Below are 57,671 nucleotides of genomic sequence, written 5' to 3'. Positions count from 1 at the left end.
ACCAAACGGTGTTGACCAATTTCCTCGATCCTCGCGAGCGGGACATTGTCAACATGGTGGTGCGGCGCCAACCCGACCTGAATGTATGGTCGGATGGCGGGCATGCGGATGCGGAGCGCCGCCGCGTGTTTATCGCACCCGACTATGTTGTGGAAGACCCTGAGATGTTTGGGCTCACATACTTGCGCATAGAAGCAAATATTGGAAAGAAATTGGAACATCCCGATGTATTGGGGGCGCTTCTCGGGCTAGGCATCAAGCGGGAAAAGCTGGGGGACATCCTTCCTCATGACACCGGATGCGACCTGGTTGCCGCTTCCGAACTAGAGGGATTACTCCTGATGCAAGTTGGACAAATCGGTCGCGAGCATGTTAACATAAGAACGATTGCTCGCGATGAACTGGCTCATCCCTCGCAAAAGAAGAGGGTGCACGCGGTTACGGTTGCTTCCTTGCGCATCGATGCGGTGCTTGCCGAAGGGTTTCGGATCTCCAGGTCAAAGGTGGCGCAACTCATAAAAAGCGGAAAGTGCAAAGCCAATCATAAGATTGTGGATCAGCCTGACTTTACGGTTGCGCAAGGGGATCTGCTTTCACTTAGAGGATTCGGACGGTTATATGTCGAAAGTATTGGCGGCAATACCAAAAAAGGGCGCATTTGGTTAGACTTGGTGGAATTCGCATGAATGTCAAGTCTTTTTTGAAAGTCGCTTATAGAATTTCGGCGGGATATTTGGTAATATTGTCGAATAGAAAAGATTGTATTTGTCCAGGAGGTGCGGATGATGCCGCTAACGCCTTATGATATACACAATAAAGAGTTTAAAAGATCGTTCCGTGGATATGATGTAGATGAAGTAAACGAATTTCTTGATCAGATTATCAAAGATTTTGAATTGCTGACCCGCGAGAAGCTGGAGTTGGAACAGCAAGTGGAAGAGTTGCAAGCGGAGATCGAACGCTTGATGGAAGGCGAATCCATGTTCCAAACGGGTCCGCAACCACAACCGGTACAGCAAGTGCAACAAATGCAACAGATGCAACCGCAACCGACGCAACCACCGATGCCCCGTTATTCGGAGCCGATGCCGATGCAACCACCTGCGGCGACACTGGCTTCCATGGAGCAAAGCATTCACAAGTCGATTCGCGTGGCGCAAGAAGTGGCGGAAGAAGTGCGCTTGAACGCCAAAAAAGAAGCCGAGTTGATCGTACAAGAAGCGGAGAAAAACGCAGACCGTATCATCAACGAGGCGTTGCAAAAAGCGCGCGCCATTCACAGCGAATTGCTTGATCTCAAACAGAAAGCGACTGTATACCGCGCCCGTTTCCGCACATTGGTGCAATCCCATTTGGATATTTTGGAAAACTCCGATTGGGAATCCTTGGAGGAATTGGAGCAAGGTTTGGAAGATAAAGGGAAGCAAATCGAGCAGTATGCCGAGAGCCAACCGACGGAGCTTCTGTTGGAGCAACCATCCCATGGGTACCAAGAGTATGCAACGCAAGAATTTGACAACAATGATTTCCATACGGGACAAGACTTTCATACAGGTCAACAGGATTTCCATACAGGTCAGGACTTCCACGCAACGCAAGAATATCACACCAATGAATTTCATAACATGGAAGATACCAGTGTGATTGACAACAGCATGTTGGATGAAGTGGCAGCCACTTACATGGATGAAGAGGAAGAGCCGCGCCGGGAGTTGCGCAGCAGAAAATCCCGTACATTAAAGAAAAAAGCGATGTTTTAATCTGGCTTAACCTGCCACCGTTCGATGAAATTACGCAAATAAAATAGAGGCCAACGGTAAGGAAAGGGAAGAGTAGATAGATGTGCTCGCGTTCCAGCGAATTAGGGGTGGTGAAAGCCTAATCCGAGTATCTATCGAAAATCACCCTGGAACTGTCACCTGAACCTTGGAGTAAGGTCGACCGCGTCATTCACGTTACGGATGTGCAAGTGGCTTTGTCGTCTGTTGAGCCAGGACATAAAGCTAGTAGGGTGGTACCGCGGGAAACCTTCTCGTCCCTTGAGGATGAAGAAGGTTTTTTTTATTGTCCGAACCGATCTGAACACAGGATATTCCAATGAGTGGCGCAAGTCGCTGTCCAGAGAGAAAAAACGAAAACAGAATAAAAGGAGTCATGTTCTATGGCAGACTACAGCAAAACAGTCAATCTACCGAAAACAGAATTTCCGATGCGGGGGAACCTCCCGAACAAGGAGCCGGAAATTCAAAAATGGTGGGAAGAAGTGAACATCTACCAACAAGTGCTTGATAAGCGGAAGGGAAATCCTAGCTTTATCCTGCATGACGGCCCCCCATATGCCAACGGCGACATCCATATTGGGCATGCTTTGAACAAAGCGCTGAAAGATTTCATCATTCGTTACAAGTCGATGAAAGGGTATTATGCTCCCTATGTGCCCGGATGGGACACCCACGGATTGCCGATTGAACATGCGGTGGTGACCAAGAAAAAAGTGGACCGTCGCAGTGTGGATCCGGTGGAGTTCCGTGAGAAATGCAAAGAGTACGCGCTTTCCTTTGTAGAGAAGCAAAAAAGTCAGTTCAAGCGATTGGGAGTCCGAGGGGATTGGGACAATCCGTACATCACCCTGCTGCCTGAATATGAAGCGGCGCAAATTCGCGTGTTTGGTGAGATGGTTAAGCAGGGCCACATCTATCGCGGCATGAAATCGATCTATTGGTCCCCCACTTCGGAAACGGCGTTGGCGGAAGCTGAGATTGAATACCATGACAAGCGCTCCGCCTCCATCTATGTGATGTTTCCGGTGAAACAAGGTAACGGTGTGTTGCCTGTGGACAACACCTATGTGGTGATCTGGACGACGACGCCTTGGACGATTCCGGCCAACGTGGCGATCTGTCTGAATGAAGAATTGGAGTATAGTTTGGTTGAAACCGGTGGCCGCAAACTCCTGATGGCTACCGCCTTGGTTGAAGAAGTGATGAAAGTGGCGGAGCTGACAGAGTATAAGAACGTTGCCCAATACAAGGGAAGCGATTTGGCCGGCGTGGTTTGCCAGCATCCTTTGTATGATCGGGAAAGCCCCATTGTGTTTGGTGACCATGTAACGGTGGATGCGGGAACCGGCTGTGTGCATACAGCTCCTGGACATGGTGAAGAGGACTTCCGCGTTGGCCAAAAATATAATTTGGAAGTGTTGTGCCCTGTGGACGGCAAGGGCCGGTTGACGGCGCAAGCACCCGGATTTGAAGGGCTGTTCTATGATGATGCCAACAAGCCGATCACGGAGAAATTGGCTGAACGCGGCTACCTGTTGAAGCTGAACTTCATTACGCATCAGTATCCGCATGATTGGCGCACCAAAAAGCCGGTCATCTTCCGGGCGACGGAGCAATGGTTCGCTTCAGTCGATGGGTTCCGCCAGGCAATGCTCGATGAAATCAAAAAAGTGAAATGGACGCCCGCTTGGGGTGAATTGCGCATTCACAACATGATCGCCGACCGGGGAGACTGGTGTATTTCCCGGCAACGGATCTGGGGTGTGCCATTGCCGATCTTCTACTGTGAAAAATGTGGGGAGCCCCATATCACAGAAGAGACGATCAAATTTATCTCCGACCTGTTTGCGCGCGAAGGCTCGTCCGCTTGGTATGCCAAAGATGTGCATGAATTGATGCCGGAAGGACAATCCTGCCGGGCTTGCCACGGTACGGAGTTCCGCAAAGAAACCGACACGATGGATGTGTGGTTCGATTCGGGTTCCAGCCATAAGGCGGTGTTGGAGGGCCGTGATGATCTGAGTTGGCCTGCTGACCTGTACTTGGAAGGTTCTGACCAATATCGTGGATGGTTCAACTCTTCCCTGTCCACCGCGGTGGCGACCAAAGGGCAGGCGCCTTATAAGCAAGTGCTCAGCCATGGGTTTACGATGGATGGAGAAGGGCGCAAGATGTCCAAGTCGTTGGGCAACACCATTGAGCCTGCCAAAGTGATCAACATGTATGGGGCGGACATTCTGCGCTTGTGGGTTGCATCTAGCGATTATCAATCGGATCAGCGTCTGTCAGACGCCATTCTGAAGCAAATCGCTGAAGTGTACCGCAAACTCCGCAACACCTTCCGTTTCTTGCTGGGGAATTTGCACGGCTTTGATCCAGCTTCAGACCGTCTGCCATTTGAGCAATTGACCGAGCTGGACCGCTTTGCATTGGCGAAGTTGCAACGGTTGATCGACCGGGTGACCAAAGGGTATGACGAGTATGACTTCCATCAGGTGTATGTGGACTTGCACACCTTCTGTAACGTGTTCTTGAGCCAGTTTTATCTGGATGTATTGAAAGACCGCTTGTACGTATTGCCGGCTGACGCCCCAGTGCGCCGTTCCGCGCAAACCGTGCTTTATGATATGTTGCAGGCTTTGGTGACGATGGTGGCACCGATCATTCCGCATACTGCTGATGAAGTGTGGAAACACGTGCCGGGCGTGACAGAGATCAGTGTGCAATTGGCCGATTTCCCAGTCAGCAATCCTGCGTATGCAGATGAAGCGTTGGAGGCCAAGTGGGATCGCTTGCTTGAGTTGCGAGATGTGGTATTAAAGGCGTTGGAAGAAGCGCGGGCCGCGAAATTGATCGGCAACTCGCTGGGGGCCAAAGTGGTGTTAACCCCGAATGAGGAAGTGGCTACTCTGCTGGCTGAATCTGAAGAATTGGATCAACTCTTCATCGTATCGCAAGTGGAGTTGAAACCAGCTTCGGCGGATGTGAGCAAGGAAGCGAAATTGCACGTTGAAGTAGAAGTGGCTGAAGGGGAGAAATGCGACCGTTGCCGCATGATCCTGCCGTCTGTTGGCACACACGCTGACCATCCGGAGTTGTGCAGTCGTTGTGTGGACATTGTGCGCGAGCATTATCCTGATGTGGCGGCCGAATAAAATATGCTAGCCTCACGCATTCTAGGAGTTTAAGAATGGAGGCTAAGCAGGATTTTGTCAACGAATGAAAGACCCCATAAGAACATGGGGTCTTTTTTTGCGCAGAAATCTTAAGGGTATGGTAAGTTGAGATGGCAATCTAAAGCGTGAAGAAGCAGTTGGCGAGGTATGCCCCGACGAGGTAGAAGCAATCAAAAGACGCATCCCCGCCGTGGGGATGCGTCTTTGCTCTTGTTATGAACGGACCGTTTGCGATGCCGTTCTTGGCCTGATAAACAAGGAGGCCAGCGTCAGCACAGCCACCACGCTGAGATAGACGGCATTGTTGATCAGATTTTTCGGATCGGCCAGAATGAAGCCGAAGATGACGAGCAAAATCAGCACCGTCAGCCCAGTCAAATAAGGGAAGAATGCGACACGGTATTTCAATTGTCCGTCATATGTGGGACGTAACTTGAGTTGGGCTAGGCAGATCAAGATCCAAATGAGCAAGACTGTCAGCCCGGGAATGCCCATCAGATATTGAAAGACAGAGTCTTTGGCGATGAAGGCCGCGAAAGCGCCCAACAAAAGGCCGACGCCGCTGATCATCAGCCCGAATACGGGCACCCCGGTCTGACTGGTGCGGGTAAACAGCGCTGGGGCTTCCCCACCCCTCGCCAAAGAATAGATCATGCGCGAGGTCGCGTACATGCCTGAGTTGGCTGCGGAGATAACGGCAGTCAACATAATGAAGTTCATCACATGGGCTACTCCTTTAAGCCCTACCGCGGAGAGCACTTGCACAAACGGACTGGCTTGTGAACCCACTTGATTCCATGGAACCAGCATGGTGATCAACAAGATTGGCAAGGCATAAAAGAGGCAAATGCGATAGATGACGCCTTGCATCACTTTGGGAAGTGTGTGGTCGGCGTCTTTCATTTCGGTGATGGAGAGCCCGACTAGTTCGGTGCCACCATAGGAAAAGATCACGATCAACAACGACGAGATCACGCCCATCCAGCCGAGCGGAATGAATCCGCCGTGAGCCGTCAGATTGCTTGCCGATGGCGGATCGGCAACAGGGATGAGGCCCAGGATCAGCGCGGCGCTCAACAAAATGAAGACAACCAACGTGACCACTTTGATACCCGTAAGCCAAAACTCAATTTCTCCGTATAAGCGCACGCTAAATAAATTGATGAAAATGACAAAGAGTGCGGAAAACAAGCTGAGCGCCCAAACGGGAATATTGGAAAACCAATAATGCAAAAAGGTGCCGGCTGCAACAATTTCCAGCGCCATCACGATGATCCAGAGAAAAAAGTAGAGCCAACCGACGACGAAGGAAGTCCGGTAACCAAAAGCACGGTGGATAAATCCGCGCAAATCGACGCCGGGAATAGCCATCCCCATTTCAGCCAAGGCGCTCATGACGATGAAGAGGAGGCCTCCAGCAGCCAGATAAGAGATGACAACCCCGGGGCCAGCGGCGGAGATGGTTTCCGAACTGCCTTGAAAAATGCCTGTACCGATGGCACCACCTAGCGCCATCATTTGTACGTGTCGGGGCAGTAGTTGTTTTTTCAATTGATTGCCCATGTTTGTCCATCCTTTCGCTTCATTGCCTAAAAGCATAACAGCAATAAAGTATTTTGGGAAGGGTATAATTAAAATCAAGTTAATTGGAAATAATCTAATATCTAGATGAAAACATAAGCGGTAGCTATGGCGATTGTTGCTCGCCTGCCTCATTTTCTCTTTCCATCCTCCCATTTCCAGAGGAAATCGAACCGACGCGGGACAGCATAAACAGTAAGCAAGTTGACTTGATGGGAGGCATGAATATGAACGGGCAACAGTTGGGCCTATTGCGGCAACAATTGCTACAAGAGAAGCAAGAAATCGAAGAGCGGGTGGCGCACAATGACAACTATGGCATGGCAACGGGGATGAACGCCTCAGTGGGAGAATTGTCTGGCTACGATAACCATCCCGCCGATTTGGGAACGGAAATGTTTGAGCGTGGCAAGGATTTGGCATTGAATGAAGCGGATGAGCGGCATCTGCAAGAGATTGAAGCGGCGCTCAACCGGATGGAACAGGGTACGTACGGAATTTGCAAACAATGTGGTCAAGAAATTCCGTTTGAACGACTGGAAGCGATGCCGACAGCTGAATATTGTGTTGAACACCGTCCACATCCCCACATCTCTGCTAACCGTCCGGTTGAAGAACAGGTGGTGCAACCAGGACATCACAATCACGACGAAAGCGACTACAATTTTTATGATGGTGAAGATGCTTGGCAGGAAGTGGAACAGTATGGGACGTCTAATCCGCCGGATTTTTTTGCAGAAGCCCGCAGTTACAACGAATTGACGGTCGACCACAATGAACAGCGTGGGTACATCGACTTGGTCGAAGGCTTTGCGATCACCGATATGGATGGGAACTCAGCCGAAATCACCGATATCACTCACAACCAGGCATACCGCCAAAAAGATCGGGAAGAAACCTTGCGTGACCTAGACCAAGACTTTATCGGTTAAAAGGCTGTCTCAACTTGTTCGGACAGATTGCCCTGTGCTACAATCAGATGGAAAAAGGAAACTGTTCGACTGTGGGAGACAGGAGGAAGACAGTTGAGATATTTTTTTACCTCACTCGGCATTTTGATTTTGGACCAATGGACAAAGTGGTTAGTGGTTCACCATATGAGCTTGTATGAATCGATTCCGGTGCTCCAAGGCTTTTTTTACATCACCTCGCACCGCAATCGCGGAGCGGCGTTTGGGATTTTGCAAAACAAGCAGTGGCTATTTATCATCATCACCTTTATCGTGATCGGTTTTGTGCTGTATTATTTATGGCAACTGAAACATGAGCGTCCAATCATGTCCTTCTCGTTTTCCTTAATATTGGGAGGAGCGATCGGCAACTTGATCGATCGGTTGCGGAGTGGGGAAGTGGTCGACTTTTTGCATTTCCAATTCGGCTCTTATCAATTTCCTATATTTAATGTTGCCGATTCAGCGATTGTGGTCGGTGTGATCGTGTTGATCATCCTCACTTTGATCAGCCCCACGGTTGAACCGAATGAATCGTTGTCTGAAGCGAGGGACTCTTAAATGGCAGAAACAATGGACATCGTGGAGCGCCACGAATGGGAAGTCACAGAGGAATATGAAGGGGAGCGGCTGGATAAGTTCCTGCCGTCTTTTCATGAGGAGTGGTCCCGGGCGCGGGTGCAAGACTGGATCCGCGACGGGTTTGTCCGAGTAAACGGGCAAGTGAAGAAAAGCAATTACCGTTTGAAGCAGGGCGATCAGGTTGTGTTCGATGAACCGCCCATCGCGGAATTGGAGGTGGCCGCGGAAGCGATCCCGCTGGATATCCGTTATGAGGATCAAGATGTGATTGTGGTCAACAAGCCGCGCGGCATGGTGGTTCATCCTGGAGCTGGGAACGAGACGGGGACACTGGTTAACGCATTGTTGGCCCATTGCAAGGGAGAGCTGTCCGGCATTGGCGGGGTGGCTCGCCCTGGCATTGTCCATCGGATCGACAAAGACACCTCTGGGCTGTTGATGGTGGCTAAAACTGATTTGGCTCATCAGTCCTTGGTGGAGCAGTTGAAGGAACACTCTGTTGAACGGGTGTATGTCGCTGTGGTGCACGGGGTGATCCCGCATGAGCATGGCACAGTAGACGCCCCGTTGGGACGTGATCCTAACCATCGCCAGCGGATGACGGTCATCCATAAAAACAGCAAGCAAGCCGTCACGCATTTCACTGTGCTGGAACGGCTGAAAAATGCTTCATTAGTGGAGTGCCGCCTGGAAACGGGGAGAACGCACCAGATTCGCGTCCACATGAAGTACATCGGTTACCCGCTTATCGGCGACCCTGTTTATGGACCGAAGAAGAACAACCATCCGATTACGGGGCAGGCGCTACACGCCAAGGTGATCGGTTTCACCCATCCCCGGACAGGCGAACGGATTCGCGTCGAAGCAGAACTTCCAGCGGATATGGAAAATTTAATTCTCACATTAAAGATGAAATAGAACCATTTTCTGTTGACAACCGCTTCCAACTGATGCATAATACATCTAAGCGAAGGGAACCTTTAAATCCAGTCCAGAGAGGCTGGCAAGGGCACGGTTTAATATGGGTGCAGTATGTCTTCCAGTGCTTCTTGTCCAGCGATGGCCAAGAAGCTTTTTTTGTGCCCTGTAAGGTCAGATGAAAGAGGGGGAAACCGGATTGGAAAAAGAAAAAGTGATTCTGGATGAAGCGGCGATCCGCAGGGCGCTAACCCGGATTGCCCACGAGATCTTGGAACGCAACAAGGGCATTGACCATTGCATCTTGGTCGGCATCAAGACAAGAGGAGCGTATCTCGCCCAGCGTTTGGCGGAACGGATTCACCACATTGAAGGAAAAACGATGCCGATCGGTGAATTGGACATCACCTTGTACCGGGATGATCTCACTGAAAAGCATGAGCATCCTCAAGTGAAAGAGACGGATGTGCCGGACATCACTGGCAAAAAAGTGATTTTGGTGGATGATGTGCTCTACACGGGGCGCACCGTGCGGGCGGCGATGGATGCCTTGATCGACCGGGGCCGGCCGCAGATGATCCAGCTGGCGGTGCTGGTGGATCGCGGACATCGTGAGCTGCCGATTCGTCCGGATTACGTCGGCAAAAACGTGCCTACTTCCCGCACGGAGTTGGTATCCGTCTGCTTAAGTGAAGTGGATCAAGGAGAAGATCGGGTAAGCATAATAAATCGATAAGTAAGTCCCTTTTAACTCGGTCCCGTGAGGCCGGCAAAGGGAACGCGGAATTGCGCTGTCATTACAGGTATGCTGCGTCTCTTTGCCATGCGGGCGAAAGAGGCGCTTTTTTTATGGGACTGGAAAAGGAGTGGAGTGAGATGACAGACAAGAAGATACGAATGGATGTGCATGAACGTCCCGCGTGGCATGAGTGGATCATGCTCAGTTTTCAACATTTGTTCGCCATGTTTGGAGCGACGGTGCTGGTGCCGCTGTTGACTGGGATGAACCCGGCGGTCGCCCTCTTTACGAGCGGAGTGGGGACGCTTGCCTACATGATTGTGACCAGAGGGAAAATACCGGCTTATCTCGGTTCTTCATTTGCTTTCATCGTTCCCATCCTGACGGTCTCGCAAGGTGGCAAGAACATGGGGGAAGCGTTGTTCGGCTGTTTTGCGATCGGGATTATGTACGGGGTGGTTGCGCTGGTCGTCTACAAGTTTGGCATCAAGTGGCTTGACCATCTGTTGCCACCGGTGGTGATCGGTTCGGTGGTCATCGTGATCGGACTAGCCCTCGCTGGCACCGCGGTTGATATGGCTAGCCAAAAAGATGTGATCCAAGCCATTCCGCAAACAGCGCAAGAATGGCAGAACATCCAAGGCACGATCAAAGCTGTTGACCCGGAGCAGGGCACGGTGACGGTTCACACCTACTCGCTGGAGAACTTTTTGGTGGCTTTGGCTACCTTGGCCATCGCCATTGTTACCAGCATGTTCGGCAGGGGATTCCTTAACATCATCCCCATCTTGGCCGGGGTTATCGGGGGGTACCTGATCGCCATCGCGGCGGGCATGGTCGACTTTGCGCCTGTTAAAGAAGCAGCGTGGTTTGCGGTACCGGAATTCACCAAGCCAGTTGTATCCTGGCATGCGGTGTTGGTGATGCTGCCGGTTACGCTGGTGGTGCTGGCGGAACATATCGGGCACCTGATTGTGACAGGGAACATTATGGAACGGGACTTGACTCGCGATCCCGGCTTGCACCGCTCCCTGTTGGGCGATGGCATTGCGGTGAGTGCGGCGGCTTTGATTGGTGGTCCCCCCTCCACGACTTATGGGGAGAATATCGGTGTCATGGCGATCACTCGCGTGTTTAGTGTCTGGGTGATCGGGGGCGCGGCAGTGCTGGCTATGAGCTTTGCCTTCATCGGGAAATTGTCCGCGCTCATCCAAACCATTCCCACCCCGGTTATGGGTGGTGTATCGATCCTCTTGTTCGGCATCATCGCCTCAGCGGGCTTGCGCATGCTGATTGAGCATCGGATCGACCTGGGAGAACGGCGCAACCTAGTCATTGCAGCGGTAGTACTGGTGATTGGCATTGGCGGTGCGGTTCTGCGCTTCGCCGACATCCATCTGGAGTTGGAAGGGATGGCGCTCGCAACAGTGGTAGGGATTGTGCTCAACGCAATCTTGCCGCGGCAACAAAGGCAAGCGGGCGCGCAAGAAGCGGAAGTAGCTTAAATGTGTGATTACAAGTTGGGGGCGTTCGCTACCCGCCACATTGATAGAAAGAGGGAGATCAGATGGCGTTGATGACGCAGGAGTGGAAACGGGAACATTTGCTGGATACGAGCCAGCTCACCCTGAATGAGTTGAAAGCCATTTTGGCTCGCGCCCGGTATTGGGAAGAAAATTGGCGTCCGGGCATGGGGCCATACCGCGGCCGGTTCGCAGCTAATTTGTTCTTTGAGCCCAGCACCCGCACACGGTTTTCTTTTGAAGTGGCTGAGAAAAAGCTGGGAATGGAAGTGGTGAACTTCACCCCTGACGTTTCTAGCACCGCCAAGGGAGAATCCCTGTACGACACCGTCAAAACCTTAGCGAGCCTTGGGGTGGAAGTGGCCGTCATTCGGCACTCCGATCCGGAGCAAGTAAAAGCTTTGGCAAGGCAAGAAGTGGGTTGCAAAATCCTAAATGCTGGCGCGGGTCATTGGGCCCATCCCACCCAAGCGCTGTTGGATTTGTACACGATGCTCAAACATTTCGTCGACTTGTCCGGCAAGACGGTGGCGATTGTGGGGGACATCGCCCACAGCCGTGTAGTGCACTCCAATATGTGGAGTTTGAAGCGGTTCGGCGCCCATGTGATCTTGAGCGGCCCGCAAGCGATGCGCGACCGCGACTGTGAACAAGAGGCTCCTTATGTACCGTTTGAAGAAGCGTTGCAGACGGCGGATGTGGTCATGATGCTAAGGGTACAACTGGAACGGCATCAAGAAAAGTTGTTCACATCCAAGCAGGATTACCATAAACAATATGGGTTGACACTTCAGCGTCTTCGCTTGATGAAGCCCGAAGCGATCATCATGCATCCGGGCCCGTTTAACCGAGGCGTAGAAGTGGCCGATGAAGTGGTTGAACATCCGCGGTCGAAAATTTTTGAACAGAAAGCGAACGGCGTGTGGATTCGCATGGCGGTACTGGAACACGCACTGGAGGGGGAGAAAGCATGAAACGGATCATCAAAAACGGTCATTTGCTCGACCTGCAGACGGGAACGATAAATAAACGCGACATCCTGATCGACAACGGCATGATTCAAACGATAGCAGAGAATGTGACCGACCCAGAAGCGGAAGTGATCGATGTCGCTGGCAAATTGGTCGTGCCGGGGTTGATCGACATGCACGTTCACTTTCGCGAACCCGGATTTGAGAAGAAGGAAACGATTGCGACGGGTAGCGCGGCCGCGGCCAAAGGCGGTTTCACCACGGTTGCCTGCATGCCGAACACCCGCCCGGTGATCGATTCGCCGGAGACGGTGCGGCAAGTGCTAAGCCGTGCCCAAGAGGCTGGATTGGCGCGGGTGCTCGTCTACGGTGCGATCACAGTGCGAGAATTAGGCCAAGAGTTGACAGACATGGAAGGGTTGAAAGAAGCCGGCGTGTTTGCGGTTACGGATGACGGAGTCGGGGTGAAAAGTAGCCGCATGATGAAAGAAGCGATGCGCCGCGCTCACAGTCTGGGGTTGCCGGTGGTCGCTCATTGCGAAGACGACACGCTGGCCAAAGGCGGCTCAGTCCATCAGGGGGTATTTGCTGCCAAGCACGGTTTGAAAGGCATCCCTTCCGAAGCGGAGGCGATCCATGTCGGCCGTGACATCTTGTTGGCGGAAGACATCGGGGTTCACTACCATGTGTGCCACATCAGCGCCGAGCAATCCGTGCGCTTGGTACGGGAAGCGAAACAGCGTGGGCAAAAAGTGACGGCGGAAGTGACGCCCCATCACTTGCTGTTGTGTGACGAAGATATACCGGAACCCAATGCGATGTGGAAGATGAATCCGCCGCTCAGATCCAAGCAAGACCGGCAAGCCCTGATTGAAGGCTTGAAAGACGGCACGATCGATATCATTGCTACCGACCATGCGCCCCACACCAGTGAAGAGAAAGCGTGGGACATGGAGAAAGCGCCGTTCGGCATCGTCGGCTTGGAGACGGCTTTCCCTCTCCTGTACACGCACTTGGTGGAAAAAGGGGTGTTGACCCTGGCGGAGCTGGTGGACAAAATGACGCGGAAACCGTCTGAGATCTTCGGTTTGCAGTATGGGGAATTGGCTGTCGGCAAACCGGCGGACGTAACGGTGATCGATCTGGAGGCGGAACGGGAGATCGACCCAACCACGTTTAAGTCACTGGGTCGAAACACGCCCTTCGCCGGCTGGAAGGTAAAAGGATGGCCGGTTTTGACCTTGCTCGAGGGTGAAATCACTTGGCGGGAGATCTGAGCTTGCGCTGGCATGACAAGGAGGAGATGAAATGATGAAAGCAAGATTGCTTTTGGAAGATGGAACATTATTTACCGGCACTTCGTTCGGCGCTGAAGGGAACTCCCTGGGAGAAGTTGTTTTCAACACAAGCATGACCGGATATCAGGAGATATTGACCGACCCCTCTTATTGTGGGCAGATCATCACGATGACCTATCCCTTGATCGGCAATTATGGGATTTCCCGGGACGATAATGAATCGCTCCGCCCGTACGCCCAAGGTTTGGTGGTGCGGGAAATCGCTGAGTACGCCAGCAATTGGCGCAATGAAATGCCGCTTTCCACCTTTTTAAAGGAATATGGCATCATCGGGATCGCTGGCATTGACACGCGCATGCTGACGCGCAAGTTGCGCCAGAGCGGAGTGATGAAGGGCATTATCACCACCGGGGATGAGACGATTGAAGCGCTGATGGAGCAGATGGGCACACCGCTGATGCGCGATCAGGTCGCTCGCGTGAGCACCAAGAGCATCCACATTGCGCCAAGCTATGGCAAACGCGTGGTGTTGGTTGACTTCGGAGCGAAGCACAATATCCAACGCGAGTTGGTAGAACGGGGTTGTGAAGTGATCTCCGTGCCGTACAACACGCCAGCAGAAGAGATTCTCCGCTTCCGCCCCGACGGGATTATGCTTTCCAATGGCCCTGGGGACCCCAAAGATGTGCCAGAAGCTATCACCATGATCGGCAAACTGTTAGGGAAAGTGCCAATGTTCGGCATCTGTTTGGGGCATCAGCTGTTCGCCTTGGCCTGTGGAGCGGATACGGTAAAAATGAAGTTTGGTCATCGCGGCGGCAATCATCCAGTCAAAGAATTGGCGACGGGCCGCACAGTTATCACCTCGCAAAACCATGGGTATGCCGTCAATCCTGAGTCAGTGAAGGGCACCGGGTTGGAAATCAGCCATATCGCCTTGAACGACGGCACCGTGGAAGGGTTGGTGCACCAGTCGCTTCCGGCTTTCTCAGTGCAGTACCACCCTGAATCAGCGCCCGGTCCGCTTGATTCCGGATACTTGTTTGACCGATTTGTCGAAATGATGGATACGTTTGCCGCGCGGAAGGGAGAGGGAGTCCATGCCTAAAGATCCAACACTGAAGAAAATTCTCGTCATCGGTTCCGGGCCGATTGTTATCGGGCAGGCGGCCGAGTTCGACTATGCCGGTACGCAAGCATGCCAAGCGTTGAAAGAAGAAGGGCTGGAAGTCGTTCTGGTGAATAGCAATCCAGCCACGATCATGACTGACACCAACATGGCTGATCGGGTGTATATTGAACCGCTCACCGCTGAGTTCATTACGCAAGTGATCCGCAAGGAACGGCCAGACGGCTTGTTGCCGACGTTGGGTGGACAAACGGGACTCAACCTGGCCGTCGAATTGGCGAAGCAAGGGGTGCTGGAACGAGAAGGTGTGCGCCTTTTGGGGACTGACCTCCGAGCCATCACCAATGCCGAAGATCGCGACTTGTTCCGCAGCCTGATGAACGAATTAAATGAACCGGTGCCAGAAAGCGTGATTGTCCAATCTGTTGAAGAAGCGGTGGACTTCGCCGGAGAAACGGGTTACCCCGTGATCGTGCGCCCCGCTTACACCCTAGGCGGAACCGGTGGCGGGATCGCCCACACCGAAGCGGAATTGCGGGAAATCGTCGATAACGGCTTACGCTACAGCCCAATCTGCCAATGCCTGATCGAGAAGAGCATCGCTGGGTATAAAGAGATCGAATATGAAGTGATGCGAGATGCCAATGATAACTGCATCGTCGTCTGTAACATGGAAAACTTCGATCCGGTCGGCGTGCATACGGGAGATAGCATTGTGTTCGCGCCAAGCCAAACCTTGTCCGACCGCGAATACCACATGTTGCGCACGTCCGCGCTCAAGATTATCCGCTCCCTGAATATCCAGGGGGGATGCAACGTGCAGTTTGCACTCGATCCGCACTCCTTCCAGTACTATGTGATCGAAGTGAACCCGCGCGTGAGCCGCTCCTCCGCGCTGGCATCGAAAGCGACGGGTTACCCGATTGCGCGGATTGCGGCCAAAATTGCCATCGGTTACACCTTGGATGAACTGAAAAATCCGGTGACCGGCGAGACCTACGCTTGCTTTGAGCCGACCTTGGATTATGTGGTGAGCAAAATCCCGCGCTGGCCGTTTGATAAATTCGTATCGGCCAACCGCAAGTTGGGCACGCAGATGAAGGCGACAGGCGAAGTGATGGCGATCGGGCGCACCTTGGAGGAATCGTTGTTAAAAGCGGTTCGGTCACTGGAAATCGGTTTGGATCACATCGCATTGCCAGACGCAAGACAACTTGACGATGCCACCTTGCGCGAGCGGATTCGCGTGGCCGATGATGAACGCCTCTTCCTCTTGGGAGAATGGTTCCGCAGAGGGCACTCGTTGGAGGAGGCGCATCAACTCAGCAAAATCGACCGCTTCTTCTTACACAAACTGGAACGGATCGTCAAACTGGAGCAGCAAGTGGCCGAAGCGGAGGTCTTGGATGTGGATCTGCTCCATACGGCCAAACGCATGGGTTTCACCGACAAAACCATCGGTCGCCTGCGTAACCAATCTGAGAAAGAGATCCGCACCTTGCGTCTGGCGCATGGCCTACAGCCGGTATACAAAATCGTGGACACGTGTGCAGCCGAGTTTGAAGCGGAAACACCTTACTACTACTCCACTTATGAACAAGAGGATGAAGTGCGTAAATCTGAGAAAAAGAGCATCATCGTGCTGGGCTCCGGGCCGATCCGCATCGGGCAAGGGGTGGAGTTCGATTATGCCACTGTGCATGCGATCTGGGCCATCCGGGCTGCGGGATATGAAGCGGTGATCATCAACAACAACCCGGAAACGGTATCGACCGACTTCAACACTTCGGACCGGCTGTACTTTGAACCGCTTTACAAAGAAGATGTGCTCAACATCATCGAAAAAGAAAATCCTCTCGGCGTCATCGTGCAATTTGGGGGGCAAACAGCTCTCAATCTGGCGCGGGATCTGCGGGAAGAAGGCATTAAGATTTTGGGTACTTCCTTGGAAGAGATCGACCGAGCCGAAGACCGCAAGAAGTTTGAAAAGCTGCTGAACGATACCAAAATCGCTCAACCGCCGGGCGCGGCAGTTACTTCTGTCGAAGAAGCGGCCCAAGTGGCGGCCCGCCTTGGCTATCCTGTGCTAGTGCGCCCATCGTATGTCTTGGGTGGACGCGCGATGGAGATTGTCTACAGCGAAAGTGAACTGCGCTCTTACATGGAAGTAGCGGTGCAGGTCAATCCGGAACATCCGGTACTGATCGACCGGTACTTGCTAGGCAAAGAGTTGGAAGTGGACGCCATCTGCGATGGAGAAGACGTGTTGATCCCGGGCATCATGGAACATATCGAACGGGCCGGGGTACACTCTGGCGACTCGATTGCTGTCTACCCACCGCAATCCATCACACCGGAGCAAAAGGCGCGGGTGATTGAGATCACGACGCAAATCGCTAAGTCATTGCATACCAAAGGATTGATCAATATCCAGTTTGTTCTCTTCAAAGGCGACATCTATGTGCTGGAAGTGAATCCGCGCGCTTCTCGGACTGTGCCGTTCTTGAGCAAAGTGACAGGCATCCCGATGGCGCAAGTGGCTACCCGGATCATGTTGGGCGAGTCACTCCAAGAGCAGGGGTATGACAACGGCTTGTGTCCGGAAAGCAAGGAAGTGGCGGTGAAAGTGCCGGTCTTCTCCTTCGCGAAGTTGCGCCGCGTCGATATCACGCTGGGACCGGAAATGAAATCGACCGGCGAAGTGATGGGACGGGATCGCGATTATGCCCGCGCGGTGTACAAAGGGCTATTGGCGGCAGGCATCTCCTTGCCCCGTTTTGGCACGGTGGTGGCGACCATCGGAGACAAAGAGAAAGAGGAAGCCGTTTCGCTCATGAGACGGTTCCATCAGCTGGGATACAAGATCGTCTGCACCAGTGGAACGGCGGACATCTTGGAAGCGGCGAGCCTGCCGGTTGAGCGTGTGCACAAATTGCGAGAGGGCTCCCCACATATTCTGGACTTGATTCGCCAAGGCAAAGCGGACTTAGTAGTCAACACTTGGACGCGTGGGCGCACACCGGAACGGGATGGGTTCCGCATCCGCCGTGAAGCGGTAGAAAACGGCATCGCCTGCCTCACTTCGCTTGATACGGTAGAAGCGCTGTTGATCACATTGGAGTCGATTCACATGAGCGCAGAACCGATTGGCCAACCTGCTGTCGGCGCCCGATCAGCAGTCTTGGCTTAAGGCGAAAGGGGAGAGTGGACATGGTAGTGGACCAACGCATTTTCATCGCCTTGGATTATCCGGGAGCGAATGAAGCGGAACGGCTGTTGGCGCGTTGGGCAGGCACAGCCAAGCCGGCCATCAAGGTGGGGTACCAACTGTTTTACGCGGTTGGCCCCCAGTGGGTGGCGGCCCGCAAAGAGGAAGGATATACCGTTTTTTTGGATTTGAAATTGCATGATATCCCCAACACCGTCGCCAAAGGCGTGGAATCGCTCAGCAGCTTGGGAGTTGACTTTCTCACGCTCCATGCCAGTGGCGGCCGAGCCATGATCGCGGCGGCGCGGGAGATGGCTGAGAAGAAAAGCGGCGCGGGCGGACGCATGCGTTTGCTCAGCGTGACGCAACTAACTAGCACGGATCAAGCAATAATGAATCAGGAAATCGGCATTCCCGGTACGGTGAAGGAGTCTGTGACGCACTATGCGAAGTTGGCTTACGAAGCAGGAGCAGACGGGGTGATTTGTTCGGCGCATGAGGCTGGCGACGTGAAGGCTGTAACCGGCTCTCATTTCTTGGCGGTCACGCCGGGGATTCGCCCCGCCGGAGTGAACGCAGATGACCAAAAACGGATTATGACGCCAAGCGGGGCCATCCAGCGGGGAGCGGACTACTTGGTGGTCGGGCGGGCGATCACCACGGCAGCTGACCCAAAGCGGGCTTATGAAGCAATTGTGGCAGAAATCAACCAAGGATAGGGAGAGGGTTTAGATGAGTTGGTCTTTGCAAGAAGCGATTGAACGGACAGGCGTATTGAAGCAGGGGCATTTCCTGCTTTCTTCTGGACGCCATAGCGCCCAATACATGCAATGTGCGCAACTGTTGCAATACCCTCATGACGCGGGCAAGGCAGGCGAAGCGATCGCGGAGCTGTTCCGCGACGAAGCAATAGATGTTGTAGTCGGTCCGGCTCTGGGCGGGGTGATCATCGCCCATGAAGTGGCGAGGGCACTCGGTGTGCGATGCCTGTTCACGGAACGCAAAGTGGGTGTCATGGAAATGCGGCGCGGGTTTGCGGTGAAACCAGGTGAACGCGTTTTGGTCATTGAAGATGTGGTGACAACGGGTGGGTCGGTCAAAGAAGTGATCGCCCTGCTGGAAGAAATGCAGGCGGAGGTTGTGGCGGTTGGCTCCATCGTGGACCGGACGGGCGGACACAATCCATTTGCCTGCCCGTACCACGCCCTGACAGAAATTAAGATTGAGAGCTATACACCGGAAGAATGTCCGCTCTGCCGGGAGGGCATCCCCGTGGTCAAACCGGGTAGCCGCACCCCGGCCAAAGGATGAGAGGGTGGCAAAGGAGCGGCGAGCTGTTTTTAGGCCGGCGATGACAAATCGCTGGCTTTTTTGTGTTGAAACAGCCATGTGCCCGTGTCTTTGTGCGTATCCGTGCCACGGTCGGTAAGAAGGTCGCGGGCGCAGAGGAGATGGATGATTTCCACTTGCTCCAACCCCTTTAGCAAATGGTTGATCAACTTTTGGCCAATGCGGGCTTGAGGATAGCGCTTGTCTACCACCACCTCTTTAATGTATGCACACAGGCGTCCAACCGTTACCGCCCGGGAGAAGCCGATCAGTTGCTGGTCTGCCCAGACCCCGACCGTAAGGCCTTCCTGGAGCATGAGTTCGGTCTGGGCGATGGTACGGGCATCGGCCGCGGCTTGCTGGTTGCAGAGGGACAAGATAGCGGCAGGGGAGATAGGGCGTTCATGATGAAAGGCGATTTGGATACTCATATAAATCCTCTCCTTATAAATTGATGAAATAGGGGGAAGGTAGCTCTTTCCCGGTTAAGCTCTGTTTTGTTTGTACAAACGATAGGAGTACCAGTAAATGATAGCCAAGCCAATGATAATGGCGGCAAACGGCAGGATGGATCTAAGCGGTACTGGCAAGAAGAGGCTGATGATCATGAGCAAGCCGATGAAGAATAACACCTTGCCGCCAAAACGGTGGGTGAGTCGCCAATTGTCTTCGGACGTGATGGACCACGGTGTGCGGATGCCGAAAAAAAACGTTTGTCGCACTTGCGGCAGGTAATTGCCTATCGCCATTAACAGAATGCCGATTAGCAATTGGAGTAGGAGAGGGATATTCACCGGATAACCCAAGGTGATCGCTAAGATGGATAAGAACACGGCGCACAAGATGACGGTGGAATACAAGAGCAGGATGGAATACGCTTTACTATGCATGACATAACGGTCGCGGCGTGGGTCCCAGTTGGGCAGGAAGGTGAGTAACAGATTCATGGCCAAGGGTATGAGTCCGAATAGTAGCAGCATGTTTTTTGAACCGTATTTGTCGATTTGTCCTTTGACATTCCAGTGCATGGGCACCCGGTCTGGCAACAGGTCGTAGCAGTACAGGAAGACTCCCAACGTTACAAGGGCGATGGCCCAGGATAAGATAAGATATGGTTTGTGCAAATGCTTCATGGTGTTTCATTCCCCTTTCCGCTCACATTGATGAGCCATGTGATCACATCCTGAAACACGGTAGTGTTAAGGGAATACACGATGTATTGGCCTTTCTTCTCGGACATGACCAAGTCAGCGCTTTTCAGGATGTTCAGGTGGTTGCTGATTGATGGTTTAGAGATATCGAAGTGATCTGCGATTTCTCCTGCAGTCAGATCCCCTTTTTTCAGCAAATCCAAGATTTGACGGCGGGTGGGATCTGCCAACGCTTTAAAGACGGTGTTCACTTTTCACACTCCGTTAGATAATTAGATAATTAACTAAATAACTTATGATCTAACTATATCATGAGTGGAAAAATAAAACAAGGGAGGAAGGTACCCAGTTTCTGCGCATAAATAAAGCCCCAGCCAACGTTTACGTTGGTTAGGGCTTGGCTTGCTTCATCTTGCTTTTTTCCGTTTGCAATAACTGTTTGATCGTATCTTCGTCTGGTGTGACGTAAATGGTCTGCTGTTGTTCGTAGATCACGAAGCCGGGCCGGGCGCCTGACGGTTTTTTCACATGCTTGATCAGGGTGAAGTCCACTGGCACCTGGCTAGATTCTCGCGCTTTGCTGTAGTAGGCAGCCAACATCGCCGCTTCCATCAGGGTTTCTTCGCTGACTGTTTTAGCACGGATCACCACATGGGAGCCGGGAATGTCTTTCGTATGCAACCAAGTGTCGGTCGCGCGAGCCAACTGGTGCGTCAGATAATCATTTTGCTTATTGTTTTTTCCAATCAGAATGGTGGTGCCGTCTGAGGCTTGAACGGCAAGCGGAGCCGGAACCTCTTTTTTCTTCCTCTGATTTTTTTTCGGTTGTGCTCTGAGCCAGCCTTCTTCCACCAACTCCTCACGGATCTGTTCGACGTCCCGCAGAGTTGAGTTTTCTAACTGCACCAACACTGACTCCAAGTAAGCTTTATCCTGCTTGGCTTTTTCGATTTGCTCTGCGTTCCATTTTTTAGCCGCTTTCAGCTTGTTGTATTTTTTGAAATAGCGTTGCGCGTTTTCGGCAGGGGTTAACAACGGGTCCAACGCGATGGTTGTTTCCGGCGCGCCCTCTTCATAATAGTTGGCTACGCGGACTTCCGTGTCGCCCCGCTTGATTTGATGCATGTAAGAAGTGATCAGTTCCCCGCGGATGCGCCAAATGTCCGCTTGGTCGGCTGATGCTAGTTCGTCCGTTAAAATAGTGATTTTCTTTTCGTGTTTGTCAATTTCGTTTTTCAATTTGCGGATCAAGTCGACGGTTTGTTGCCGCACTCGGTCTCGCTCCGCTTTGCCGTAAAAAAAGTGTTCCAAACATGCGCTCATCGTCGGGTAGCTTTTGGCCTCCCCTGCCACATGGGTCAACGGCCACAAAGAGAAGAAGCTCTTGTCGGACGTTTTAGTGATGGTGGGTGCATACTGGTGTCTCCTAGCTTTGTCCATCACTTCGTCAAATGCGCGCCATAACTGGTCACGGGTGGCCATCCCGGCCATGTGGATGATTTCTTTGGCGATCAAAGGACCTAAGCCGGTGAACCGGGCCACCATCTGTTTGTCCAGGCGGCCGCTATTGTAATCGAAACCGGCAATAAATGCGTCCCGGCCGATGGATAACGGATCGGCCTTGTCTTGGGCCGGTGGGGCCACATAAACTGCGCCGGGGTAGATTTGGCGATGCTGGCTGACGGCGTGGCCAACCCGTTTGATTCCGTCGATGATCGTTTGGGTGGCGGGGTCGACCAAGATGATGTTACTGTGTCTCCCCATGATCTCAATGATGAGACGCCGCGTCACTTCATCCCCTAATTCGTCGCGGGAACGGAAATCGAAGTGGATAATCCGTTCCATGCCCACTTGTTTAATCGCTTCCACAATCCCACCTTCGCTATGTTTGCGCAGAAGCATGCAGAACATCGGCGGTTCCGGAGGATTCTCCTGTGGAATGTCCGTCAACTGCACCCGCGCGTATGCGGGATGTGCGGATAAGAGCAATTTATGGTTTTGTCCTTGCGAGCGGATGTGCAGTACCAATTCCGCTTCGCCCGGTTGATAAACTTTTGTGATCCGTCCACCAATCAATCCTTGTAATTCGTGTGTAATTGCATGCGTAACCAATCCATCAAATGACATGATTCGTTCATCCTTTTCTTTTTCATACCATTCATTGTAACACAAATTGCGGGAGAGCTTGCCAGGGTAACAAGGGGATGCCGCTTTTTTGTTTCATGTTTGCGTGCTTGTCTGAATACATTGTTCAAAGAAGAGTGGACAAAGGGGGAAGAACGTTGTCAGAACGAGCTCGTTGGGTGGATTGGGAAGTCGAGCGAGTGGCCGCTCATTTCAAAGTGGATCTTACAAGCGGACTCAGCGACAAAGAGGCCAAAGAGCGGTTGAAGCAAGTCGGTCCCAACCAGCTGGCTGAAGGGGAAAAAGCCTCCTGGTTGTCGTTGTTTATCGAGCAATTTAAAGATTTCATGGTGTTGGTGCTACTGATCGCCACGCTGATCTCGGGATTGCTGGGGGAATATACGGATGCGATTGCTATCATCGCCATTGTGCTCTTGAATGCTGTATTGGGTTTTATTCAGGAGATGCGCGCGGAAAAGTCGCTCAGCGCACTGAAAAAGCTGTCCGCGCCGACAGCGAAGGTGTTGCGTGAGGGAGAATGGAAGCGGGTGGATGCTTCTCAACTGGTGCCCGGCGATGTGATCATGTTAGAGAGCGGGGACCGTATCCCAGCGGATGTCCGGTTCGCGCAAGCGGAAGGCTTGTATGTGGAAGAGTCGGCGTTGACCGGTGAATCGGTGCCGGTGACCAAGCAGTCGGCCAGCTTGCCGCGCGCCGAAGTGGCATTGGGCGACCGTAAGAACATGGGGTACATGGGCACCATGGTAGTGCGTGGGAACGGCTTAGGGATTGTTGTTCACACTGGCATGGGGACAGAAATGGGGCGGATCGCGCACCTTTTAGAAAACACCGAGGCGATGGACACGCCGCTGAAACGACGGTTGGAGCAGTTGGGTAAAGTGCTGATCGTGGTCGCTTTGCTGTTGACGGCTTTAGTTGTGTTCACGGGCATTTTGCACGGCCATGATGCGTACAAGATGTTTTTGGCAGGGGTGTCGCTGGCAGTGGCCGCTATCCCTGAAGGATTGCCAGCGATTGTCACCATTGCGCTCGCACTTGGTGTGCAACGTATGATTAAACGGCGAGCGATTGTCAGAAAGCTGCCTTCTGTCGAAACCTTGGGTTGCGCCACGGTGATTTGTTCGGACAAGACGGGGACGCTGACGCAAAACAAGATGACCGTTACCCAGTTATGGGCGGATGGCAAACGGATACAGGTAAGCGGAAGCGGGTATGTACCAGAAGGGGAATTTCAAGCCGATGGCGCCATTGTGAAAGTGGAGAAGGAGCCCGCTTTGCGGCGGTTGCTAGAAGTAGCAGCTTTATGTAATAACGCTCAGCTGATGCAAAAAACAGAGAAAAACGGCTTGCTCAAGAAGTCGGAAGCGTGGGTGGTTAACGGTGATCCCACCGAAGGGGCGCTGTTGGTTGCGGCGGCCAAGGCGGGACTCGACAAAGAGCGCCTAGCTGGGGAATGGGAAAGGATCAAAGAGCTTCCCTTTGATTCGGAACGGAAGATGATGTCAGTCATTCTGGAGAACAAAAGCAAAGGGTGCGTGGTATTTAGCAAAGGTGCCCCCGATGTATTGCTGACAAAATGTACCCATCTGTTGGAGCAGGGACGCAAAGTGCCGCTGACTGACGCCAAGCGGGAGCAGATCCTGCGCCACAATGAGGAATTGGCAAGCATGGCTTTGCGCAATTTGGGCTTTGCTTACCGGGAATTGGATAGTCGGCACACCGTCCTGAAGGAAGGGCAATACGAGCAGCAGTTGGTTTTTGTCGGCTTGGCGGGGATGATCGACCCTCCACGCGCGGAAGTGAAAGAGGCGATCAACGTTTGCCGGAAAGCGGGGATCAAAACGGTGATGATCACAGGCGACCACCAGACTACGGCGGTGGCCATCGCGCGGGAATTGGGAATCAAGCGCCCGCAGGGTTTGACACTCACCGGACAAGATCTCTACAATATGAGTGATGATGAATTTCAAAAGAAAGTAAATGACATCGATGTATATGCCCGCGTTTCGCCGGAACACAAATTGCGGATTGTGAAAGCATTGCAACAGGCGGGCCAAGTAGTGGCGATGACAGGGGATGGGGTGAACGACGCTCCGGCCATCAAATCGGCTGACATCGGTATCGCCATGGGCATAACCGGAACGGATGTCTCCAAAGAAGCTTCCTCCCTAATCCTGGCAGATGACAACTTTTCAACAATCGTGGCAGCGGTGGAGGAAGGGAGAAACATCTATGAAAACATCCGCAAATTTATCAGTTATTTGCTGGCGAGCAACGTCGGCGAGATTTTGATCATGTTTTTGGCCATGTTGGCCGGTTTACCCTTGCCGCTGGTGCCGATTCAGATCTTGTGGGTAAACTTGGTGACCGACGGCTTGCCCGCAATGGCGCTCGGTATCGACCCGGCAGAGGAAGACACAATGGTGCGTTCGCCGCGCAACAGCCGTGAAAGTGTATTTGCGCGCGGCGTGGGCTGGAAGATCGTGACGCGGGGGCTCTTGATCGGAGCGTGTTCATTGATGGCTTTTTGGGTTACTTACATGGAGACGCCGGACGATTTGGTGCGGGCGCAGACGGTCGCCTTCGCCACATTGGTGTTCGCCCAGCTGATCTATGTGTTTGATTGCCGTAGCCAAGGGACGATATTCCAACGCAATCCGCTGGACAATCTGCCGCTGGTGCTGGCGGTGTTGTCATCCGCCGTCCTGTTGTTGGTAGTGATTTATCATCCGCCGTTACAGCCCGTATTCCATACGGTTTCGCTCGGCGTGCGCGAGTGGATTTTGATTTTAGTTACATCGACGCTTCCTGTCATATTGGCGGGCATCCTTGATTTGCTCCGCCCCATGGCCAGACGAACTCAAAGAATGATGCACAGCTCTTGACCTGAGAGGAGAGACAGAATGAAGTTCACCAAGATGCATGGCTTGGGCAATGATTTCGTGGTGATTCACACGCCCTTCACCCCCGACTTCACCGAACTTGCCGCGTTGGCGCCGCGCATATGTGACCGCCACACCGGGGTGGGGGCGGATGGAATCGCCGTGTTGTACCCATCCTCTGTCGCCGACATCGCCATGAGGATTATTAACAGCGACGGTAGCATCGCCGAACAATGCGGAAATGCGATGCGATGCGTGGCCAGATATGTTTATGAGCGAATGAATGGTTTGCGGAAGCAGTTTACGATTGAGAGCAAGATCGGTGTGCAACCGGTTTGGATCGAAGCCGAAGCAGGCGTAGTTAGCCGGGTACGCATCGACATGGGACAACCGGTGTTGACGCCTCGGGAGATTCCGCTCCAGCTTCCAGGGGAATCTGCGGTTGAACAAACGCTTTCGGTTGAAGGGCGGTCGTTTGTTTATACAGCGGTCAGCATGGGCAATCCCCATATGGTGATCGCCGTGGAGGATGCTACCGCATTTCCAGTGGCAAAGTGGGGACCGTTGCTGGAGAAGCATCCGCTCTTTCCCAACAAAACCAATGTTGAATTTGTGACTTACCATTCTTCGGATGAAGCGACCATGCGGGTATGGGAACGGGGGGTAGGAATCACCCTAGCCTGCGGTTCCGGCGCTTGCGCCACCGTCGTGGCTGGTGCGCTGGCAGGGAAATGCGGGCGAAAGGTATTGGTGCACTTGCCCGCGGGGGACTTGTTTATTGAATGGTGCGAGGAAGATGATCGCGTATACATGACCGGACCAGCGTCGTTTGTATATGACGGAGTTTGGCTGGGCTGATGTCAACATGTGTAGGCACCCTTTTCTGGTGAAGAGGGTGCCTTTCGTTTTACGTTTAACTTTGGTGGAACGAATCGGACGGAGGGCCTTGCCGCCCGCTTTTCTTTTTGACGGCCCACCACGCCGCGCCAGCTAGGATAACCAAAATCAGAAGAGTGACACCCCAGGCGATGAAGTTTGGGTATCTGACGTTCAAATCGATCGGTGTTACTTCACCGGGTACGATTTGCCAAGTGAGTGTTTTGCCATCTGCGCTGACTGTTGTGGCGTTATGTGTTTGGGGTTCAATCGGCAACGTCAGGATGAAACGCAGATCAGCACCATCATTCAGCATGGGGAGGTTCAGGCCGTTCATGTCCACCTTGGTGTGCAGTTGCATCTGATGAAACCACAAGCCTTGCTGTTGCGTGAATTGCGGTGCGTCCACTTTCAGGAGGGCAATAGGTGAAATCGTTTTAAACTCGGGGCCGGGTGGATGGGCTTTTAAGTTATTCACTTCCTTGCGAGCGATCCAACCCACCTTGTCGCCCTGTTTGATCTCCGTCAGACGGTAGCCGTATTGTTCCAAGCGTTCGCGCAATTGGGCAAATTGGGAGAGCAACAAGGGGTTTGTTTCCACTTTCAGTTCATAAACTCCCGAACCGTCGGAGTGAACTGTTAGGTGAAAATGCCCATTGACGCAACCGCTCAGCGTTAGCAAAAGCAAGCAAAGGCAACTGAGCGTAAGCAGTTTTCGATGCATGAATCCACCTTCTTTCAATTGGCAATATATTAAGCGTAGCCTCACTATATCTATTCGCCAGACACACCCTAGTTTATAGCATGGATTAATGCTACATTTAGATGAGCGAGGTTCTGAAAAGCTGGAGACGGGGTAGGATAATAGACGGGGATATTATTCGATTTTTTTTATTTTTCGGTTATCTCGCAGTTGGGCGGAACACCTTCATGCCCCAAGAGCTAAGCCGTTTTGTGGGGCAACCGTGCCCAAACGGTCTTCACTCAAGGAGCGTGCGGGTGGTGTTCCAAAACAGCCGTCGGAGTTAACAGAAAGGAGCTATCATGCGATTTGATACAAAACGGGTCATGGTGATCCCGTTCACGGCAGAACGGATGAAACAGGCAATCCATGACAAGGAAAAGTTGGCTGAATCCCTTCATATTCACATTCCAGATGATTGGCCGCATCCCGATTTGGCGGAAGCATTGCCCATCGTGTATGAAAAAACACGTTTGCAATCAAACGAAATGGTTTGGAATGCGTTGGCAATTGATAGAGAGACCAACAGCTTGATCGGGGATGTGGGATTCAAAGGGGGACCGGATGCTTCGGGTGCGGTCGATATCGGCTACAGCATTGTCCCTGCCTATCAGGGACGGGGCTATGCCACGGAAATCGCCCAAGCGGCTGTAGATTGGGTGAAGCGGCAACCGGGGGTCAAACAGATCACCGCCAAGTGCGACATTGAGAACAAAGCGTCTGTGCGCGTGCTGGAGAAGTCGGGGTTTGTCCGCGTTGGACAAGACGGAATCTGGTTGAAATGGATGTGGAAAAAGGCGAAACGGAACGAGTAAGAACCTCGTTTTGGTTCATCCTAAGACAAGGCGCACCGCTAATGGGCGCCCTGCTTTCATTGGTAACGGTTTCACCAAGCTTCGCGCCGGTTTTCGCTTTTGAAATTGGAAGATGATTAGGGTAAAATGTGTGATGATTTGGCAACTGTTGTTTTAGTAAATGAAAAATGGATGGTGAAAAAATGAATCTATTATCTTTCGACTATTCCAAAGCACGTTCTTTCATACAAGAACATGAAGTTAGCCAATTGGGTCCAGCGATTCACTTGGCGCATGACATGTTACATAACAAAACGGGTGCCGGAGCTGATTTCTTGGGATGGGTTGATTTGCCACGCGATTACGACCAAGAAGAGTTTGCCCGCATCAAACGGGCGGCCGCCAAAATCCAGTCCGACTCTGACGTCCTCGTCGTCATCGGCATCGGCGGTTCTTATCTGGGAGCGCGGGCAGCGATCGAGATGTTGACCCATACATTCTACAACCAGTTGCCGAAGGGCAAACGGAAAACGCCGGAAATTTACTTTGTCGGCCATCACATCAGTTCGGTCTATGTGGCTGAGTTGCTGGAATTGTTGGAGGGCAAAGAGGTGAGTGTCAACGTCATTTCCAAATCAGGCACCACGACGGAACCCGCCATCGCTTTCCGCATCTTCCGCGAGTACTTGGAATCCCGCTACGGCAAGGAAGAAGCGCGCCGCCGCATTTACGCTACAACGGACCGCGCCAAAGGGGCATTGAAGAAATTGGCTGAGGAAGAAGGGTATGAGAGCTTTGTCATTCCCGACGATGTAGGCGGGCGCTATTCCGTCCTGACCGCGGTGGGCCTGTTGCCGATCGCAGTGGCGGGCATTGACATTGACGCCATGATGGCCGGAGCACAAGCCGGTATGCAACTGTATGGAAACGCCGATTTGGAGCAGAATGAGGCTTATCAGTATGCAGCCGTGCGGAATGCGTTGTACCGCAAGGGCAAAACCACAGAGTTGCTGGTCAATTACGAGCCATCCCTGCAATATTTCAGCGAGTGGTGGAAACAGTTGTACGGTGAGAGCGAGGGCAAAGATTACAAAGGCATCTTTCCGGCTTCGGTCAACTTCACCACGGACTTGCATTCCATGGGTCAGTACATCCAAGAAGGCCTGCGCAACATCTTTGAAACGGTCGTTTTTGTGGAAAAATCGGCCAAAACGATGGTGATCAAAGAGGAAGCAGACAATCTTGACGGCCTGAACTATTTGGCAGGTAAAGATCTTGATTTTGTTAACACCAAAGCGTTTGAGGGAACCATGTTGGCCCACACCGACGGCGGGGTGCCCAATTTGGTAGTGAAAGTGAAAGAACTTTCCCCCTTTGCGTTTGGACAGCTGGTTTACTTCTTTGAAAAGGCCTGTGGCGTGAGCGGCTATTTGCTCGGTGTGAATCCGTTTGACCAACCAGGAGTGGAAGCGTACAAGAAAAACATGTTCGCTTTGCTGGGAAAACCTGGGTTTGAAGCGGAGCGCGAAGCGTTGTTGCGCCGATTGGAGAAGTGATTTGTGAAACATGGCGGCTACCCTGCTGCCATGTTTTATTTTTGTGCGCGAGCTGGGTCTAATTGGCAAGATGGATTGGAAAGGGATTTTTTATTTTTTTGTCAAATAAAATATATGTTTTACTTGAATAAAAATATAGACAAATTTTCATTTTGCGCATAGTATGAACGTTGGTTAATAACCAATCCACATCGCGTGGAAGTCGCACTGTTAATCCAGACTGAAAGGGGGAAGCGAATGCAGACGGGAAGTTTCCAGTGGATGAAATCATTGAATAAGTCGACAATTTTGAACATGGTCCGTGTGCATGGCCCCATCTCGCGGGCGGAAATCGCGAAGTTGACCAAGTTGACGCCACCAACCGTGACCAATATTGTCAATGAACTGTTGCAAGATGGCTTGATTGTGGAAAGCAATTTGGGTGAGTCGACAGGTGGACGTAAGCCGATCATGCTCCGCATCAATGCGTCCCGATTTTATGTGATCGGCGTGTACGCCCGTTTGGGAAGGCTGGATGCCGCAGTTGCTCACCTTGATGGCAAGATGGTTCACCAGTGTGCGCAGGAATTGCCCATACAAATGGATCAATCTGCCTTCATTGAAGCGTTGCAAGCGATTGCGAAAGAGGCGTTGGCCATGGCTGGCGCAGATGGGCAACCCGTGCTCGGCATTGGAGTGGGCGTACGCGGACTCGTCAATCCTCGTTTGGGAGAGTTGGTGTTCGCACCCCATTTTAATCTGAAACACGTACCCATCAAAACGATGTTGGAAGAGACTTGCCAGTTGCCGGTGGAAGTGGAGAATGATGTGCGGGCGATGGCTTTGGCGGAAAGCTGGTTCGGCCAAGGGAAAGAACTGGACAATTTTATCACCGTCTATGCCGGAGCTGGGATTGGCTCGGGCATCATCTTGAAAAATGAATTGTACCAGGGCGTCTCATATGGGGCCGGAGAGATCGGTCACACTACGATTGACATAGGCGGCCCATTATGCTGGTGCGGCAACAAAGGGTGCCTTGAGGCGCACGCGTCTACCCCGGCTCTCGTCAAGCGGGCCCGAAATATGATGGAAGGCGGCAGAAAGAGCGTTTTGCACGAGATGGTGCAGGGGAAGTTGTCCCAATTGACTGAAGAGCACCTTTTTGCGGCGCTCAAGCAGGGAGATGAGTTGGCTAGAGAAATATTCGTTTATGCTGGGGAGTGTTTGGGAATTGGCTTGGCGAACTTGATCAACATCTTCAATCCATTACGCATCATTGTCAATGGGAGCCTGACCCGTGCAGGCGAAAACTTGATGGAGCCGCTCTCGCACACCGTAAAAAAACACGCGTTGTCCTCATCGGCGAACAATTTGTCGATCACGGTATCCGATTTGGGGAACCAGGCGGCATTAATCGGTGCATACACACAGGTGTTGCGCAAGATTTTCGCACCTGGTGCGTAGAATGTGATAAGTGGGACTAAAGGCTTGTGATGGTTGCGCCCGCAAGCAGGTTCAAATAAGCGAGGAAGGTTGTGAATATTCTTATCATCGGTGGAACCTGTATGTTGGGGAAGCCGAGACGGGTGAGCGCGAACGAGCATGGGTAATGAATTGGAAAAAAGTAATTAAAAACAAAAGATAAACAAGAGATAAAAGAAAAAATAGATTGAATCATAGGTAAAAATTATGAAATAATAAAAAGTATACTGTTTCGTATACCGAAAGAGAGTGCTTCTGAGGTACATTACATAGGTGAATCTGAATCATTTTTTCAAAAACATACTTCGGCCCGGTGGGTCAACTTAGATGGGACAATGGCTGGACGTCTTGAAATTTGCCATCTGTCACTTGCGCACGACAAGGAGGAATCAATATGGACCGGTTGGAGCAATTGATGAAAGAGCTGAGTGAAGCGAATGGTGTGCCAGGGTTTGAACGGGATGTGCGCATCAAGATGGAACACCATCTAGCTCCTTTGTCCGAAGAGATTTTGCGTGACCGGATGGGCGGGATTGTAGCCAAAAAAACGGGAGATGCCAATGGCCCCCGCATTTTGCTGGCTGGCCATTTGGATGAAATCGGTTTTATGGTGACGCAAATCACAGACAAAGGTTTCTTGCGGTTTCAACAATTGGGCGGATGGTGGTCGCACAATGTGTTAGGCCATCGCGTGACTGTTCAGTCACGCAAAGGGGATTACGTCGGCATCATCGGTTCCAAAGCGCCACATGTGTTGGGTGCGGAGGAGAAGAACCGCTTGGTTGAATTAAAAGAGATGTTTATCGACGTGGGCGCAACGAGCAAGGAAGAAGTGGAAGAGATGGGAATCCGCTTAGGCGATCCCGTTGTGCCGGTGTCTGACTTTTTTTTGATGCGCGGCGGAAAATGGTGGTGCGGCAAGGCCTTGGACAACCGAGCTGGTTGCGCTTTGGCGATTGAAGTGTTGCGGGAACTACAGGGGCAAGATCATCCCAACACGGTTTATGCCGGCGCGACCGTACAAGAAGAAGTAGGTATGCGGGGGGCCTCTGCCTTGGCTCAGTTGGTGCGTCCAGATGTGGCGTTTGCGCTGGATGTTGGCCTGGCTTATGATACACCAGGGTTTGAGAACTATCCGGCCAAAGCCGATTTGGGGGAAGGCCCGACGATGTTTTTGTTGGATCATTTTATGATCGGCCATGGCAAGTTGCGGGATTTGGTGCTTGATACTGCCGAAGAACTGGGGATTCATGTGCAGATGGACGCGCTAATGGGTGGCGGAACCGACGGCGGCAAGTTTCATCTGCACGGCATCGGTTGCCCCACGGTGGCCATCGGCTTCCCAACCCGTTATGTACACAGCCACAACTCCGTGATGGCCAGGAGAGATTTTGAACAAGCGTTGCAATTGGTCACGGCTGTGGTGAAAAAGTTGGATAACAAACGATTGGAAGAGATTTGTTATTAAACCAAAATTTAAAATAATATAAAGCGGCTTTTTTTACTAAAAGGGGTTGAAAAACCCCTTTAATTTTTTTATGATAGTAATCACATTAAGAGTTTTTTTATCCCATTTCAAAATGCCTTTTGTAAGAATTTGCATACAAAGACTTGAATTGTTTAAAAATTCAGGAGGGGAGGAAAACCCAAAGCCCGTCACGGCTTAGAGAAAAGGGGATATCCAGCTAAAAAATAGAAAAAACCACAATACCCCGCGGAATATTTTTGTAATCTTAAATTTTCACAATACATCAACAAAAGGGTTTGTTTCTGACATTTTTGTCTGGATAGAAAAATCGTAAGATTAACACTGTTTGGTAGGGAGGGAGTTTGACATGAGTTTATTGCGAACAAAGGATATTGGCGCGCTATTAAACGAGGCGCAGAGCAAAGGCAAACTGAAACGGGATTTAGGAGCTTGGGATTTGACGCTCTTGGGGATTGGCGCGATTATCGGGACGGGGATTTTTGTATTGACCGGCACCGGCGCGCTGACAGCCGGACCCGCCTTAATCCTTTCGTTTATCATCGCTGGTGTGGCCTGTGCTTTTGCGGCCTTGGCTTATGCGGAATTTGCTTCTTTGGTGCCGATTTCCGGATCGGTTTACACTTACAGTTATGCGACGTTGGGTGAATTGATCGCTTGGATCATCGGTTGGGACTTAGTGTTGGAGTATCTTTTTGCCGTGAGTTCGGTGGCTGTTGGTTGGTCAGGGTATTTTCAGTCATTGCTGGGCGGCTTCGGCATCCATCTGCCAGAGGCGTTGACTGCCGCGCCTGGTGCTAAAGAGGGTGTCACCAGCTTCTTTAACTTGCCAGCATTTTTGATCGTGATGGTAATCACATTCTTGCTTTCCCGCGGTATCTCCGAATCCAAAAAGGTAAACAACATCATGGTTGTTATCAAAGTAGCCGTGGTGCTCCTCTTCATCTTTGTCGGAGTGGGCTATGTGAAGCCAGCAAACTGGGAACCGTTTACACCGTTTGGTTTTGAAGGCGTTTTCCAAGCTGCGGCGCTGGTGTTCTTCGCTTATGTCGGTTTTGACGCTGTTGCGGCCGCTGCGGAAGAAACCCGCGACCCGAAACGGGATCTCCCGAGAGGGTTGTTGTGGTCGCTGGGGATTTGTACACTCCTTTATGTAGTTGTTACAGCCATTATGACCGGGGTCGTGCCATTTGCCCAATTCAAAGGTCATGAAGATCATCCGGTTTCGTTGGTGTTGCAAATGGCTGGACAAGATTGGGTCGCCGGTTTGATTGACTTGGGCGCGATTTTGGGGATGACCACCGTCATTTTGGTCATGCTGTATGGACAAACCCGGATTTTCTTCTCCATGTCCCGGGACGGGCTGTTGCCGAAAATGTTTTCACAGGTTCACCCCAAGTATAAAACGCCGTTTACTAGCACATGGATTTTGGGAACCATCGCTGCATTCATCGCTGCGTTGCTGCCATTGCAAAAACTGGCGGAATTGGTTAACATCGGTACATTGACCGCCTTCACGCTGGTGTCTGTCGGGGTGATCGTCCTGCGCAAGACCCAACCTGATTTGCCACGTGCCTTCCGGTGCCCGGGTGTGCCGATCATTCCGTTGATTGCGATTGGGGCTTGTCTCTTCTTGATCTCCAAGTTGGCGGTTGTTACTTGGATCGCGTTTGGTGTATGGCTGTTGATCGGATTGTTGGTGTACTTCACCTATTCCCGCAAACATTCGCTGTTGAATAACTTCTCTGCTTCAGACAAATAAGTGATATGACAGACAAAAGCATCCCCTAGGTTGGGGGATGCTTTTTTACTTGTCGGTCTTACGTTGTTTGATCTCAATGCGGCGGGGGGATGGTGCGTCATGTTTCGGCACGGTGACTGTCAGCAATCCGTGCTCGTACTCAGCCGTGATCTGATCCAGGTTGGCGGTTTCCGGCAAGGTGATCGAGCGGTGGAACGAGCTGTATCTGCGCTCAGCTTGGTGCATGTTCTCCCCTTGTGTTTGCCTAGTTTGCTTGTGTTCCCCTTTGATGATCAATGAGCGGCCGTGCGCTTCGATTTCAACTACGTTGGGGTCAATTCCAGGAAGTTCGGCTTCGATCACGAACCGATCCGTTTCTTCCTTGAAGTGGATGGCGGGCATGTACGGCATAGGGTGAGTGAGCAACGGGTTTTCAAAAAAACGCTCAAATGTGCGGTTGATTTCTTGATGCAATCGAGTGATCGGATGGTGGTTGGATGGAAGGTTTTGTCCGCTGATGCGCATAGAGTCATCTCCTTTTTCGCGTCGATTGTTTTGTGCTTAGTATGGAGCGGTACACGTCAAATATGCAAGCAAAAAGCTGCACCCTTGCCAAAAGAGTGCAGCTTTCATCTTTTTCAAGATTTGTTGCCCCATTCCGGGACGGCTTTTTTGATCTCACGCTGGGATATCCGTTTTAGAAGGGCGCATCAGCTTCAATTTGGTAAACAGCCGGATCAACCGGGTTCCCATGGGGAACATTCGCAATTCTTGTTCGGTGATCGTTTTGCTGACAATCAGCGCGATCATGTAGATCACGCCCGCGACAACGCACAGGCTGAGCGCAGCCAAGGTGTTCGTCAGTCGTGAAGCATGCTCCAAATCCATGGTGTCGCTGATGAAAAGGTAAGCACCGGTCAACGCGATTCCCATGATCAGGGTGCTGAAGCCAGGTTTGATAAATTGGCGAGTCAGCGAGAGCCTCACTCCCGTCACGCGAATGACCATCCACATGTTTAGCGCGCAGACCACCAAGTAAGCCAGCACCATGGCTAAGGCTGAACCAGCGATGCCCATGATCGGGATAAAGACGAAGTTGCCGATGACTTTGCAGACGGCGCCGATCAACAAATGGCGTACTGGCACCTTGTTGTGTCCAAGGCCTTGCAAAATGCCCGAGCTGGTCACAGCCAACGTGCTGAAGATGGCTGAGAAAGCCAAGACGGACAGCGTGACGGTTCCGGCGTCATCCTGATACATCATCACGTTGAGCGGACGCGCTAGAATTGCCAACATCACGCAGGAGGGCAAGCTGATGATCGTGGTCATTAACCACGCTTGTTGCGTCTTGTGCTCAACCGCCGCCATCTCTTGTTTGGCGACATGGGCCGAGATGGCTGGGATCAAAGCCAACGTCAGGGAGGAGGAAAAGGTAGAGATTACATTGACAAATGGCTCTCCTCGACTGTATATGCCAAACAGCGTATTGGTCATGCTGGCTGTGTTGCCTTCCGCCATCAGCAGGCGGGGGACGGTGAACGAATCGATCAGCCCGATCAAAGGCAACACCAAGGACGCAAGCGAAATCGGGATAGCGTACCGCAATATTTTTTTGGCAAGCGGAAACAGTGGTTCATGAGCACCGGTCGCATTCAGACCGGATCGTCTGGCCGCTTTCAGATCGCGGCTATTGTACCACATGACAACCACCAATCCGGCGATGGCGCCGGTCAAAGCACCGGAGGTCGCTCCCGCAGCCACCGTCTCTTGCGGCAAGTTTGCTTGGACCATCCAGTAAGTGAGACCGATGACCGTTCCCACTCGTACCACTTGCTCGACGACTTGCGAGACCCCGGTCGGCATCATTTGTTGGTGACCTTGAAAATACCCGCGGTAAACAGCCATGATCGGTACAAACACGATTGCGCACGCCAGTACCTTCAGCGAGGATTCTGTATCCGGGTTGTTCAGCATCACGTTGGCGATGAACTCAGACCCGAAGAACAAGAGAGAGAAGGCGATTAAGCCACTGATGCTCAAAATCAGCGATGCCGCCTTCAACACCCGGCGCGCCCCCGCATGATCGTCGTTGGACAAACGTTCTGCCACAAACTTGGATACGGTGATCGGAATGCCGGCTGAAGCGATCATGAGCAGAATCGTATAAAACGGAAAAGAAATACGATAGAGCCCAACTGTTTCATCACCAGCGATGTTCTGAAACGGCGCCCAGAACAAACTGCCGATGATTTTCGTGAACAATGTTGCTACACTTAAGATAACAGTTCCTTTTACCAATTTGTTTGACATGTCGTCAACATCCTTCTATTGCTTTGTCTACAATGCACTATTCTATCAGGAACGGGCGATAAATTCGACCTGCAGGAATTGAATGCATTGTTAAGAAAAGGGATGATCCCCTTGATTTTGGAGATAATTGGGATGGAAATGAGAGAAGAGAGTGTGGGGTTTAGAGATGACAACACAAGAGAAGCTGACTGCAATGAGCATGACAGGATATGGACGGGGAGAAGTGGAGACGGCTGAATGCCGCGTCACAACTGAGATTCGCTCGGTGAACCATCGCTTTTTAGATGTGGTGGTGCGACTACCGCAAGGATGGATGTCCTTAGAGGAAGATATCCGTAGACTTGTGCAATCCGTGGTGCGTCGGGGGCGGGTGGATGTCTTTGTTTCGCTGGAGGGAATTGCGCCGCCGGAGCGAAAAGTGGAGATCGATTGGCAATTCGTTGAAAGTTTTTTGGCGGCGGGAAGCGCGTTGCAACACAAATGGGGAATCGAACCTCAATTGACATTGGCTGACCTGATACATAAACCGGAATTCTGGATAATTGAAGAGGTTAAGCGGGAAGTGGAGGAATACAAGGAAATTTGCCTCAAGGCCGTGGAACAGGCGTGCATCCGCTTGAAAGAAATGCGCATGCAGGAGGGATTGCGGCTGGCGGAAGATGTGTCCGCAAGACTGGCAGAGCTATTGGAAATAGTCCGGCGGATTGAAGCCGAAGTGCCGCAGATCAAAACGCATGTTGAGTCCCGGTTGATGGCGCGGTTGTCAGAAATGCTGGCCGATGTGGATACCCCTCCGGAACGGGTGGTGGCAGAGGTGGCGATCTGGGTGGACAAAGCTGACATCACTGAGGAACTGACCCGCCTCAAAAGCCACGCTGAACAATTTCAAGCGGCCTTAAAACAACCGGAGCCCGTGGGCAGGCGTCTTGATTTTCTGGTGCAGGAGATGAACCGCGAAGTTAATACGATCGGATCCAAAGCCAATCTCCACACCATTAGCGCTTTCGTGGTTGATTGCAAGAGCGTTCTTGAAAAAATGAAAGAACAGGTGCAAAATATGGAGTAAAACATTGATTCTCGCCAAAAAAGTGTCTAAAATAGCGTAGTAGGATCAAGAGATGCATGCGAGAAGATAGCAACCCCATTTGACAAATATGAGACAATGGGCGAGGAGGTACTCACGCTTGGGGATCAAATTAATCAATATCGGTTTCGGAAACATCGTTTCAGCGAATCGCATCGTTTCGATTGTGAGCCCCGATTCTGCGCCGATTAAGCGCATCATTCAAGAAGCGCGCGAACGCGGGGTGCTCATCGACGCAACCTATGGCCGGCGCACACGGGCGGTCATCATTACCGACAGTGACCATGTGATCCTGTCAGCCGTTCAGCCGGAGACGGTGGCGCACCGGTTGGCAAGCAAAGAACAACACGAAGAGATCGTAGAGTAGGAAGGACTAGCTATGAGAGCCAATTATCAAAAAGAAGGACTATTGCTTGTAGTTTCAGGTCCATCCGGTGTGGGGAAAGGAACGGTTTGCGCGGCGTTGCGCAAACGGATGCCCGAGCTTACGTATTCCGTATCGGCTACAACCCGGGCGCCGCGTGAAGGGGAAGTGGACGGAGTCAATTATTTTTTCAAGACCGTGCCCGAATTCCAAAACATGATTGAACAAGATGAATTGATCGAGTGGGCCCAGTATGTTGGCAATTATTACGGAACCCCGCGCCGGGTGGTGGAAGAGACGCTGGCTTCTGGCCGCGATATCCTGTTGGAAATTGAAGTGCAGGGTGCCCTGCAAGTGAAGGAGAAATTTCCACAAGGCATCTTCATCTTTCTCGTTCCTCCCACCTTCGAAGATCTGCGCAAGCGGATTGAGGGGCGAGGGTCCGAGACGGAAACTTCTTTAAACAGCCGCTTGCATGCCGCGAGCGATGAATTGAAACAAATTGAACACTATGATTATGTGGTCATTAACGACAAAGTGGAAAAAGCGTGTGAACGGATTCAGAGCATCATCCTCGCCGAACACTGTCGGAAAGACCGACTGGTCATTAGTGAATAGATGGGAGGGAAATCGATTGCTGTATCCATCTATTGACCTGTTGATGACAAAAGCGGACAGCAAGTACTCGTTGGTTGTTGTCGCTTCCAAGCGGGCGCGTCAATTGTTGGACGGCCAAGAACCGCAATTGCAGCCGCGTTCCAAAAAGTACGTGGGCGCCGCTTTGGAAGAGATCGCTGCGGATTTGCTTGTTCCAACCAACCGCACACCAAACAAATAACTGTTGAAAGACGGGGACGTTTCCAGACGATGCTAGTTGGAGGCGTCCCCCTGCTTCCGTTTCGAGAGTGGACGGCTCACACCCGTCCGCAAACGCAATATTCAGCGGCGTTTGCCGCAAGGTATCGCATCGACAGAAGAAAGAGGGATGCTCATGCGCGGGAAACGCGTGGTTTTGGGAGTGACAGGGGGGATCGCGGCTTTCAAGGCGGCATCGATCGCAAGCCAATTGACCCAGCGCGGGGCGGATGTTCGTGTGATTATGACGGCTTCCGCTACCCAATTCATCACCCCCCTGACAATGCAAATCCTGTCCCGCCATTCCGTCGCCGTCGACACGTTCGATGAGCGCAATCCGGCGGTGGTGAACCATATTGATTTGGCCGATCACGCCGATTTGTTTGTGATCGCTCCGGCCACGGCTAACTTCATGGGTAAGCTGGCAATGGGGTTGGCAGATGATATGCTGACGACGACGCTGTTGGCGACACTCGCCCCGATTGTGGTAGCGCCGGCGATGAATGTACATATGTACCAAAATGCCGTTGTGCAGGAGAATATGAACCGACTTCGGTCACGCGGCGTCCGATTCATCGATCCATCGGAAGGGCAATTGGCTTGCGGTTATGTGGGGCAGGGGCGAATGGCCGAACCGGAAGAGATCGTGGCGTGGGTTGAACGCTTCTTTGATACAAACCGTCCACTGGCGGGAAAAAAGGTATTGATCACGGCGGGGCCGACGCAAGAGCCGATTGATCCCGTCCGCTATATCTCCAATTATTCTTCTGGCAAGATGGGCTATGCGCTGGCGGAAGCGGCGGTGTCCGCGGGGGCGGAAGTTATCCTCGTCAGCGGTCCGGTTTCGCTCCCTACCCCTGAAGGCGTAACCCGGATTGATGTTGTCCGTACGCGAGAGATGAAAGAGGCCGTCATGCGGATGCTACCGGAAGCGGATGTGATCATTAAGGCCGCGGCGGTGTCCGATTATCGGCCGAAAGTGGAGCTGGCCTCAAAGCGGAAAAAGGCTTCCTCCGAATGGTTGCTGGAGTTGGAGAAAACGGAGGACATCGCGAGTGAAGTGGGCAAACGCAAACGGCCCGATCAATTGTTTGTCGGCTTTGCCGCGGAAACGGATCGGGTGGCGGAGTATGCGAAATCCAAGCTGGTGCGCAAAGGGCAGGATTTGGTTGTGGCTAATGATGTCACCCTGCCGGGAGCCGGCTTTGGCACTGACACCAATATCGTCACCATCTATGACCGGGATGGGGAAGTGTGCGCTCTGCCTTTGCTCAGCAAACGCGAAGTGGCCGAGCGGATCATCCAGTTGATCGGAGAGCGATTGCATGAACGGCGGTAAGTGCATTGCCCAGGTGATCGTAGATGTGCCGACCAAAGCGACGGACCGGCCCTTCGATTATCTGGTTCCCGAAAGCTTGCGGGGTGAAGTGCGGATCGGTTGTCGGGTCAAGGTGCCGTTCGGCCCGCGCAAAGTGCTGGGATATGTGGTCAATTTGAAGGATGAAGCGGAAACGCCCCGCCTCAAAGCCATATTGGACGTGCTGGATTTTGTGCCCCCCCTGACGCCGGAATTGGTGCAGCTGGGCTTTTTTATGGCTGATGAGTACTTATGCCGCACGATGACAGCGCTCGCTTCCATGGTGCCGGCAGTGTTGAAGGGGACTTACGCAAAAGTGGTGAGTCTCGGGCCAGAGGCTTCTACCGAAACAGATTCGCTCGTCGACCTGCCGGCGGCGCCGCTATTTGCCCGATTGCGCGACAACAAAGAGTGCTCATGGGATGAAGCCTTGGATTCGGTTGGTGGTGACGCTCGCTTGTTGCGCCGATTGGCAGAAGCGGGCCGGATACGAGTGGAAGAGCGAATCGGCGACCGGGTGACGAGGCAAAAAGTGATGTGGGTTTGGCCTAACCAATCAGCGGATGAGCTTAACCGAACATTGGAGCGGCTATCAGGGCGGGCCAAACGGCAAAAAGAGGTGCTCTGCTATTTTGTGGAACAACCGGAATCCATTCCTCTGCCCACTTTGCTGGCGGAATTGCGAGTGGCGCGCTCTACCGTTCAGAAGCTAGTGGAGATGGGGGCGTTGGCGTGGGAAGAACGAGAAGAATACCGTGACCCATTTAAGCACCGGTCGTTTCAGCCTACTGAGCCATTGCCGCTGACACGGGAGCAGGCGGCGGCGCTGACGGCCATCGTAAAGCCGATTCATGAACGCTGTTACCATTCCGTGCTGTTGCAAGGTGTCACAGGAAGCGGCAAGACGGAAGTGTATTTGCAAGCGATCGCTGAAGCGCTCAAACTGGGGCGTGAGGCGATTGTACTCGTGCCGGAGATTTCGCTCACACCGCAGATGGTCGAACGGTTTAAAGGCCGATTTGGCGATCAAGTAGCCGTTTTGCACAGCGGGTTGTCCAGCGGCGAGCGCTTTGATGAATGGCGCAAGATCCGACGCGGAGAAGTAAAAGTGGCCATTGGCGCCCGGTCGGCTATTTTCGCTCCGTTTAAACAAGTTGGCTTGATCATCATCGATGAAGAACATGAATCTTCCTACAAACAAGAGGAAAACCCTAAATACCATGCTAGGGAAGTAGCAGCGTGGCGGGCGCGGCACCATGGAGCTACCTTGGTGCTAGGATCGGCTACCCCCTCGTTGGAGACGCATTACCTTGCCGACTTCGGGGCACTTGAACGAGTTGTGCTTCGGGAACGAGTCCATGGCAGACCCTTTCCGGCAGTGACCATTGTGGATATGCGGGAGGAGTTGCGCAAGGGAAACCGCACCATGTTTAGCGGCACGTTGAAAGAAGAGTTGTTGGCGTGCGTTGAGCGCGGGGAGCAAGCGGTGTTGTTTTTGAACCGTCGGGGTTTCTCCACGTTCGTGATGTGCCGGGAGTGCGGGGAAACATTGATGTGCCCCCATTGTGATATTTCGCTCACTTATCACCAAACGAACCGCACAGTGCGATGTCATTATTGTGGCTATGCAGAGCGGGTCCCCAAAGAATGCCCGTCCTGCCAGAGTCCGCACATTCGCCACTTCGGCACAGGAACGCAACGCGTTGAAGAAGAATTGGTACGCCGCTTCCCTGGCATCCGTGTCATTCGGATGGATGTGGACACGACCAGCCGAAAAGGGGCGCATGAACGTTTGTTGACTTCGTTCGGCGAAGGGAAGGCTGATGTGCTACTTGGCACGCAGATGATCGCCAAGGGCCTTGATTTCCCCAGGGTCACCCTGGTTGGCGTCATCGCAGCGGACACAATGTTGCACTTGCCTGATTTCCGCGCCGCTGAGCGGACTTTCCAATTGCTTACGCAAGTGAGTGGCCGGGCGGGGCGGCATGAGAAGCCGGGAAAAGTGATCATCCAGACCTACTCCGCCGAGCATTATAGCATTGAGCTAGCCGCGTCCCATCAGACAGAAGCATTTTACCGTCAAGAGAGTTTCATGCGCAAACAGCACGCTTATCCGCCGTATTGCAGTTTGTTTACAATTTTGCTCAGCCATCCCGATCAAGTGACCGTGATGCGCGCGAGCCAGGAGTTGGCCCGTGTGATTCAAAGGGGGATGCCGGCGGAGTGCCAGTTGCTCGGTCCGGTTCCTGCACCAATCCCCCGCTTGAAGGATCGTTACCGGTTGCAAATGCTAGTGAAATATCAAGCGGAACGGGGTGACGGGGACAGGCTGAAACCGTTGCTTAGGGAAGCGGTGGCGATGTTTGACGATCCAGAGCTCAGGATCAGTGTGGATCGGGATGCAGGAGAGCTAATGCAACCTGTCCGTGGCGATCGGTTCACTTTGTGGGCAGAAAGAAAATAGAGTGATGTTGAACATTGCATTTTCCATAGGCCGGCTCCCATCAAACAGCCGGAGAAATAACTATTAGACAAAGGAGAGAGTCAGATGGCGATTCGCAGGATAGTGCAATACCCAGACCCGGTGTTAAAGAGCAAAGCCAAGCCGGTTACCAAGTTTCACGACCGCTTGCACAAATTGTTGGATGATATGGCCGAAACGATGGAAGATGCCCGCGGCGTCGGTTTGGCTGCCCCGCAAGTCGGGATTTTGAAGCGGGCAATCGTTGTCGACATTGGTGAAGGGTTGATTGAAATGGTCAATCCCGAAATCGTGGAACGTCGCGGAGAACAATTGTCACCGCCGGAAGGGTGCTTAAGTATCCCCAATCTGATTGGTGATGTCCGCCGGGCCAACTATATCAAAGTGAAGGGCCAAGACCGCTATGGCCAGCCGATGGAGATTGAGGCGGAAGGATATTTGGCGCGGGCCTTCCAACATGAAATCGACCATCTGAACGGCGTCCTCTTCATCGATGTGGCGGAAAGAGTGTACCGTCCGGATGCGGAGGGGGATGCGGATTGAGTGAACAAGTGAGGATTGTGTTCATGGGAACCCCGGATTTCGCGGTTCCCTCTTTGCAAGCATTGGTAGAAGAAGGGTATCACGTTGTCGGGGTGGTGACGCAGCCTGACCGTCCCAAAGGACGCAAGCGGGAGCTAACCCCCCCGCCGGTTAAAGTTGCTGCACAGGAGTTGGGCTTGCCTGTGCTCCAGCCTGAGAAATTGCGGGAACCCGCGGCGTTGGATGAAGTGCTGGCTTTGCGTCCCGACTTGATCGTGACGGCGGCTTATGGGCAGATCTTGCCGGAGAGACTCTTAAATGCCCCGCAGCATGGATGCATCAATGTCCATGCTTCCCTCCTGCCCCGTTATCGTGGTGGGGCCCCGATTCATTGGGCGCTGATCAATGGGGAACGGGAGATGGGCGTGACCATCATGTACATGGTCAAAGCATTGGACGCGGGCGACATGATCGCCAAACGAGCCATTCCTGTAACTCCGGACGACCATGTGGGCACGATGCATGAGAAACTGAGTCGGCTTGGTGCGGATTTGTTAAAAGAAACGTTGCCGGCGCTGTTAAAGGGCGAGATCGAAGCAGAACCGCAAGTGGAAAGCGAGGCGACATTCGCCCCCAACATCAAGCGGGAAGACGAACGGATTGACTGGAGCCGCCCCGCGGAAGCGTTGGCCTGCCAAGTGCGCGGGCTGTGCCCATGGCCGGTGGCCTTTACAACATGGAAAGGAAAACCACTCAAGATCTGGTGGGCCATTCATACAGATGAGCCTTCCGATGCGCTGCCGGGAACGGTGACGCAAGTGGACGAGCAAGGTATTGTGGTTGCGACTGGCAGTGGCTCGCTCATTCTGAAAGAGGTACAGCCGGCAGGAAAGAAACGCATGCCCGTGTCGGAGTTTGTGCGCGGCCGGCCGATGGAGATTGGTGAACGGTTGGGTGAAGCATGATGAAAAAAACGGTATCAGCCCGAGATGTCGCGCTTGATGTGCTGCTCCAGGTGGAACAGCATCAGGCATACAGCAATTTGGCGCTCAACCAGGCTCTTTACCACAGTGGACTGGATAATCGCGACAAAAGGTTGGCGACAGAATTGATATATGGCACCGTGGCACGTTTAAACACCTTGGATTGGATAGGGAACCGCTTGGTGAAAAATGGGCTTCGTTCCCTGCAACCCTGGGTGCGCCAGTTGGTAAGAATGAGTTTGTACCAATTGCGTTATTTGGACAAGATCCCAGAGCGGGCCGCGGTGCATGAGGCAGTGCAAATCGCCAAACGGCGGGGGCACCGGGGCATATCCAGCTTGGTGAATGGCGTGTTGCGCTCGTATCTGCGTCGGCGGGATGAGTTTCGCTTGCCCGACCGCCCTGCCATCCTCAAAGAAAAAGCGCTCCGCCTTTCTCATCCAGAGTGGATGGTCAAGCGGATGGAAGAAGTGTACGGCGCCGCCGAAACGGAACAGGCTCTCCTGTCCAATCTGACGCCACCAAAAGTAAGTGTCCGGGTGAATCAGCTCAAGCTGGAGCGGGAAGCATTCATCGAACAGTGGAACCAATCGGGTCTGGGAGAAGCTGTGGCATCGCCTTTGGCACCGGAGGGCGTGGTGATTCAGCGGGGCGGAAATCCAGCCTTTAGTCCGTTGTTCCGGGAAGGGCTGTGTACCATCCAAGATGAGAGTTCCGTGTTGGTCAGCCGTATATTGCACCCTCACCCTGGGATGCGGGTGTTGGACGCCTGCGCCGCACCGGGTGGGAAAACAACACACTTGGCTGAATTAATGCAGAATCAGGGGACGATTGTCGCTTGCGATATTCACGCTCACAAATTGGAGCTGATCCGAAGCAACGCCGACAGGTTGGGGATTGGGATCATCGCTGAACAGCAAACCGATGCGCGTGAGGCGAGTGCTTCGTTTGCGGCCGCTTCTTTTGACGCCATTTTGCTGGACGCCCCTTGTTCCGGCCTAGGGGTGATCCGTCGCAAACCAGATATCAAATGGAGCAAAGAGGCGCAAGCGATTGAACCATTGGTGCAGTTGCAACGGGAGCTACTGGAGGAAGTGGCTTCTCTGTTAAAGCCCGGGGGTGTGTTGGTTTACAGCACTTGCACCTGGGAGCCGCGTGAAAACAGGGAGCAAGTGGAGGCGTTTGTGAAACGCCATCCGGAGTTTAAGCTGGATTCGGCGTTTATCCATGACTTGGCACCCGCAGTGAGGGAACGGGCTGTCATCGGTGAAGGATGGATTCAATTGTTGCCGCACCATTTCGGAAGCGATGGCTTCTTTATTGCACGCATGCGCAAAATCAAGTGAACCCATCACAGTATCTATCGTTGTTGTTTGGGCTCTTACCGCCATATCTGGCGTGGTAAGAGCTTTTTGTCATGAATAAGCCACACATGATCAAGAGGGATTGGCGGCGAATGCATGAGGTGTAATAAACGATTGTCATCTACATACTAGAATTAGGTTAAAGGGGGAACGGCCATGTTTAATATTATTCGTTCAGAAGAACGGTACCAAGCTGATTATGGTTGGTTGCAGACAAAATACAGTTTTTCGTTCGGCCCATATTATGATCCGGACAATATGGAATTTGGGGCGCTTCGCGTGTTGAATGACGATATTGTGGCGCCAGGGACGGGCTTTGATTTTCATCCGCACAACAACATGGAGATCGTCACGTATGTGATTTCGGGAGAATTACTACATCAGGATAGCATGGGCCACAAAGAGGTGATTCGGGCGGGCGAAGTGCAGTGCATGACGGCGGGCACAGGCATTTACCATTCTGAAACGAACCCCTCGACCACCGAACCGGTGCATTTGTTGCAGATCTGGTTTTACCCCGAGCAACAGGGACTCACCCCCACTTATGATCAAAAAGCATTTCCGGTCAGGGAGCAGAAGAATATGTGGATGCCAGTGGTGACTGGACACAAGACGGAGGAAGCACTACATATCCACCAAGATGTGAGCGTGCGCCTGGCCACTTTGGAAGCGGGCAAAACGCTGACCTGTGAGCAAGCACCGGGGCGGAGGTTCTTTTTGTTTGTCATCGAGGGCGCCTGTTTGGTGAATGGGGAGCGGTTGGAGGCTGGCGACAGCATCCGGGCGGTCGGAATCGAGCAGCTTGAAGTGGCAGGGCTGAGTGATGCACATCTGATGTGGATGGATTTGGCGTAATGTTACCTTCCAAATGGAAGGTAAACGGCGGGCTGGTTCGGTTGCGCCGACTAGCATACGCCCCCTGTTTTCTCCACTACGCGGCAGGGAGGCAAGAGCATAGTTGTCTTGTTTTCCTGTCTACCTCCAGGTCATTGCTCAAGTTTGACGAAATTTCTGTACGGATTGTCACATTTTTGTCGAAATTTGTTTTATGATAAAGGAGCAACGATCGTTGGAGGAAGGGGAATGGCATATGCTGTACGGGATTTTTGGTATCCTGTTGTTTCTCGGTGGGGCGCTCGTCGGCTATGAGGCCTTTAAACTGTGGACGAGCCCGGTGCATTTAGGTGTGGAAGAGGTTAGCCTAGCGGGTTGGGTGTTAGCCGTCAATGTGCCGGAAGCCGAAATCGTGAAGTATATCATTTCTTTCCTCATTTTGAGCGGAGTGTTGTTTCTCGCTTCCTTGTATCTGTTTAAACGGGCCTGGCTAAAGCAAAGCTGAAGCAGCACCATTGGCATCTTCTTTAGGGGGGACCTTATCGGTTCCCCCTTTTTCGCGTGCCTTTATGCATACCGCGCGGCTTTTGGTGAGAAGTTAACAATGGTGATGTATATGAGTAATCCATCATTTCGCATTTGGCGAAGGAAAGAACAGCGAAAACAAAAAAAGCTTGATGAGCATTATGAAAAGCAATTGAATGCGGCGTTGGGGGATGAGCCGATCAAACCGACCGCCAAAGAAAACGCCGACTTCATCAATAAGGTGTTAGGGGATTGTTCCGATTTGGTCACCCGTTCGTTCACCATGCAGGGAGAGGTTGGGTGCGCCGTTCTGTTCATTGATGAGCTGGTCAACAAGGAAGTGGTCCACAACTTTTTGTTGCGCCCACTCATCAACAGTGAAAAGGCTCGCCAGTCGGCAGACGAATTGTGGACGATGATCACGCAAAACATCGTGGAAGTGGGGGAGACCAAGGAAGCGGATGATCTGAAGACGGCGGTGGACGCCATCTTGAGCGCGGACACCGTTTTGTTCATTGACGGGCTACAAAAAGCGCTGATTGTCGGGACCAAGGGATGGGCGACGCGAGGCGTGAGTGAGCCGAGGGCGGAAGCCGTAGTACGCGGACCGCGTGAAGGCCTCAGTGAGACGATGTGTTTCAGTTTGGCGATGATTCGCCACCGCTTGCGCGATCCCAACTTTAGGGTGAAGTACCACACCATCGGCAAACGCACCAAAACCACTGTGGGATTGCTTTATATCGAGGGCTTGAGCGATCCCAAAATCGTCAAAAAAGTGACAGACCGCCTGAAAGAAATCGAGATTGACGGGGTGCTGGAAAGCGGGTACATCGAAGAGATGATTCAGGATCAAATATGGACGATGTTTCCGCTGGTGCAAAACACGGAGCGGCCCGATACCGTCGTCGCCCATCTGCTTGAGGGGAAAGTGGCCATTTTGGTTGAAGGGACGCCGCACGCGTTGATCGCGCCGGCGGTGTTCACCCAATTTTATTACAGTCCGGAAGATTATTATGAGAAATGGTACCACTCTACCTTTTTGCGGTTCATCCGCTTGATAAGCATGATCATCGCATTGTTGTTGCCTGCGCTGTACATTGCGTTTGTCTCTTTCCATCCGGAGATGCTTCCGGCCAATTTGGCGATTGCTATGGCCGCTGGTCGGGCGACGGTGCCCTTCACAGCCACTTTGGAAGCGTTGCTAATGGAGATTAGTGTGGAAATACTGCGCGAAGCAAGTATTCGCTTGCCTGGTCCGATCGGTCCCACGATTGGGATTGTAGGTGCGTTGGTGATCGGTAATGCAGCGGTCACAGCGGGTCTTGTCTCCCCGGCCATTGTGATTGTCGTCGGTCTGACCACGATCAGTTCGTATGCCAACCCCAGCTACAACGCCGCTATTGCTGTGCGGTTGCTTCGGTTTGGCTTTATCATTTTAGCAGCGATGTTCGGTTTGTTCGGAGTGATGATGGGACTGATGATCATGGTATTGCATCTGGTGCAGTTGCGTTCGTTGGGCATTCCGTACATGGCGCCGTTCTCGCCGCTTAACTTGCGGGATTTGCGCGATTCGTTGGTGCGGGTTCCATGGAGATGGATGAACCGGCGGCCCGCTGTTTACCGCTCGCAAGATCCGACCCGCCAAGGAAAGGGGGATGCCGAATGAGCAAACTTCGCTCTGAACCTGATGTCGGTCACACGATTTCACCGTACCAAGCGTTCGTTCTGATGTACCAGTCGATGTACGGGGTAGGGATCTTGAGTTTGCCGCGAGATGTGGGGAAATTCACGGGAAATGATCTGTTGTGGGTTATCGTGCTATCCGGTTTGACTGTGTGGGGGATCGTCATGCTTAATACATGGCTATCCCAAAGATACCCCGGGATGACCATCATGACGTACGCTCCTCGGATCTTGGGAAATGACAAGCGTGAATGGGTGGGAAAGGTGCTCACTTTTCCGATTTTGGCAGGCTTGGCGACTTTCTGGATCATGGGGATGTCCATCAGTACGCGTGTTTTTGGCGAAGTGGTGGTGACCGGGGTCTTGGTTCAAACCCCTATCGAAGCGGTGATCTTGGTGTTTCTGATCGCGAGCGCCATTGCTGGGGGTAGCCATCCCACCAACATGGCCAAGTTTAACGAGTTTATGTTTCCCTTTACCTTGATCCCCATCCTGTTGTTGGTGATTGCGTTGGTTCAGCGTGGGGAGTTGGCGAATCTGTTTCCGATGGGCGAAGCCAATTGGCCGTTGATTTTGCGAGGTGTGGTCAGTGCCACTTATTCGTTTGCCGGTTACAAGATCCTGTTGATATTCAGCGGCTATTACGCCAAACCCTATAAATCGTACCAATCCCACTCCACCGCAATGTTGAGCGTGACATTTATTTATTGGTTTGCCTGTTTGACTTCGCTGAGTGTGTTTGGCAAAGACGAGATTAACAACATTTTGTATCCGGTTTGGGAATCGATTAAGGTTGTCTACTTGAAAGAGCTGTTTTTTGAGCGGATGGAGTCGGCCATCTTGGCGATCTGGCTAATCGCGGTGTTCTGTTCCATCTCGAACTTGTTGATGAGCCTGGTGCAGGCGCTGATGGATGCCTTCCATCTTCATGAAAAGTGGAGACGTTGGCTTTCGTTCAGCATTGTGCCCATCGTTTACTTTATTGCAATGATTCCCCAGAACATCAAAGTGGTGGGCGTTTACGCTTCCCGGCTGGGCATACTTGCCCTTATGTTGGCACTTTCCATTCCTGCCATTCTTTTGCCAGTTTCATTGATCCGCAAGAAGAAAGGAGAAAGCCCTAGTGAAACGACGGCTAGTTAAAGGAATACTCGCTTTGCTGGCGTTCATCCCGCTGGTCGGGTGCTGGAATGCGCAAGAGATTGAGAAGCGCACGATTGTCGTTTCCATGGCGATCGACCGAAATGAAAGCGGGGGGTTGACGGTTAGCATCCAAGTTCCCAATCCGCGTCAAATCGCCGGTGGTAGCGGTGAGGGAGGCGGCGGAGGTGGTGGAGGCGGGGCGGTTGAAGTCTATTCGGGAAGTGGACCGACACTAGAATCGGCCTTCGAGGAATTAAATCGCAAATCCATTTATCCGATGTTCCTAGGGCATATGCAAACGCTGATCTTTAGCGAGGAATTGGCCAAACAAGGCATCGCCCCGATTCTGGACTTTCTGCGTCGCGATCCGGAGATCCGACGACACATGTACCCCATCGTCGTGTCTGGCAATGCCAAAGATGCATTAACTGTTCAGCCCAAATTGGAACAGATCCCTACTTATTATGTGCGCAACTCCATTGAAAGTCAGATTGACTTGGAGAGAGTGTACGACATGACTCTGGGGAAAGCTTTTGTCGATCTGAGCCATCCAGGCAAGCAAGTGCCGTTGTTCTATTATTTCAAGGCGTCGAAGGATGGCTTCGTATACGATGGAATGGCTGTCTTCCACGGCGACAAAATGGTTGGGGCGCTGGATCCCACTGAGATGAACATTGTGCTCAATGTGCGTGAAAAAAAGGCGGGCAGGGAAGTCGTAGCCGTCTGCCCCGGTGGAAAGATCATTTTCGGCCCAAACAAAGTGAAGCGCAAGTTCACCATCACGAATCAACCCAAAGCGATGATTGCCATCGAGTTGGAGGGAGAAGTGTTGGAGAATAGTTGTAACTTCACGATCAAGGATGAACGCGCGCTTGAGAAGGTGAACAAGATCATCGCTAGACAGTATGAACAGATCGCTCGGGAAGTGACCGCCCGAGCTCAGCGGGAATTGAAGACCGATGTGTTACAGATTCGGAATTACGTCTATGCTTACTACCCCCAAATATGGAAAAGAGTTAATTGGGAGACTATGTTTCCCCACATGCCGATCCAGGTGAAATATGATGTGAATGTGAAACGAATTGGTTTGAAAGCCCAATGATGATGGGGAGAGGAGTGAAAAAATCTTCACGTCCTGTCCCTTTTCATTCCGATGGACTATGATATAATAAGGAAAGTTTTGAATGGGACAGTCTGTTCAAAGCGTCTGGTAGTTTAAAGAAACTGGTGAGAATGAATGATGAAACCTTTTGCATATGATCTGACTTTCCCTGGATGGAAAGAGTGGATGAAAGAAAATCAGCAGCCAGCTTTCCGCGCGAAACAAGTGATGGACTGGCTTTATGTCAAACGGGTGGATGCGTTTGATGAAATGACCAACTTGCCTAAGGATTTGCGGGAGCGGTTGAATGAGACGTTCCGCTTGCAACCGTTGGACGTGTTGACCACCCAAGTCTCTTCCGATGGGACAGTGAAGTTTTTGTTTGGTTTGCATGACAAACATGCCATTGAAACGGTGATCATGCGCCACCAATACGGCATCAGTGTCTGCGTGACCACGCAAGTTGGTTGCCGTGTCGGTTGCACGTTTTGCGCATCCACGCTGGGCGGTTTAAAACGGAACTTGAGCGCAGGCGAAATCGTGGCCCAGGTGGTGCAGGCCCAGAAGTATTTGGATAAAACGGATGAACGTGTGAAATCCGTCGTGGTGATGGGTTCAGGCGAGCCTTTTGAAAATTACGAACCAACCATGGATTTCATCCGCATCATCAATGATCCCGCCGGTTTACATATTGGACAGCGGCACATCACCGTTTCTACCAGTGGCGTCGTGCCCAACATCTATCGCTTTGCGGATGAGGATTGGCAAGTGGGCTTGGCGATCTCGCTCCATTCACCCAACACCGAGCTACGTTCCAAATTGATGCCGATCAACCGGCGGTATCCGCTGGCTGAATTATTGGACGCCTGTTGGTACTATTTAGAGAAAACTGGGCGTAGACTCACTTTTGAATACGCTTTGATCGGGGGCAAGAATGACCAGCCTGAGCATGCGCACGAGCTGGGCAAACTCTTGAAGGGGATGAATTGCCTGGTCAATCTGATTCCGGTCAACTATGTGCCGGAGCGGGATTACACCCGCACGCCGAGAAAACAAGTGTTTGAGTTTAAACGCATCCTCGACTCCTATCGCGTTAACACCACCATCCGCAGAGAGCATGGCCATGATATCGATGCGGCGTGTGGACAATTGAGAGCAAAGCATAGTAATGTAAATGCGTGAGATAGATGTTCTCCTGAAACCGGCATTTGCGTTGCATGCCGCGTTTACCGGCGGTTCCGGTAACCATGCAGTGACGCGTTCTCTTTGCATTGATATGGCAAGCGGACAACGAAATAAAGGGAAAGGGGTAACCGGAGATGTTGATGGCACGGCGTACTGACATTGGCCGCGTGCGCGATCTCAACGAAGACAGCACAGGTCTTTTTGTCACCGATTCCGGAACGGTGATCGCCATTGTCGCGGATGGCATGGGCGGTCATCAAGCCGGTGATGTCGCTAGCAGCGAAGCGGTGGACACCATTCAAAACGTGTTAAAGATAGAGAATTTGAACGTCTCCACCGATGAGAAAAGCGAAGTCTTGTTACATGCGGTGGGCAAAGCGAACGAACGAGTCTATACACTCGCCACCGAGAATAGTCATATGCAAGGGATGGGTACGACCACGATCGCGGCGATTGTGGATGAGCATGAAGTGGTTTTGGCCCATGTCGGCGACAGCCGCGCGTATGTGTTGCACAATGATGGGCTGTACCAGTTGACCGAAGATCATTCCTATGTGAACCTCTTGATCAAGCACGGGCAGATCACGGCGGAAGAAGCACGCAATCATCCGCAACGCAATATGATCGTCCGTGCGGTGGGTACCAGTGAGGATGTGGAAGTGGATTTGGTCAACACGCCGTGGTCGGAGGGGGATTTCCTGCTTTTGTGTTCTGATGGGCTCACCTCCATGGTTAGCGAGCGGGAAATCGGCATCGTTTTGTCATCCACAAGCATGAGTATAGATGAGAAAGCAGATAAGTTGATCCAACTGGCATTGGAAGCTGGTGGAAATGATAACATTTCCTTAATTCTTCTACAACATACAGGAAGGTCGGCTACATCTTAATCGGGTTCAAGGAGGAACGAGGTGACCATGCAGATGGAAGGGAAGAAGCTGGGGGGACGGTACGAGATAGTGAGCCGTGTTGGCGGCGGAGGGATGGCGGTTGTATATAAAGCGAAAGACTTGCTCCTCCATCGTTATGTGGCCATTAAAGTGCTGAGCGAATCCCTTAGCAACGACTCAGAATTCATACGTCGCTTTAGTCGGGAAGCGCAAGCTGCTGCGAGTTTGTCTCACCCCAATGTAGTCAATGTTTATGATGTGGGGAAAGATGGATATACGCACTACATCGTCATGGAATTGGTTGAAGGGCCGACATTGAAGCAATACATTTTGGAGCGCGGGCCGCTACCGGTGCAAGAGGCTGCTAACATCGCGATGCAGATCTGCGACGGTTTGGCGCACGCACATGAAAACCAGATTGTGCATCGCGATATCAAACCGCACAACATCTTGCTGGGTTCCAATGGCCGAGCCAAAGTGACCGACTTTGGGATCGCCCGTGCGGCTAGTTCGTCTACGATCACTCAGACGGGTTCGGTAATGGGATCGGTTCATTATTTTTCGCCGGAGCAAGCGCGTGGCGGTGTGATCGGCGAAAAGTCAGACCTCTATTCATTGGGGATCGTGCTGTATGAGATGTTGACAGGGCGCCTGCCGTTTGACGGGGACTCCGCGATTTCCATCGCTTTGAAGCATTTGCAGGAACAGCCGGATGATCCGCGTCGTTTCAACGAGCAGATTCCCGATAACATGGCGGGCATCATCATGAAAGCGCTGGACAAAGATCCTAACAACCGCTTCGCTTCTGCTCGCGATATGATGCACACCCTGCAACAAGCGGTGCAGATGGGGCCGCGGATGGAGTCCAATTGGAGCGCTTCACCCAAACCCGCGCAGAAGCAGATGTATCAGACGATTCCGTTGACCGATGACGACAACGACCCGCCTGTGGCCACGATGAAAGAGGAGCGGGAGCCGTCATATCGCTCACCGATCCAACGGCCGGAGATTCGCTCCAGCACACAGAAACAGCCTGGCCTGGGCGACAAGACACTGGCCAACTTAGAACGGTTGAAAAACGTGCCCAACGGCGGCGATCAAACGATTTTCCAACGCACCGTCGTCTGGTTGGAAAACGTGCAGGCCAAACTGCCGTGGTGGCAGAAGCTCTTATTCGGACTCTTTACCGTCTTTGTGATCCTTGTCATTAGCGTCTGGGGTTTTAATCAAATTTGGGGATTGTTTAGCGGTGGCAGTGACGAAACTGCAGGTCAGCATACAACAAATATGATTGAGGTGCAAGAGTTTAAAACGTTGAATGAACTGAAAGCTTTTGCTAAGGAAAATGATCTTAAGCTGGAACAGCATTTTGACGCCGATGCTGAGCCCCAGGAAATCGCAAAAACGGAGCCTGCGGCAGGTGAAAAGATTCAAAAGGGCGACACCCTTAAATATTGGGTGGGGCCGGATGGATATACAGTTGAAAATTACGTTGGAATGAAGGAATCGGCTATAAAAGTTAAACGAGATCAAGAAAATCGATATAAAATTAAAATCTTTTGGTGTCCAAGCGGTGGGAGTCCTTATACAGCTTATGATCAGAAGCCTAAAGCTGGAGAACAAGTGAAAGCTGGTGGCGTAGTCGAGGTGTATACTTTCACACCTGAGGTAGCTAGTACTTACACTGAGTGTAAACCAGCTAAGAGATAATTACAAAAGGAGGTCCTATATGCCGGCAGGGCAAATCGTCAAAGCGATCAGTGGATTTTACTATGTGCGCTCGGAGACGGGGGAAGTGTTCCAATGCCGGGCGCGCGGCGTGTTCAAATTTGAAAAGAAAAAACTAACTCCGCTGGTGGGCGATTTCGTTGAGTATGACGTGACGGGGTTGGACGAAGGCGTTGTGACCTCCGTCCAACCCCGTTATTCTGAATTGACACGCCCACCCATCGCCAATGTGGATCAGGCAATTGTCGTTTGTTCCCTTCGCGAGCCGCATTTTCAACAGATGCCAGTGGACCGGTTTCTGGTCCATGCGGAGCGAGAAGGATTGGACATCGTGATTGTGATGACCAAGCGGGATTTGATTGAAGATGAGAGCGAGATTGAACGAGTGAGAGAGATTTATCACGCGGCTGGATATCCGGTGGTTGCCACCAGCATTCATACCGGCGAAGGGCTGGATGAGGTCCGGGAACGGTTGGCGGGAAAAGTGTCTGTGTTTGCAGGGCAGTCGGGTGTGGGCAAATCCTCTCTGCTCAATCAGCTGTTGCCGGGTCGGCGGCTGGAGACAGGTTCGGTGAGCAAGAAGCTGGGACGGGGCCGCCATACGACGCGACAAGTGGAGCTGTTGCCGCTTGACAGCGGCGGACAGGTGGCCGACACCCCTGGATTCAGCCAATTGGCGTTTCAGGGGATGGAACCCACCGATCTGGGCGCCTGCTTCCCGGAAATGCGCGAACGGGCAGCGGCGTGTCGATTCCGGGGTTGTCTCCATCTGAACGAACCGGGGTGCGAAGTGAAAGAGGCGCTTTTAAACGGGGAGATCCATCCGGATCGTTACCAGCATTACGAAACGTTTATGAATGAGATCAAAGAAGCGCTTTTAAGGAGGTATTAAGCATGATTAAAATAGCCCCATCGATTTTGTCGGCCGATTTCGCGCGGCTGGGCGATGAGGTCAGGGAAGCGGAACAGGCTGGCGCCGATTGGATTCATGTCGATGTGATGGATGGCCGGTTTGTGCCCAACATCACCTTGGGTCCGGTGGTGGTGGAGGCGATCCGGCCCCATACTCGCCTGCCGCTGGATGTTCATCTGATGATCAACGAGCCAGATCGCTATATTGAAGCTTTTGTTAAAAGTGGTGCGGATGTGGTGTCAGTGCACCAGGAAGCTTGTCCCCATTTGCATCGCACCATACACCGCATCAAGGAGCTGGGTGCTAAGGCGGGTGTGGTCATCAATCCGGCGACGCCCGTTTCGCTCATCGAACCGATTCTACCAGATGTGGATTTGGTTTTGCTCATGACCGTCAATCCGGGGTTTGGTGGGCAGAAGTTCATCTCCAGCGTGTTGGACAAGATCGGACAAGTCCGCAGATTGCTGGTTGAGCGCGACTTGTCTCACGTCGATGTGGAAGTAGATGGTGGAATCAATGCGCAAACGGCGGCATTCGCTGCCCAAGCGGGTGCCAATGTCTTGGTCGCCGGGTCGGCGGTATTTGGACAGGTGGATCGCCAAGCAGCGATGGCTACCATCCGGGAGGCGGGCGAGCGGGCGTACAGTCGTGGCTGACGCTTTTTTGTTCGATTTGAGTAGGATAACCCGTCCTATGGCATAAAGAAGGAGACGGTAACAGCATGAGACAAGGACAACGTTTAGTCAGTATGGTGGAAGTGGCCATCATGGCTGCCATCGCGATTGTCTTCAACCACTTGACGCCGTTTCAATTGTGGCCCAACGGGGGATCAATTACCCTCTCGATGGTGCCCATTGTGGCGGTGGCGTTTCGTCGTGGAGTGAAACCGGGACTGGTGTGCGGCCTGTTGACGGGGGCATTGCTGATTGCTTTAGGTGGAACGGTTGTCCACCCAGCGCAGGCCGCGCTCGACTATCCGATTGCGTTTGCCGCCGTTGGCCTGGCCGGGTGGGTGCGGCTTAGCGAGGGGCGTTCCCGCCAACAGCAATTATGGCTGATCGGTTTAGGCGTGTTGGTGGCTGGAGGCATTCGTTACTTGGCCCATGTCGCGTCAGGGGTCGTTTTTTTCAGCGAGTATGCGGGTAACCAGCCGGTGCTGTTGTATTCGCTTGGTTACAACGCCACGTTTATGGTGCCGGAAGTGCTGATCACGCTCGCTGTTTGTGGTGGTGTGTATTGGACTGCCCCTCAGCTATTGTGGCGTCGTGAACGGAGGGGATGAGGTTTGTCTCGACAACCGAGGGTTTATGTGGTCGCGGGCGGCGAGGTGACGGAGGAAGAATTGATGGCCATCCAAGTGGAACCAGGATTTGTGATCACAGCAGATGCGGGGGCACAAGCTTTATTGCGGATGGGAATGAAACCAGACTTGGCGGTGGGTGATTTTGATACGACGGGTCGCGGATTCGTGGGCGAATTGGCACGGCTAAAGGTGCCGACAGAAGCATTGCCGGCGGAAAAAGCGGTGACCGACCTGCATTTCGCGCTGATCAAAGCCGTAGAGCGAAGGCCGGATGAAGTGCGGATCTTGGGGGCGCTCGGCGGCCAGCGGTATGATCACATGCTGGCCAACATCGCTTTGTTGGAGTGGTTGGCGGAGCAGGGTGTCCGTGGCGTGTTGCTCCACCGTACCAACCGCATCCGCTTGTTGGTCGGACCGGGCCGGCTCTCCCTCCCACGGCAAGGTTTTCACTACGTGTCATTGATTCCGCTGTCGAAGGAGGTGCGGGGCGTGCAAACGGTCGGATTGAAATATCCGTTGCACAGCGAAACCCTGCATCGCATCGAGAGCAGGGGGATCAGCAATGAATGGAGCGACGCCGAAGCGATGGTAGTGATCCAGGCTGGGAAGCTTTTGGTGGTGGAGAGCAGGGAAGGGCTCGTCCCTTAATTCCCTGTTCTAGGTACCATTTTCACCCTATAGAATATAAATAAGTTGATGACATGTATCGCGGTCGATTCGACCGGGACGGTTAAGGGGTGAGAACGTTGCGTTTCTATACCATCAAGCTGCCCAAGTTTCTAGGCGGCGTCGTCAAAGCGATATTAGGCATGTTGAAGAAAGACTGAGCATCAACCCCCAGTTGTTGCAAAGGACACAAAAAAAAGCACCCAGTGAGGTGCTTGAGAATGTTGACAAACCCTGCGAATCAACTTTGTTGATCGCAGGGTTTTTGTATATAAAAGGGATATAAACAATTAATGGATGAATATCAACCCATATAAACTTAAAACCACCTCCCTTACCTGCTCTCGAAAGCAGCATAGCCA

53 protein-coding genes and 1 other annotated feature (1 of these 54 running past the window's edge) are annotated in these 57,671 nt (G+C 52.4%); of the genes, 44 read left to right on the top strand and 9 right to left on the bottom strand.

Going from position 1 to position 57,671, the window contains the following annotated elements; translation table 11 throughout:
• The 3 genes from CLV36_RS00260 to ileS all read left to right on the top strand — a co-directional run.
• A protein-coding gene (locus CLV36_RS00260) for a YlmH family RNA-binding protein (protein WP_146130559.1) crosses the window boundary here: on the top strand, positions 1 to 686 show its 3' portion. It extends 100 nt beyond the left edge of the window; the window shows 686 of its 786 coding nt (coding positions 101–786); its start codon lies off the left edge, out of view; the stop codon is at positions 684 to 686.
• 99 nt (positions 687 to 785) lie between these two features.
• On the top strand, positions 786 to 1,760 hold the full coding sequence (locus tag CLV36_RS00250) for a DivIVA domain-containing protein (RefSeq protein ID WP_425436525.1): 975 nt from the start codon (positions 786 to 788) through the stop codon (positions 1,758 to 1,760).
• A gap of 50 nt (positions 1,761 to 1,810) precedes the next feature.
• Positions 1,811 to 2,043, top strand: a binding site (T-box leader).
• A 118-nt stretch (positions 2,044 to 2,161) separates the two neighbouring features.
• The gene (gene ileS / locus CLV36_RS00245) at positions 2,162 to 4,936 is read left to right on the top strand and encodes an isoleucine--tRNA ligase (protein WP_106341362.1); all 2,775 of its coding nucleotides are present in this window, start codon (positions 2,162 to 2,164) and stop codon (positions 4,934 to 4,936) included.
• A 234-nt stretch (positions 4,937 to 5,170) separates the two neighbouring features.
• Here the strand turns inward: ileS and CLV36_RS00240 are convergent, their stop codons facing one another.
• Positions 5,171 to 6,520, bottom strand: coding sequence for an amino acid permease (locus tag CLV36_RS00240; protein WP_106341361.1), 1,350 nt, complete (start codon positions 6,518 to 6,520; stop codon positions 5,171 to 5,173).
• 245 nt (positions 6,521 to 6,765) lie between these two features.
• Between CLV36_RS00240 and CLV36_RS00235 the strand changes: the two genes are divergently transcribed.
• The 11 genes from CLV36_RS00235 (at position 6,766) to pyrE (ending at position 19,167) form a co-directional block, all read left to right on the top strand.
• Positions 6,766 to 7,470, top strand: coding sequence for a TraR/DksA C4-type zinc finger protein (locus CLV36_RS00235; RefSeq protein ID WP_181352742.1), 705 nt, complete (start codon positions 6,766 to 6,768; stop codon positions 7,468 to 7,470).
• 93 nt (positions 7,471 to 7,563) lie between these two features.
• Entirely contained in the window at positions 7,564 to 8,049 is a 486-nt protein-coding gene (lspA, locus tag CLV36_RS00230) for a signal peptidase II (RefSeq protein ID WP_022736437.1), read from the top strand.
• A 12-nt stretch (positions 8,050 to 8,061) separates the two neighbouring features.
• Entirely contained in the window at positions 8,062 to 8,988 is a 927-nt protein-coding gene (locus CLV36_RS00225; RefSeq protein WP_102993873.1) for an RluA family pseudouridine synthase, read from the top strand.
• 178 nt (positions 8,989 to 9,166) lie between these two features.
• Positions 9,167 to 9,724: a bifunctional pyr operon transcriptional regulator/uracil phosphoribosyltransferase PyrR gene (pyrR, locus tag CLV36_RS00220; protein ID WP_106341360.1), complete on the top strand. Its 558-nt coding sequence runs from the start codon at positions 9,167 to 9,169 to the stop codon at positions 9,722 to 9,724.
• Positions 9,725 to 9,837: 113 nt separating this feature from the next.
• Complete coding sequence (gene uraA, locus CLV36_RS00215; protein WP_281257217.1) at positions 9,838 to 11,232, top strand: uracil permease; 1,395 nt, start codon at positions 9,838 to 9,840, stop codon at positions 11,230 to 11,232.
• 62 nt (positions 11,233 to 11,294) lie between these two features.
• The gene (locus CLV36_RS00210; RefSeq protein WP_106341359.1) at positions 11,295 to 12,224 is read left to right on the top strand and encodes an aspartate carbamoyltransferase catalytic subunit; all 930 of its coding nucleotides are present in this window, start codon (positions 11,295 to 11,297) and stop codon (positions 12,222 to 12,224) included.
• Positions 12,221 to 13,498, top strand: coding sequence for a dihydroorotase (locus CLV36_RS00205; protein ID WP_106341358.1), 1,278 nt, complete (start codon positions 12,221 to 12,223; stop codon positions 13,496 to 13,498). Before CLV36_RS00210 ends, CLV36_RS00205 begins: the two co-directional genes overlap by 4 nt.
• A 34-nt stretch (positions 13,499 to 13,532) precedes the next feature.
• Positions 13,533 to 14,627 (top strand): glutamine-hydrolyzing carbamoyl-phosphate synthase small subunit, encoded by a 1,095-nt coding sequence (carA, locus tag CLV36_RS00200; RefSeq protein WP_106341666.1) that lies wholly within the window; start codon positions 13,533 to 13,535, stop codon positions 14,625 to 14,627.
• On the top strand, positions 14,620 to 17,838 hold the full coding sequence (gene carB / locus CLV36_RS00195; RefSeq protein WP_106341357.1) for a carbamoyl-phosphate synthase large subunit: 3,219 nt from the start codon (positions 14,620 to 14,622) through the stop codon (positions 17,836 to 17,838). Before carA ends, carB begins: the two co-directional genes overlap by 8 nt.
• Positions 17,839 to 17,858: 20 nt before the next feature.
• Positions 17,859 to 18,575: an orotidine-5'-phosphate decarboxylase gene (gene pyrF, locus CLV36_RS00190; protein ID WP_106341356.1), complete on the top strand. Its 717-nt coding sequence runs from the start codon at positions 17,859 to 17,861 to the stop codon at positions 18,573 to 18,575.
• Between the two features lie 13 nt (positions 18,576 to 18,588).
• Positions 18,589 to 19,167 (top strand): orotate phosphoribosyltransferase, encoded by a 579-nt coding sequence (gene pyrE / locus CLV36_RS00185; RefSeq protein ID WP_106341355.1) that lies wholly within the window; start codon positions 18,589 to 18,591, stop codon positions 19,165 to 19,167.
• A gap of 29 nt (positions 19,168 to 19,196) precedes the next feature.
• Here the strand turns inward: pyrE and CLV36_RS00180 are convergent, their stop codons facing one another.
• From CLV36_RS00180 to CLV36_RS00165, 4 genes are all read right to left on the bottom strand, one after another.
• Positions 19,197 to 19,616 (bottom strand): GNAT family N-acetyltransferase, encoded by a 420-nt coding sequence (locus CLV36_RS00180; protein WP_106341354.1) that lies wholly within the window; start codon positions 19,614 to 19,616, stop codon positions 19,197 to 19,199.
• 54 nt (positions 19,617 to 19,670) lie between these two features.
• Complete coding sequence (locus tag CLV36_RS00175; protein WP_106341353.1) at positions 19,671 to 20,318, bottom strand: SdpI family protein; 648 nt, start codon at positions 20,316 to 20,318, stop codon at positions 19,671 to 19,673.
• Entirely contained in the window at positions 20,315 to 20,587 is a 273-nt protein-coding gene (locus CLV36_RS00170; protein ID WP_022736425.1) for an autorepressor SdpR family transcription factor, read from the bottom strand. The genes CLV36_RS00175 and CLV36_RS00170 overlap by 4 nt, the downstream gene beginning before the upstream one ends.
• A 139-nt stretch (positions 20,588 to 20,726) precedes the next feature.
• Complete coding sequence (locus tag CLV36_RS00165) at positions 20,727 to 22,463, bottom strand: Rqc2 family fibronectin-binding protein (protein ID WP_106341352.1); 1,737 nt, start codon at positions 22,461 to 22,463, stop codon at positions 20,727 to 20,729.
• A gap of 95 nt (positions 22,464 to 22,558) precedes the next feature.
• On the opposite strand from CLV36_RS00165, the gene CLV36_RS00160 reads away from it, so the two are divergent.
• Both CLV36_RS00160 and dapF read left to right on the top strand, forming a co-directional pair.
• Positions 22,559 to 25,366, top strand: coding sequence for a calcium-translocating P-type ATPase, SERCA-type (locus CLV36_RS00160; protein WP_106341665.1), 2,808 nt, complete (start codon positions 22,559 to 22,561; stop codon positions 25,364 to 25,366).
• A gap of 18 nt (positions 25,367 to 25,384) precedes the next feature.
• Complete coding sequence (gene dapF, locus CLV36_RS00155) at positions 25,385 to 26,221, top strand: diaminopimelate epimerase (RefSeq protein WP_102992837.1); 837 nt, start codon at positions 25,385 to 25,387, stop codon at positions 26,219 to 26,221.
• 55 nt (positions 26,222 to 26,276) lie between these two features.
• On the opposite strand, the gene CLV36_RS00150 is transcribed toward dapF, so the two are convergent.
• Positions 26,277 to 26,963, bottom strand: a complete 687-nt coding sequence (locus CLV36_RS00150; RefSeq protein ID WP_106341351.1) for a DUF3153 domain-containing protein — start codon at positions 26,961 to 26,963, stop codon at positions 26,277 to 26,279.
• 320 nt (positions 26,964 to 27,283) lie between these two features.
• Between CLV36_RS00150 and CLV36_RS00145 the strand changes: the two genes are divergently transcribed.
• From CLV36_RS00145 to bcaP, 5 genes are all read left to right on the top strand, one after another.
• Entirely contained in the window at positions 27,284 to 27,796 is a 513-nt protein-coding gene (locus CLV36_RS00145) for a GNAT family N-acetyltransferase (RefSeq protein ID WP_106341350.1), read from the top strand.
• Between the two features lie 182 nt (positions 27,797 to 27,978).
• Positions 27,979 to 29,331, top strand: coding sequence for a glucose-6-phosphate isomerase (locus CLV36_RS00140; RefSeq protein ID WP_106341349.1), 1,353 nt, complete (start codon positions 27,979 to 27,981; stop codon positions 29,329 to 29,331).
• 237 nt (positions 29,332 to 29,568) lie between these two features.
• Positions 29,569 to 30,774 (top strand): ROK family transcriptional regulator, encoded by a 1,206-nt coding sequence (locus tag CLV36_RS00135; RefSeq protein ID WP_106341348.1) that lies wholly within the window; start codon positions 29,569 to 29,571, stop codon positions 30,772 to 30,774.
• A 412-nt stretch (positions 30,775 to 31,186) separates the two neighbouring features.
• Complete coding sequence (locus tag CLV36_RS00130) at positions 31,187 to 32,260, top strand: M42 family metallopeptidase (RefSeq protein ID WP_102992832.1); 1,074 nt, start codon at positions 31,187 to 31,189, stop codon at positions 32,258 to 32,260.
• A 367-nt stretch (positions 32,261 to 32,627) separates the two neighbouring features.
• Positions 32,628 to 34,040 (top strand): branched-chain amino acid transporter BcaP, encoded by a 1,413-nt coding sequence (gene bcaP / locus CLV36_RS00125; protein WP_106341347.1) that lies wholly within the window; start codon positions 32,628 to 32,630, stop codon positions 34,038 to 34,040.
• Between the two features lie 45 nt (positions 34,041 to 34,085).
• Here the strand turns inward: bcaP and CLV36_RS00120 are convergent, their stop codons facing one another.
• Both CLV36_RS00120 and CLV36_RS00115 read right to left on the bottom strand, forming a co-directional pair.
• A complete protein-coding gene (locus CLV36_RS00120) occupies positions 34,086 to 34,544 on the bottom strand; it encodes an Hsp20/alpha crystallin family protein (RefSeq protein ID WP_106341346.1) in 459 nt (152 codons plus the stop codon).
• Between the two features lie 153 nt (positions 34,545 to 34,697).
• A complete protein-coding gene (locus tag CLV36_RS00115) occupies positions 34,698 to 36,329 on the bottom strand; it encodes a putative polysaccharide biosynthesis protein (protein ID WP_106341345.1) in 1,632 nt (543 codons plus the stop codon).
• A gap of 166 nt (positions 36,330 to 36,495) precedes the next feature.
• Between CLV36_RS00115 and CLV36_RS00110 the strand changes: the two genes are divergently transcribed.
• The 23 genes from CLV36_RS00110 to spoVM all read left to right on the top strand — a co-directional run bounded on the left by CLV36_RS00110 (position 36,496) and on the right by spoVM (position 57,470).
• Positions 36,496 to 37,395 carry a YicC/YloC family endoribonuclease gene (locus tag CLV36_RS00110; protein ID WP_102992828.1) on the top strand — a complete coding sequence of 300 codons (900 nt, stop codon included), beginning with the start codon at positions 36,496 to 36,498 and terminating at the stop codon, positions 37,393 to 37,395.
• 118 nt (positions 37,396 to 37,513) lie between these two features.
• Positions 37,514 to 37,780 carry an extracellular matrix/biofilm regulator RemA gene (gene remA / locus CLV36_RS00105; protein ID WP_029071822.1) on the top strand — a complete coding sequence of 89 codons (267 nt, stop codon included), beginning with the start codon at positions 37,514 to 37,516 and terminating at the stop codon, positions 37,778 to 37,780.
• A gap of 12 nt (positions 37,781 to 37,792) precedes the next feature.
• Positions 37,793 to 38,395 carry a guanylate kinase gene (gene gmk / locus CLV36_RS00100; protein ID WP_102992827.1) on the top strand — a complete coding sequence of 201 codons (603 nt, stop codon included), beginning with the start codon at positions 37,793 to 37,795 and terminating at the stop codon, positions 38,393 to 38,395.
• Between the two features lie 16 nt (positions 38,396 to 38,411).
• Complete coding sequence (gene rpoZ / locus CLV36_RS00095; RefSeq protein ID WP_106341343.1) at positions 38,412 to 38,615, top strand: DNA-directed RNA polymerase subunit omega; 204 nt, start codon at positions 38,412 to 38,414, stop codon at positions 38,613 to 38,615.
• Positions 38,616 to 38,762: 147 nt separating this feature from the next.
• On the top strand, positions 38,763 to 39,971 hold the full coding sequence (gene coaBC, locus CLV36_RS00090) for a bifunctional phosphopantothenoylcysteine decarboxylase/phosphopantothenate--cysteine ligase CoaBC (protein WP_228503271.1): 1,209 nt from the start codon (positions 38,763 to 38,765) through the stop codon (positions 39,969 to 39,971).
• On the top strand, positions 39,958 to 42,453 hold the full coding sequence (gene priA / locus CLV36_RS00085) for a primosomal protein N' (protein WP_106341341.1): 2,496 nt from the start codon (positions 39,958 to 39,960) through the stop codon (positions 42,451 to 42,453). Before coaBC ends, priA begins: the two co-directional genes overlap by 14 nt.
• 84 nt (positions 42,454 to 42,537) lie before the next feature.
• A complete protein-coding gene (gene def / locus CLV36_RS00080) occupies positions 42,538 to 43,014 on the top strand; it encodes a peptide deformylase (RefSeq protein ID WP_102992824.1) in 477 nt (158 codons plus the stop codon).
• A 23-nt stretch (positions 43,015 to 43,037) separates the two neighbouring features.
• On the top strand, positions 43,038 to 43,958 hold the full coding sequence (fmt, locus tag CLV36_RS00075; protein WP_106341664.1) for a methionyl-tRNA formyltransferase: 921 nt from the start codon (positions 43,038 to 43,040) through the stop codon (positions 43,956 to 43,958).
• Entirely contained in the window at positions 43,958 to 45,322 is a 1,365-nt protein-coding gene (gene rsmB / locus CLV36_RS00070) for a 16S rRNA (cytosine(967)-C(5))-methyltransferase RsmB (RefSeq protein WP_106341340.1), read from the top strand. Before fmt ends, rsmB begins: the two co-directional genes overlap by 1 nt.
• Before the next feature lie 174 nt (positions 45,323 to 45,496).
• Entirely contained in the window at positions 45,497 to 46,195 is a 699-nt protein-coding gene (locus CLV36_RS00065; protein ID WP_106341339.1) for a pirin family protein, read from the top strand.
• A 214-nt stretch (positions 46,196 to 46,409) separates the two neighbouring features.
• A complete protein-coding gene (locus tag CLV36_RS00060) occupies positions 46,410 to 46,679 on the top strand; it encodes a hypothetical protein (RefSeq protein WP_102992821.1) in 270 nt (89 codons plus the stop codon).
• A 111-nt stretch (positions 46,680 to 46,790) separates the two neighbouring features.
• Positions 46,791 to 48,365 (top strand): spore germination protein, encoded by a 1,575-nt coding sequence (locus CLV36_RS00055; RefSeq protein ID WP_106341663.1) that lies wholly within the window; start codon positions 46,791 to 46,793, stop codon positions 48,363 to 48,365.
• Entirely contained in the window at positions 48,362 to 49,525 is a 1,164-nt protein-coding gene (locus tag CLV36_RS00050) for a GerAB/ArcD/ProY family transporter (protein ID WP_181352741.1), read from the top strand. The genes CLV36_RS00055 and CLV36_RS00050 overlap by 4 nt, the downstream gene beginning before the upstream one ends.
• Positions 49,506 to 50,627 (top strand): Ger(x)C family spore germination protein, encoded by a 1,122-nt coding sequence (locus tag CLV36_RS00045; protein WP_106341336.1) that lies wholly within the window; start codon positions 49,506 to 49,508, stop codon positions 50,625 to 50,627. The genes CLV36_RS00050 and CLV36_RS00045 overlap by 20 nt, the downstream gene beginning before the upstream one ends.
• 138 nt (positions 50,628 to 50,765) lie before the next feature.
• The gene (gene rlmN / locus CLV36_RS00040; RefSeq protein ID WP_106341662.1) at positions 50,766 to 51,809 is read left to right on the top strand and encodes a dual-specificity RNA methyltransferase RlmN; all 1,044 of its coding nucleotides are present in this window, start codon (positions 50,766 to 50,768) and stop codon (positions 51,807 to 51,809) included.
• The gene (locus CLV36_RS17075) at positions 51,802 to 51,969 is read left to right on the top strand and encodes a hypothetical protein (protein ID WP_154987466.1); all 168 of its coding nucleotides are present in this window, start codon (positions 51,802 to 51,804) and stop codon (positions 51,967 to 51,969) included. Before rlmN ends, CLV36_RS17075 begins: the two co-directional genes overlap by 8 nt.
• Complete coding sequence (locus CLV36_RS00035; protein ID WP_022736398.1) at positions 51,947 to 52,699, top strand: Stp1/IreP family PP2C-type Ser/Thr phosphatase; 753 nt, start codon at positions 51,947 to 51,949, stop codon at positions 52,697 to 52,699. The genes CLV36_RS17075 and CLV36_RS00035 overlap by 23 nt, the downstream gene beginning before the upstream one ends.
• A 33-nt stretch (positions 52,700 to 52,732) precedes the next feature.
• A complete protein-coding gene (gene pknB / locus CLV36_RS00030; protein ID WP_106341661.1) occupies positions 52,733 to 54,409 on the top strand; it encodes a Stk1 family PASTA domain-containing Ser/Thr kinase in 1,677 nt (558 codons plus the stop codon).
• Positions 54,410 to 54,428: 19 nt separating this feature from the next.
• The gene (gene rsgA, locus CLV36_RS00025) at positions 54,429 to 55,319 is read left to right on the top strand and encodes a ribosome small subunit-dependent GTPase A (protein ID WP_022736396.1); all 891 of its coding nucleotides are present in this window, start codon (positions 54,429 to 54,431) and stop codon (positions 55,317 to 55,319) included.
• 2 nt (positions 55,320 to 55,321) lie between these two features.
• Positions 55,322 to 55,996 (top strand): ribulose-phosphate 3-epimerase, encoded by a 675-nt coding sequence (rpe, locus tag CLV36_RS00020; RefSeq protein ID WP_106341335.1) that lies wholly within the window; start codon positions 55,322 to 55,324, stop codon positions 55,994 to 55,996.
• 65 nt (positions 55,997 to 56,061) lie between these two features.
• Positions 56,062 to 56,622, top strand: a complete 561-nt coding sequence (gene thiT, locus CLV36_RS00015; protein WP_106341334.1) for an energy-coupled thiamine transporter ThiT — start codon at positions 56,062 to 56,064, stop codon at positions 56,620 to 56,622.
• A 3-nt stretch (positions 56,623 to 56,625) separates the two neighbouring features.
• Positions 56,626 to 57,291, top strand: coding sequence for a thiamine diphosphokinase (locus CLV36_RS00010; RefSeq protein ID WP_106341333.1), 666 nt, complete (start codon positions 56,626 to 56,628; stop codon positions 57,289 to 57,291).
• An 89-nt stretch (positions 57,292 to 57,380) separates the two neighbouring features.
• Entirely contained in the window at positions 57,381 to 57,470 is a 90-nt protein-coding gene (gene spoVM / locus CLV36_RS00005) for a stage V sporulation protein SpoVM (RefSeq protein WP_083465010.1), read from the top strand.
• On the opposite strand, the gene CLV36_RS17500 is transcribed toward spoVM, so the two are convergent.
• Positions 57,436 to 57,671, bottom strand: a 236-nt coding sequence (locus CLV36_RS17500) for a hypothetical protein (RefSeq protein ID WP_219904886.1), incomplete at its 5' end; no start/stop codon positions are given. The genes spoVM and CLV36_RS17500 overlap by 35 nt on opposite strands.

The organism is Laceyella sediminis (assembly GCF_003003125.1).
Lineage (GTDB): Bacteria > Bacillota > Bacilli > Thermoactinomycetales > Thermoactinomycetaceae > Laceyella > Laceyella tengchongensis.
This window is presented reverse-complemented; position numbering and strand designations above follow the sequence as displayed.

Coding starts and splice junctions, on each gene's coding strand:
- CLV36_RS00120 (WP_106341346.1), bottom strand. CDS start 34,544: ATGCGCATCAGCGGACAAAACCTTCCATCCAACCACCATCCGATCACT.
- CLV36_RS17075 (WP_154987466.1), top strand. CDS start 51,802: ATGCGTGAGATAGATGTTCTCCTGAAACCGGCATTTGCGTTGCATGCC.
- CLV36_RS00205 (WP_106341358.1), top strand. CDS start 12,221: ATGAAACGGATCATCAAAAACGGTCATTTGCTCGACCTGCAGACGGGA.
- pyrR (WP_106341360.1), top strand. CDS start 9,167: ATGAAAGAGGGGGAAACCGGATTGGAAAAAGAAAAAGTGATTCTGGAT.
- rsmB (WP_106341340.1), top strand. CDS start 43,958: ATGAAAAAAACGGTATCAGCCCGAGATGTCGCGCTTGATGTGCTGCTC.
- CLV36_RS00140 (WP_106341349.1), top strand. CDS start 27,979: ATGAATCTATTATCTTTCGACTATTCCAAAGCACGTTCTTTCATACAA.
- rlmN (WP_106341662.1), top strand. CDS start 50,766: ATGAAACCTTTTGCATATGATCTGACTTTCCCTGGATGGAAAGAGTGG.
- pyrF (WP_106341356.1), top strand. CDS start 17,859: ATGGTAGTGGACCAACGCATTTTCATCGCCTTGGATTATCCGGGAGCG.
- coaBC (WP_228503271.1), top strand. CDS start 38,763: ATGCTCATGCGCGGGAAACGCGTGGTTTTGGGAGTGACAGGGGGGATC.
- carA (WP_106341666.1), top strand. CDS start 13,533: ATGAAAGCAAGATTGCTTTTGGAAGATGGAACATTATTTACCGGCACT.
- CLV36_RS00115 (WP_106341345.1), bottom strand. CDS start 36,329: ATGTCAAACAAATTGGTAAAAGGAACTGTTATCTTAAGTGTAGCAACA.
- carB (WP_106341357.1), top strand. CDS start 14,620: ATGCCTAAAGATCCAACACTGAAGAAAATTCTCGTCATCGGTTCCGGG.
- CLV36_RS00130 (WP_102992832.1), top strand. CDS start 31,187: ATGGACCGGTTGGAGCAATTGATGAAAGAGCTGAGTGAAGCGAATGGT.
- rpe (WP_106341335.1), top strand. CDS start 55,322: ATGATTAAAATAGCCCCATCGATTTTGTCGGCCGATTTCGCGCGGCTG.
- CLV36_RS00240 (WP_106341361.1), bottom strand. CDS start 6,520: ATGGGCAATCAATTGAAAAAACAACTACTGCCCCGACACGTACAAATG.
- rsgA (WP_022736396.1), top strand. CDS start 54,429: ATGCCGGCAGGGCAAATCGTCAAAGCGATCAGTGGATTTTACTATGTG.
- thiT (WP_106341334.1), top strand. CDS start 56,062: ATGAGACAAGGACAACGTTTAGTCAGTATGGTGGAAGTGGCCATCATG.
- CLV36_RS00210 (WP_106341359.1), top strand. CDS start 11,295: ATGGCGTTGATGACGCAGGAGTGGAAACGGGAACATTTGCTGGATACG.
- CLV36_RS00145 (WP_106341350.1), top strand. CDS start 27,284: ATGCGATTTGATACAAAACGGGTCATGGTGATCCCGTTCACGGCAGAA.
- ileS (WP_106341362.1), top strand. CDS start 2,162: ATGGCAGACTACAGCAAAACAGTCAATCTACCGAAAACAGAATTTCCG.
- CLV36_RS00175 (WP_106341353.1), bottom strand. CDS start 20,318: ATGAAGCATTTGCACAAACCATATCTTATCTTATCCTGGGCCATCGCC.
- CLV36_RS00235 (WP_181352742.1), top strand. CDS start 6,766: ATGAACGGGCAACAGTTGGGCCTATTGCGGCAACAATTGCTACAAGAG.
- bcaP (WP_106341347.1), top strand. CDS start 32,628: ATGAGTTTATTGCGAACAAAGGATATTGGCGCGCTATTAAACGAGGCG.
- CLV36_RS00035 (WP_022736398.1), top strand. CDS start 51,947: ATGTTGATGGCACGGCGTACTGACATTGGCCGCGTGCGCGATCTCAAC.
- CLV36_RS00160 (WP_106341665.1), top strand. CDS start 22,559: ATGTTTGCGTGCTTGTCTGAATACATTGTTCAAAGAAGAGTGGACAAA.
- CLV36_RS00110 (WP_102992828.1), top strand. CDS start 36,496: ATGACAACACAAGAGAAGCTGACTGCAATGAGCATGACAGGATATGGA.
- pknB (WP_106341661.1), top strand. CDS start 52,733: ATGGAAGGGAAGAAGCTGGGGGGACGGTACGAGATAGTGAGCCGTGTT.
- CLV36_RS00050 (WP_181352741.1), top strand. CDS start 48,362: ATGAGCAAACTTCGCTCTGAACCTGATGTCGGTCACACGATTTCACCG.
- CLV36_RS00250 (WP_425436525.1), top strand. CDS start 786: ATGCCGCTAACGCCTTATGATATACACAATAAAGAGTTTAAAAGATCG.
- gmk (WP_102992827.1), top strand. CDS start 37,793: ATGAGAGCCAATTATCAAAAAGAAGGACTATTGCTTGTAGTTTCAGGT.
- CLV36_RS00225 (WP_102993873.1), top strand. CDS start 8,062: ATGGACATCGTGGAGCGCCACGAATGGGAAGTCACAGAGGAATATGAA.
- CLV36_RS00180 (WP_106341354.1), bottom strand. CDS start 19,616: ATGAGTATCCAAATCGCCTTTCATCATGAACGCCCTATCTCCCCTGCC.
- def (WP_102992824.1), top strand. CDS start 42,538: ATGGCGATTCGCAGGATAGTGCAATACCCAGACCCGGTGTTAAAGAGC.
- dapF (WP_102992837.1), top strand. CDS start 25,385: ATGAAGTTCACCAAGATGCATGGCTTGGGCAATGATTTCGTGGTGATT.
- CLV36_RS00165 (WP_106341352.1), bottom strand. CDS start 22,463: ATGTCATTTGATGGATTGGTTACGCATGCAATTACACACGAATTACAA.
- priA (WP_106341341.1), top strand. CDS start 39,958: ATGAACGGCGGTAAGTGCATTGCCCAGGTGATCGTAGATGTGCCGACC.
- uraA (WP_281257217.1), top strand. CDS start 9,838: ATGGGACTGGAAAAGGAGTGGAGTGAGATGACAGACAAGAAGATACGA.
- CLV36_RS00055 (WP_106341663.1), top strand. CDS start 46,791: ATGAGTAATCCATCATTTCGCATTTGGCGAAGGAAAGAACAGCGAAAA.
- CLV36_RS00150 (WP_106341351.1), bottom strand. CDS start 26,963: ATGCATCGAAAACTGCTTACGCTCAGTTGCCTTTGCTTGCTTTTGCTA.
- CLV36_RS00135 (WP_106341348.1), top strand. CDS start 29,569: ATGCAGACGGGAAGTTTCCAGTGGATGAAATCATTGAATAAGTCGACA.
- fmt (WP_106341664.1), top strand. CDS start 43,038: ATGGGAACCCCGGATTTCGCGGTTCCCTCTTTGCAAGCATTGGTAGAA.
- pyrE (WP_106341355.1), top strand. CDS start 18,589: ATGAGTTGGTCTTTGCAAGAAGCGATTGAACGGACAGGCGTATTGAAG.
- CLV36_RS00065 (WP_106341339.1), top strand. CDS start 45,497: ATGTTTAATATTATTCGTTCAGAAGAACGGTACCAAGCTGATTATGGT.